The organism is Streptosporangium sp. NBC_01810, from assembly GCF_035917355.1.
In the GTDB taxonomy this organism is placed as follows: Bacteria; Actinomycetota; Actinomycetes; order Streptosporangiales; family Streptosporangiaceae; genus Streptosporangium.
Genome location: NZ_CP109070.1, coordinates 5,889,464 through 5,944,955 on the forward strand (window position 1 = coordinate 5,889,464; position 55,492 = coordinate 5,944,955).

56 protein-coding genes and 2 pseudogenes (1 of these 58 only partly in view) are annotated in these 55,492 nt (G+C 69.0%); 22 read left to right on the forward strand and 36 right to left on the reverse strand.

The features are described from left to right. Window positions 1-963 carry the 5' portion of a glycerol-3-phosphate dehydrogenase/oxidase gene (locus tag OIE13_RS25950; protein ID WP_326635662.1) on the reverse strand. It extends 780 nt beyond the left edge of the window, so 963 of the gene's 1,743 nt are visible here — the first part of the coding sequence; the start codon lies at window positions 961-963; its stop codon lies off the left edge, out of view. A gap of 218 nt (window positions 964-1,181) precedes the next feature. On the opposite strand from OIE13_RS25950, the gene OIE13_RS25955 reads away from it, so the two are divergent. From OIE13_RS25955 to OIE13_RS25965, 4 genes and pseudogenes are all read left to right on the forward strand, one after another. Then, entirely contained in the window at window positions 1,182-1,772 is a 591-nt protein-coding gene (locus tag OIE13_RS25955; protein WP_326828854.1) for an RNA polymerase sigma factor, read from the forward strand. Further along, window positions 1,756-2,334 (forward strand): hypothetical protein, encoded by a 579-nt coding sequence (locus OIE13_RS25960; protein ID WP_326635657.1) that lies wholly within the window; start codon window positions 1,756-1,758, stop codon window positions 2,332-2,334. Before OIE13_RS25955 ends, OIE13_RS25960 begins: the two co-directional genes overlap by 17 nt. Window positions 2,335-2,367: 33 nt before the next feature. Continuing rightward, window positions 2,368-2,571: pseudogene (locus tag OIE13_RS36825) on the forward strand (helix-turn-helix domain-containing protein); the annotation flags it as partial. 438 nt (window positions 2,572-3,009) lie between these two features. After that, window positions 3,010-3,264: a virginiamycin B lyase family protein gene (locus OIE13_RS25965; protein ID WP_442816076.1), complete on the forward strand. Its 255-nt coding sequence runs from the start codon at window positions 3,010-3,012 to the stop codon at window positions 3,262-3,264. Between the two features lie 186 nt (window positions 3,265-3,450). On the opposite strand, the gene OIE13_RS25970 is transcribed toward OIE13_RS25965, so the two are convergent. The 3 genes from OIE13_RS25970 to OIE13_RS25980 form a co-directional block, all read right to left on the reverse strand. Then, a complete protein-coding gene (locus tag OIE13_RS25970; RefSeq protein WP_326635653.1) occupies window positions 3,451-4,329 on the reverse strand; it encodes a DMT family transporter in 879 nt (292 codons plus the stop codon). Window positions 4,330-4,660: 331 nt separating this feature from the next. Next, on the reverse strand, window positions 4,661-5,479 hold the full coding sequence (locus tag OIE13_RS25975; RefSeq protein WP_442816001.1) for a DUF2079 domain-containing protein: 819 nt from the start codon (window positions 5,477-5,479) through the stop codon (window positions 4,661-4,663). An 841-nt stretch (window positions 5,480-6,320) separates the two neighbouring features. Next, window positions 6,321-6,818, reverse strand: coding sequence for an ATP-binding protein (locus OIE13_RS25980; RefSeq protein WP_326635649.1), 498 nt, complete (start codon window positions 6,816-6,818; stop codon window positions 6,321-6,323). A 206-nt stretch (window positions 6,819-7,024) separates the two neighbouring features. On the opposite strand from OIE13_RS25980, the gene OIE13_RS25985 reads away from it, so the two are divergent. The 4 genes and pseudogenes from OIE13_RS25985 to OIE13_RS26000 form a co-directional block, all read left to right on the forward strand. Next, entirely contained in the window at window positions 7,025-7,858 is an 834-nt protein-coding gene (locus tag OIE13_RS25985) for a helix-turn-helix domain-containing protein (RefSeq protein ID WP_326635647.1), read from the forward strand. After that, window positions 7,846-8,058: a DUF397 domain-containing protein gene (locus tag OIE13_RS25990; protein WP_326828856.1), complete on the forward strand. Its 213-nt coding sequence runs from the start codon at window positions 7,846-7,848 to the stop codon at window positions 8,056-8,058. The genes OIE13_RS25985 and OIE13_RS25990 overlap by 13 nt, the downstream gene beginning before the upstream one ends. A 296-nt stretch (window positions 8,059-8,354) precedes the next feature. Further along, entirely contained in the window at window positions 8,355-8,651 is a 297-nt protein-coding gene (locus OIE13_RS25995; RefSeq protein WP_326635643.1) for a nucleotidyltransferase family protein, read from the forward strand. A 70-nt stretch (window positions 8,652-8,721) separates the two neighbouring features. After that, window positions 8,722-9,018: pseudogene (locus OIE13_RS26000) on the forward strand (HepT-like ribonuclease domain-containing protein); the annotation flags it as partial. A 1,046-nt stretch (window positions 9,019-10,064) separates the two neighbouring features. Here the strand turns inward: OIE13_RS26000 and abc-f are convergent. Beyond that, window positions 10,065-11,699 (reverse strand): ribosomal protection-like ABC-F family protein, encoded by a 1,635-nt coding sequence (abc-f, locus tag OIE13_RS26005; RefSeq protein WP_326635642.1) that lies wholly within the window; start codon window positions 11,697-11,699, stop codon window positions 10,065-10,067. A gap of 539 nt (window positions 11,700-12,238) precedes the next feature. On the opposite strand from abc-f, the gene nagA reads away from it, so the two are divergent. After that, window positions 12,239-13,375, forward strand: coding sequence for an N-acetylglucosamine-6-phosphate deacetylase (gene nagA / locus OIE13_RS26010; RefSeq protein ID WP_326635640.1), 1,137 nt, complete (start codon window positions 12,239-12,241; stop codon window positions 13,373-13,375). Window positions 13,376-13,482: 107 nt separating this feature from the next. Here the strand turns inward: nagA and OIE13_RS26015 are convergent, their stop codons facing one another. Both OIE13_RS26015 and guaB read right to left on the reverse strand, forming a co-directional pair. Beyond that, window positions 13,483-14,601 (reverse strand): GuaB3 family IMP dehydrogenase-related protein, encoded by a 1,119-nt coding sequence (locus OIE13_RS26015; protein WP_326635638.1) that lies wholly within the window; start codon window positions 14,599-14,601, stop codon window positions 13,483-13,485. Between the two features lie 72 nt (window positions 14,602-14,673). Next, a complete protein-coding gene (gene guaB, locus OIE13_RS26020) occupies window positions 14,674-16,155 on the reverse strand; it encodes an IMP dehydrogenase (RefSeq protein WP_326635636.1) in 1,482 nt (493 codons plus the stop codon). Window positions 16,156-16,446: 291 nt separating this feature from the next. On the opposite strand from guaB, the gene OIE13_RS26025 reads away from it, so the two are divergent. Continuing rightward, window positions 16,447-16,824, forward strand: a complete 378-nt coding sequence (locus OIE13_RS26025; protein ID WP_326635634.1) for a DUF5319 family protein — start codon at window positions 16,447-16,449, stop codon at window positions 16,822-16,824. Between the two features lie 138 nt (window positions 16,825-16,962). On the opposite strand, the gene OIE13_RS26030 is transcribed toward OIE13_RS26025, so the two are convergent. From OIE13_RS26030 to groES, 4 genes are all read right to left on the reverse strand, one after another. Continuing rightward, window positions 16,963-17,094, reverse strand: coding sequence for a hypothetical protein (locus OIE13_RS26030; RefSeq protein ID WP_326635633.1), 132 nt, complete (start codon window positions 17,092-17,094; stop codon window positions 16,963-16,965). Between the two features lie 142 nt (window positions 17,095-17,236). Beyond that, window positions 17,237-17,875, reverse strand: a complete 639-nt coding sequence (locus OIE13_RS26035; RefSeq protein WP_326635631.1) for a sigma-70 family RNA polymerase sigma factor — start codon at window positions 17,873-17,875, stop codon at window positions 17,237-17,239. A 275-nt stretch (window positions 17,876-18,150) separates the two neighbouring features. Beyond that, window positions 18,151-19,770, reverse strand: a complete 1,620-nt coding sequence (gene groL / locus OIE13_RS26040) for a chaperonin GroEL (RefSeq protein WP_326635629.1) — start codon at window positions 19,768-19,770, stop codon at window positions 18,151-18,153. 90 nt (window positions 19,771-19,860) lie between these two features. Beyond that, window positions 19,861-20,172 carry a co-chaperone GroES gene (gene groES, locus OIE13_RS26045; protein WP_030912806.1) on the reverse strand — a complete coding sequence of 104 codons (312 nt, stop codon included), beginning with the start codon at window positions 20,170-20,172 and terminating at the stop codon, window positions 19,861-19,863. Between the two features lie 242 nt (window positions 20,173-20,414). Between groES and OIE13_RS26050 the strand changes: the two genes are divergently transcribed. Next, entirely contained in the window at window positions 20,415-21,581 is a 1,167-nt protein-coding gene (locus tag OIE13_RS26050) for a class I SAM-dependent methyltransferase (RefSeq protein ID WP_326635627.1), read from the forward strand. A 192-nt stretch (window positions 21,582-21,773) separates the two neighbouring features. After that, window positions 21,774-23,018: a hypothetical protein gene (locus OIE13_RS26055; protein WP_326635625.1), complete on the forward strand. Its 1,245-nt coding sequence runs from the start codon at window positions 21,774-21,776 to the stop codon at window positions 23,016-23,018. Between the two features lie 144 nt (window positions 23,019-23,162). Here the strand turns inward: OIE13_RS26055 and OIE13_RS26060 are convergent, their stop codons facing one another. Further along, window positions 23,163-23,762, reverse strand: a complete 600-nt coding sequence (locus OIE13_RS26060; protein WP_326828857.1) for a MarR family winged helix-turn-helix transcriptional regulator — start codon at window positions 23,760-23,762, stop codon at window positions 23,163-23,165. Between the two features lie 108 nt (window positions 23,763-23,870). On the opposite strand from OIE13_RS26060, the gene OIE13_RS26065 reads away from it, so the two are divergent. Then, window positions 23,871-24,929: an alkene reductase gene (locus OIE13_RS26065; protein WP_326635620.1), complete on the forward strand. Its 1,059-nt coding sequence runs from the start codon at window positions 23,871-23,873 to the stop codon at window positions 24,927-24,929. Between the two features lie 150 nt (window positions 24,930-25,079). Here OIE13_RS26065 and tsaD read toward each other — a convergent pair whose 3' ends face one another. The 12 genes from tsaD to glmS form a co-directional block, all read right to left on the reverse strand. Continuing rightward, the gene (tsaD, locus tag OIE13_RS26070; RefSeq protein ID WP_326635619.1) at window positions 25,080-26,111 is read right to left on the reverse strand and encodes a tRNA (adenosine(37)-N6)-threonylcarbamoyltransferase complex transferase subunit TsaD; all 1,032 of its coding nucleotides are present in this window, start codon (window positions 26,109-26,111) and stop codon (window positions 25,080-25,082) included. Continuing rightward, window positions 26,104-26,556, reverse strand: coding sequence for a ribosomal protein S18-alanine N-acetyltransferase (gene rimI, locus OIE13_RS26075; RefSeq protein ID WP_326635617.1), 453 nt, complete (start codon window positions 26,554-26,556; stop codon window positions 26,104-26,106). The genes tsaD and rimI overlap by 8 nt, the downstream gene beginning before the upstream one ends. After that, window positions 26,553-27,236, reverse strand: coding sequence for a tRNA (adenosine(37)-N6)-threonylcarbamoyltransferase complex dimerization subunit type 1 TsaB (gene tsaB, locus OIE13_RS26080; protein ID WP_326828858.1), 684 nt, complete (start codon window positions 27,234-27,236; stop codon window positions 26,553-26,555). Before tsaB ends, rimI begins: the two co-directional genes overlap by 4 nt. Before the next feature lie 119 nt (window positions 27,237-27,355). Then, entirely contained in the window at window positions 27,356-27,910 is a 555-nt protein-coding gene (locus tag OIE13_RS26085) for a class F sortase (RefSeq protein ID WP_326635614.1), read from the reverse strand. Between the two features lie 6 nt (window positions 27,911-27,916). Continuing rightward, window positions 27,917-28,585, reverse strand: a complete 669-nt coding sequence (locus OIE13_RS26090) for a hypothetical protein (RefSeq protein WP_326635612.1) — start codon at window positions 28,583-28,585, stop codon at window positions 27,917-27,919. 169 nt (window positions 28,586-28,754) lie between these two features. Continuing rightward, window positions 28,755-29,252, reverse strand: coding sequence for a tRNA (adenosine(37)-N6)-threonylcarbamoyltransferase complex ATPase subunit type 1 TsaE (gene tsaE / locus OIE13_RS26095; RefSeq protein ID WP_326635610.1), 498 nt, complete (start codon window positions 29,250-29,252; stop codon window positions 28,755-28,757). Continuing rightward, window positions 29,249-30,337 carry an alpha/beta fold hydrolase gene (locus OIE13_RS26100; RefSeq protein ID WP_326635608.1) on the reverse strand — a complete coding sequence of 363 codons (1,089 nt, stop codon included), beginning with the start codon at window positions 30,335-30,337 and terminating at the stop codon, window positions 29,249-29,251. Before OIE13_RS26100 ends, tsaE begins: the two co-directional genes overlap by 4 nt. A gap of 20 nt (window positions 30,338-30,357) precedes the next feature. Continuing rightward, window positions 30,358-31,485, reverse strand: a complete 1,128-nt coding sequence (gene alr / locus OIE13_RS26105; protein ID WP_326635606.1) for an alanine racemase — start codon at window positions 31,483-31,485, stop codon at window positions 30,358-30,360. Next, window positions 31,482-33,128: an NAD(P)H-hydrate dehydratase gene (locus OIE13_RS26110; protein ID WP_326635604.1), complete on the reverse strand. Its 1,647-nt coding sequence runs from the start codon at window positions 33,126-33,128 to the stop codon at window positions 31,482-31,484. The genes alr and OIE13_RS26110 overlap by 4 nt, the downstream gene beginning before the upstream one ends. Before the next feature lie 10 nt (window positions 33,129-33,138). Next, on the reverse strand, window positions 33,139-33,489 hold the full coding sequence (locus OIE13_RS26115; protein ID WP_326635602.1) for a holo-ACP synthase: 351 nt from the start codon (window positions 33,487-33,489) through the stop codon (window positions 33,139-33,141). Window positions 33,490-33,653: 164 nt separating this feature from the next. After that, window positions 33,654-35,069: a PhoX family protein gene (locus OIE13_RS26120; protein ID WP_326635600.1), complete on the reverse strand. Its 1,416-nt coding sequence runs from the start codon at window positions 35,067-35,069 to the stop codon at window positions 33,654-33,656. Window positions 35,070-35,247: 178 nt separating this feature from the next. Next, window positions 35,248-37,089, reverse strand: coding sequence for a glutamine--fructose-6-phosphate transaminase (isomerizing) (gene glmS, locus OIE13_RS26125; protein WP_326828860.1), 1,842 nt, complete (start codon window positions 37,087-37,089; stop codon window positions 35,248-35,250). A gap of 122 nt (window positions 37,090-37,211) precedes the next feature. Between glmS and coaA the strand changes: the two genes are divergently transcribed. After that, a complete protein-coding gene (gene coaA / locus OIE13_RS26130; protein WP_326635596.1) occupies window positions 37,212-38,147 on the forward strand; it encodes a type I pantothenate kinase in 936 nt (311 codons plus the stop codon). 165 nt (window positions 38,148-38,312) lie between these two features. Here coaA and OIE13_RS26135 read toward each other — a convergent pair whose 3' ends face one another. Genes OIE13_RS26135 through OIE13_RS26145 form a run of 3 tightly spaced genes read right to left on the reverse strand, consistent with a single transcriptional unit; the run spans window position 38,313 to window position 39,351 of the window. Beyond that, entirely contained in the window at window positions 38,313-38,666 is a 354-nt protein-coding gene (locus tag OIE13_RS26135) for a type II toxin-antitoxin system PemK/MazF family toxin (protein ID WP_326828861.1), read from the reverse strand. Window positions 38,667-38,671: 5 nt separating this feature from the next. After that, complete coding sequence (locus OIE13_RS26140; protein ID WP_326635592.1) at window positions 38,672-38,971, reverse strand: hypothetical protein; 300 nt, start codon at window positions 38,969-38,971, stop codon at window positions 38,672-38,674. 5 nt (window positions 38,972-38,976) lie between these two features. Beyond that, on the reverse strand, window positions 38,977-39,351 hold the full coding sequence (locus OIE13_RS26145) for a hypothetical protein (protein ID WP_326635591.1): 375 nt from the start codon (window positions 39,349-39,351) through the stop codon (window positions 38,977-38,979). A gap of 462 nt (window positions 39,352-39,813) precedes the next feature. On the opposite strand from OIE13_RS26145, the gene OIE13_RS26155 reads away from it, so the two are divergent. Next, window positions 39,814-40,341 carry a DinB family protein gene (locus OIE13_RS26155; RefSeq protein WP_326635589.1) on the forward strand — a complete coding sequence of 176 codons (528 nt, stop codon included), beginning with the start codon at window positions 39,814-39,816 and terminating at the stop codon, window positions 40,339-40,341. 183 nt (window positions 40,342-40,524) lie between these two features. Here the strand turns inward: OIE13_RS26155 and OIE13_RS26160 are convergent, their stop codons facing one another. Continuing rightward, window positions 40,525-40,911: a hypothetical protein gene (locus OIE13_RS26160; protein ID WP_326828863.1), complete on the reverse strand. Its 387-nt coding sequence runs from the start codon at window positions 40,909-40,911 to the stop codon at window positions 40,525-40,527. A gap of 4 nt (window positions 40,912-40,915) precedes the next feature. Between OIE13_RS26160 and OIE13_RS26165 the strand changes: the two genes are divergently transcribed. The 6 genes from OIE13_RS26165 (at window position 40,916) to OIE13_RS26190 (ending at window position 45,921) form a co-directional block, all read left to right on the forward strand. Further along, window positions 40,916-41,437 (forward strand): UTRA domain-containing protein, encoded by a 522-nt coding sequence (locus tag OIE13_RS26165; RefSeq protein ID WP_326635586.1) that lies wholly within the window; start codon window positions 40,916-40,918, stop codon window positions 41,435-41,437. A gap of 56 nt (window positions 41,438-41,493) precedes the next feature. Continuing rightward, window positions 41,494-42,429: a DUF389 domain-containing protein gene (locus tag OIE13_RS26170; RefSeq protein WP_326635584.1), complete on the forward strand. Its 936-nt coding sequence runs from the start codon at window positions 41,494-41,496 to the stop codon at window positions 42,427-42,429. A gap of 85 nt (window positions 42,430-42,514) precedes the next feature. Continuing rightward, window positions 42,515-43,420, forward strand: coding sequence for an ABC transporter ATP-binding protein (locus OIE13_RS26175; RefSeq protein WP_326635583.1), 906 nt, complete (start codon window positions 42,515-42,517; stop codon window positions 43,418-43,420). Continuing rightward, a complete protein-coding gene (locus OIE13_RS26180) occupies window positions 43,413-44,291 on the forward strand; it encodes an ABC transporter permease (protein WP_326635580.1) in 879 nt (292 codons plus the stop codon). Before OIE13_RS26175 ends, OIE13_RS26180 begins: the two co-directional genes overlap by 8 nt. After that, entirely contained in the window at window positions 44,288-45,202 is a 915-nt protein-coding gene (locus OIE13_RS26185) for an ABC transporter ATP-binding protein (protein ID WP_326635579.1), read from the forward strand. Before OIE13_RS26180 ends, OIE13_RS26185 begins: the two co-directional genes overlap by 4 nt. A 2-nt stretch (window positions 45,203-45,204) precedes the next feature. Further along, on the forward strand, window positions 45,205-45,921 hold the full coding sequence (locus OIE13_RS26190) for an ABC transporter permease (RefSeq protein ID WP_326635578.1): 717 nt from the start codon (window positions 45,205-45,207) through the stop codon (window positions 45,919-45,921). Between the two features lie 120 nt (window positions 45,922-46,041). Here the strand turns inward: OIE13_RS26190 and OIE13_RS26195 are convergent, their stop codons facing one another. The 4 genes from OIE13_RS26195 to OIE13_RS26210 form a co-directional block, all read right to left on the reverse strand. Continuing rightward, a complete protein-coding gene (locus tag OIE13_RS26195; protein ID WP_326828864.1) occupies window positions 46,042-46,695 on the reverse strand; it encodes a hypothetical protein in 654 nt (217 codons plus the stop codon). A gap of 82 nt (window positions 46,696-46,777) precedes the next feature. Then, window positions 46,778-49,168 (reverse strand): DUF7927 domain-containing protein, encoded by a 2,391-nt coding sequence (locus tag OIE13_RS26200; protein ID WP_326828865.1) that lies wholly within the window; start codon window positions 49,166-49,168, stop codon window positions 46,778-46,780. Window positions 49,169-49,191: 23 nt separating this feature from the next. After that, a complete protein-coding gene (locus OIE13_RS26205) occupies window positions 49,192-49,887 on the reverse strand; it encodes a hypothetical protein (RefSeq protein WP_326635574.1) in 696 nt (231 codons plus the stop codon). Window positions 49,888-50,014: 127 nt separating this feature from the next. Then, the gene (locus OIE13_RS26210; RefSeq protein ID WP_326828866.1) at window positions 50,015-51,157 is read right to left on the reverse strand and encodes an RNA-guided endonuclease InsQ/TnpB family protein; all 1,143 of its coding nucleotides are present in this window, start codon (window positions 51,155-51,157) and stop codon (window positions 50,015-50,017) included. A 24-nt stretch (window positions 51,158-51,181) separates the two neighbouring features. Between OIE13_RS26210 and tnpA the strand changes: the two genes are divergently transcribed. Next, on the forward strand, window positions 51,182-51,610 hold the full coding sequence (tnpA, locus tag OIE13_RS26215; RefSeq protein WP_326635570.1) for an IS200/IS605 family transposase: 429 nt from the start codon (window positions 51,182-51,184) through the stop codon (window positions 51,608-51,610). On the opposite strand, the gene OIE13_RS26220 is transcribed toward tnpA, so the two are convergent. The 4 genes from OIE13_RS26220 to rplM form a co-directional block, all read right to left on the reverse strand. After that, window positions 51,563-52,306 (reverse strand): lectin-like domain-containing protein, encoded by a 744-nt coding sequence (locus OIE13_RS26220; RefSeq protein WP_326828867.1) that lies wholly within the window; start codon window positions 52,304-52,306, stop codon window positions 51,563-51,565. The two genes, tnpA and OIE13_RS26220, sit on opposite strands and share 48 nt — an antisense overlap. Window positions 52,307-52,792: 486 nt before the next feature. Further along, window positions 52,793-54,148 (reverse strand): phosphoglucosamine mutase, encoded by a 1,356-nt coding sequence (gene glmM / locus OIE13_RS26225; protein ID WP_326635566.1) that lies wholly within the window; start codon window positions 54,146-54,148, stop codon window positions 52,793-52,795. A gap of 1 nt (window position 54,149) precedes the next feature. After that, window positions 54,150-54,671, reverse strand: coding sequence for a 30S ribosomal protein S9 (rpsI, locus tag OIE13_RS26230; protein WP_326635563.1), 522 nt, complete (start codon window positions 54,669-54,671; stop codon window positions 54,150-54,152). Between the two features lie 69 nt (window positions 54,672-54,740). Continuing rightward, window positions 54,741-55,184, reverse strand: a complete 444-nt coding sequence (gene rplM / locus OIE13_RS26235) for a 50S ribosomal protein L13 (protein WP_326635561.1) — start codon at window positions 55,182-55,184, stop codon at window positions 54,741-54,743. Window positions 55,185-55,492: the final 308 nt, after the last annotated feature.

Sequence of the window (55,492 nt, forward strand, 5' to 3'; positions counted from 1 at the left end):
GATGTCCGACCGCGACGCCGCCGGGTGTGCCCGGTCCAGCTTCCAGGCGGTGTCGGTGGTGCCGATGATCCAGTGACGGCCCCAGGGGATGACGAACAGCACCGACTTCTCGGTGCGCAGGATGATCCCGGTGAGCGAGTGGATCCGGTCGCGCGGCACCACCAGGTGGATGCCCTTGGAGGCGCGCACGTGGATCTGCCCGCGCCCGCCGACCAGTTCCTGGATGTCGTCGGTCCACACCCCGGTGGCGTTGACCACCTGGCGGGCCCGTACGTCCAGCTCACCGCCGCTCTCCAGGTCGCGCACCCGGACGCCGGTGACCCGCTCCCCCTCGCGGAGAAAGCCCACCACCTGCGCCCGCGAGGCGACGTTGGCCCCGTACGTGGACGCGGTCCGCAGCATGGTCATGACATAGCGGGCGTCGTCCACCTGGGCGTCCCAGTACTGCACCGCGCCGGAGAACGCCGACCTCCGCAGCGCGGGCGCGAGCCGCAACGCCCTGGTACGCGACAGGTGCCGATGGCCGGGCACGCCCCGGGTGAGCCCGGAGGAGAAGCCCATCGTGTCGTACAGCACCAGGCCGGCGCCGACATAGGGCCGCTCCCAGCCCGTGTGCTGGAGCGGGAACAGGAAGGGCACCGGCCGCACCAGGTGCGGGGCGATCCGCTGCAGCAGCAGGGCCCGCTCCTGGAGCGCCTCCCTGACCAGCTCGAAGTTGAGCTGTTCCAGGTAGCGCAACCCCCCGTGGATGAGCTTGGAGGATCTGGACGAGGTACCCGAGGCGAAGTCACGCGCCTCCAGCAGCCCGACCGACAACCCGCGGGTCGCCGCGTCCAGCGCGACCCCCGCTCCGACGACTCCACCTCCGATCACCACCACGTCGAGTTCCTCGGCGCTCATCTGCGCCAGTGCGGCGGACCGCTCGGCAGGACCGAGCCGTGCGGTGCCCATTCGCGCCGTCATTTGCAACCCCCTGGGGTGCGGCTTGTCGCCTTACGCGATGTATCTACCCATCCACCCTAGGCACCATTACTGACCAGTAGGAAGCAGTGGGCCAGATTCAAACAACATCCCTATGTCCGACGGGAGAACTGTCCCCGAAGATCGAGCTCAGCACGGTCAGCGACATTTCACCGCGGATCACCTGAACCCCAGGGCGAGGCCGACGCTACACACCTGGCGTGGACGGGGGAACCGAGAGGATGGCACTGCGCTGGTTCGGCGCCGCGCGTCGGCGTGCCCGCACGAGGGAGGACGACACCCGTGTGCTGGCCAGGGTGGCCGACGGCGACGCGGGCGCGCTGACCGAACTGTACGAGCGATACGCCAGGCCGCTGTTCGCCTTCATCTACCGGCTCGCCGGGGATCGGGGCACGGCCGAGGAGATCCTCCAGGACACGCTGCTGGCCGTGTGGCGCTCGGCGGGCACCTACCAGAGCCGCTCCAGCGTCAACATCTGGCTGTTCGGGGTGGCGCGCAGGCAGGCGCACAACCGGCTCCGCGGCGTTCCACCTCCTCTGGCGGCCGAACCGCCCGACGGCGTCGACCCCCTGCCCGGCCCCGAGGAACTGGCCGTGGGCGACGACCGGGTGCGGACGGTGCTGGCCCGGCTGCCGCTGGCCCAGCGCGAGGTGGTCGTACTCGCCTTCCTCGACGACCTGAGCCACCGGGAGATCGCCGAAGTGCTGGAAATCCCGGTCGGCACGGTGAAAAGCCGCCTGCATCACGCCCGAGCGACCCTGAGGAGGTGCGTCGATGAACAACCGTCCTGAGCCAACAGAACCCCACAAGCGGCCCAGACCGCCAGAGATCCACGACCTGTCCGGGCTCGCGGAAATCCACGACTGGCCCGAGCTGCGGGAGATCCGCGACGGTATCCCGCCTCCGCCCGGCCCCGAGATCGTGCGCGCCGCCCTGATGAGGGCCGCCTTCGACGGCCTGACTCCGGCCGCGCCGGAGTCCGCACGGCGACCAGCACCATCGCGGAGGACCTCGTCACCGCACGTGGAAGCTGCCGTACGCGGGCTGCACAGGGCGTGGGCCCTGCTGGCGATGGAGGCCCGGCTGCTGAATCCGGCGATCTGGCTGGCCTCCGCACTGATCATGGCATGGCTGGGGCCCATGGCGGTGCTCGCAGCACTCAGCCTGCTGTTGTCCGTGTGCTGGAACCCCTCCGCCGCGATAGGCGGCGGGCTGTCGGTGTGGGCCCTCTACGCGCTGACCGCCACCGACGTGCCCGTCCCGGACGGCCTGCGACACCTCTGGACGACCAGTCCCGCCACGATCACCCTCGCCATCGCCATCGCCCTGACACTCGCCGGGCTTCCCTTCTAGCGGTCGTCGCAACACCCCAGCTCAGGGAGTGCGATGGACTTCGAGATCCGCAAGATCCGATCCCCTCAGGGGCGGAGGAAGCTGACCGCAGAGCGGAAGGCATACTTCCGCCTTATGGATCAAGGCTTCAGTAACTATGAGGCGTGCCGGATCGTCGGGATCAACCGGCGTACCGGGAAGCGGTGGCGCAACGGCTCGGCGCCCCTTTCAGCGACGCTTCGCCCCCAGGGGTCGCCTCGAATCCGCACGTCCCCGGCGTGGGGGCGGAACCCGGATCGCCCGCCCGGGGGAATCCGGCGTGCTCCTGGACGGCCCCATCCGATGAGCTGGCGCTTCCCTGACCAGCCACGAACGCAGATGATCGACGGCCGTCGACGGCTGCGGGAGATAGTGGGGTCACCGGGGCCGGACACGGGAGATAGTGGAGTCACCGGGGCCGGACAGAGGTGAGGAACCTCGTCCGGATCGGGTCTTCTGGAGATCTGTGCCGACACCCGCCGACGGCGGTCTGACGCCGCGGACCTCGATCGCTCAACCGCGCCCAGCGGCCCGCCCGCGTTCCTTTTTGGTTCTTCTTTCTTTGGGAAGGGATGTCATGCGTCATCGCTCTCGGCGCCTGGGGTATCCGCTCGTGGTCATGGCTCTGGTCCTGGCGGCAAGCACCCCTCTGTCGGTATCCGCCTCCACCCCTCCGCCACACCCCCCACCACCGATTCCCAGCCGGCGCACATCGCCACGGGACCGGACGGCGCGGTGTGGTTCACCGAGTCGGCCGGGAACAAGATCGGGCGGATCACCACCGCCGGGACGATCAATGAGTACGCGTTGCCGACCGTCGTCTCCGGGCCGTTCGACATCACGGCCGGCCCCGATGACAATCTCTGGCTCACCGAGGACTACGTCGACAAAATCGCCATCGTGACTCCCTGACCAAGCCGGTCGGCTGCCGCCCCCGCAAGATCACAGGCTGCGGCCGCCGACCGTCTCGCGACCCGTCCACCGGCGCACAGGCTGTTGATCTTGGTGATCCTACGGAGAGGCAGGAAGGCCTCCACGCTGTAGCACCGAGGCCGGAGGCATTGCCGGTCACCGCGAGCAACGCCAGGACCGCGGAGATCACTGCCGATCCCCGTCCGGGCGCCGAAGAGCATTCCGCATCGGCTTGGCCAGAGACTGAGACCGGCCGAGGATGACGATGCCGGTCACCATCGCGATCAAGCCGGCCACCTCCGCCGCGAGCGCCTCCGGAGTGACCCGCAGACGCTCGGAGAAGATCGCCACGCCCAGCACGATCCCGGTGATCGGCTCAGCGGCCGTGGTGGCCGGCAACGAGATCCGGAGCGGGGCGGCGTCGAACGCGCTCTGGTTGAGCAGCAGCCCCACCACGGCGACGCAGGGCAGAAGGTACGGCTGCCAGGTAGCGGCCAGGTTCAGCCCGTTGCTCAGCGTGAGCAGGGAGCTGCGCGTCAGCACGTCCTGCAGCCCGTACAGCACCCCGGCGGCCGCCGCCAGCAACATCGCCTTGACCTGCAGGGAACGCCGCAGACCGAACATGACCAGCCCACCCGCCACCACGATCACCGAAAGCACCGTCAGCCACCGCAGGGAACCCGGTGCAGGCAGGGTCCCGCCATGGGGCCGACCGCCGTACAGGAACAGCGCCACTCCTCCGCCCACCAGCACCGCGCCCAGCTGCAGCATGCGGCCGAACGGCTCCTGGTAGATGACATGGGCCGCGGTCAGCGCGAACAGCAGGTTCATCGCCAGTAGCGGCACCACCTTCGCCACGTCCGCCTCCCGCAGCGCGAGGGCGCCGAGGATCTGGCCGCAGAGCATCAGCCCGATCCCGGCCAGCCACAACGGCGTGCGGATGAGGTGCAGCAGCAGGCGCAGGCGCAGCATGTCCTCCAGGGGCTGGCGGTACGCCGCATGCTGCTGTGCGACGAAGCCGAGGCCGAGAAGGCACGCCGCACCCAGCGAGATCACGATGATCACAAGCGGTGACCTTTTTCGATGTCCGGTCCGACAGAAGTGGCACCAAGCGGTGAAGGCGTTCCCCACACCTTGACCACCAGTGCCCACTACGTGAGTGGTCCGGCCCGGCAGGCCGGTGCTGAGCGGGCCCTCGAACAAGCCTTTCCCCGAACTCCGGCACCGTATCCGGCCTGCCGGACTTTCACTCGGACTTAAGCTCCGGTCACCGGAGCCGGCTACGACCCCGACCGCGACACCTTCAGGCAGGTAGGCGATGATCCGCTGGGCCGCGTTCGCAACCAACGGCACCAGCATGATCAGGAAGGCGTACTGCAAGCCCTAAACCAGAAGATCAGGTGCGGTGCAGGACCACGTAGCCTTCGCGCTCGTAGACGACCCGGTAGCCCTGGCTCCTCAGTTCGTCGACGCGTTGGCGTTGACGGTCGAGTGAGCCCCAGGGGTAGGCGGCGCGGGCGGTGTCGGCGACGATCCAGGGGGCGGTAGGGGGTCTGTCCTCCCACAGCAGGACGGTGGTGCGGGCGGACAGGCGGGGGCCCACGTGGTTGACTGCCTCGACGACCACACCGGAAGGTACGGCCGCGACCACCTGCTCGGCCGCGACCACATCGGGGTGTTTCTCGTAGAAGCCGGGCCTGATGAGCTGGTCGAAGGGGAATCGCGGCAGGAGGGTGAGCGCGACGGCGCAGACGGCGGCCGCCCAGAGCAGCGACGCGCCGCGCTCGCTCAGGCCGGGTTCGCGGCGTCGCGCCCAGCGGATCACCCGGGCGGCTCCGTCGACTCCCGCACAGAACAGGACGGCCACCGTGATGGCGCTGTGATGGAAGTCGGTCACCCACCACTGCGTGCGGTCGGAGAGCATACGCTCCAGCAACTGGGGGAGGGCGATCAGCGTCAGCGGGGAGAACAGGCAGGCCAGCAGGGTCGGCCACAGCAGGAAGGCCAGCGTGTCGAGCTTGACCTGCGGGCTGAAGAGGCTGCCGAGGACGCCCAGCGGGTCGCTGAGGACGTGCACGACCACCGCGGACATGTTGCCACCGAGGTGGCCGTACGCCCAGTACATGGTGGAGTCGCCGCCCACGGCCGGGATGAGGACGGCGAGGACGAGACCCGTGTACGCCAGACCGACCCCCATGTACATGACCCCGTACACGACTTGCTTTTGCAAAATGCCCCATCCGCCCCCCATTGCTCTCCTGGCTCACCGGCAATGGACGCCAGGGGGTAACCCTGAGGCCTCGGCCCCAGGCCCCCGCGTACGGTGCCGTGCTGGAACAACCGGCGCGGCACCACCCGCACAAGGACTCCCGGTCAATGCGCGGGGGGCGGGAATCATCTACGCGGCGGAGCGTCGATCAGTCCCACGGGGGACGGCACGGGGTGAAGGCGCTGCCTAACCTTCCGGCTGACCCCAGCTGCACACTCTGGGCTCGACATCGGACACTCGTCCGTCCCAGCAAGATCAAAGGGGCCCGCAAAGCCGATCCGAACTCCCGGGTCGTCTGCCGCCCCGCAGAGGAGAACCCGCGCGCTCAAGAAGATCACTTCTGGCCGTTCTGGCCTCCCTCCCGAGGAGCTCACCCGCGCACACGACAGCGGGCCCCTCGGGCGCCTCGGCCGGTGGTCTGGCCGGCACCGGTGACGGTCAGACCACCGGCCGGGAGGCACCCGGACGACGGGCGCGTCGGCCCTATGCCGTCCTGAACTCGAATTGCGACCGCCGGTCGAACAGGGCCGACGCTTCCGCCAGGTTGGCGAACACCCCTTTTCCCTTCATCGGGTAGCCGGGCATTTTCGGGGTGGTTCAAGAAATATGTGAGCGGCAACGGTTCTCAGCGCCACATAAAGCCGCTGTCGTGCTTGAACGGCGGCCGGTCGGCCCCCGACATGGCTCTCATCGGGGAATGGGAGCGGCGGAATACACCAATAGGGGGAAGGACGCATTCCGCTTTCCTGCCGGGGGCGGCTCTTTGTGATTAACCAGTGGTTTTCGATTAACCGATGGTCGTGACCGGCGCAGCGGAGCCGGCGGAAAACTGATCGACGGTTTCGGGATCCTCGGGGAGGAGGTCGGCGGGCAGCTCGCACCAGACGGTCCGCCCTCGGCCCCGGCCGTGGTCGCGGCTTCCCCAGTTGCCCTGCGACAGCTCGTCGACGATCATCAGACCGCGCCCGAACTCGGCCCCGGCGTTCTGGATCGCCGTACGGGGAGCCTCACGGTGCGGCGCGTCGAACGCGGCTCCCTGGTCGGTGACCTCTATCCGGATGATCGAGCCACACCGGAACAGGGCGAGCCGGATCGACTCATCGACCTGGCCCCGATCGGCGTGCTTGAAGGCGTTGGTGGTCAGCTCGGAGACGACCAGTCTCACAGACTCATAAGCGTGATGGTCGACACCGAGCAGTTCACCCACCACGCTCCGGGCGCGGGGAACCGATTCAGCCGTACGCGGCAGGAAAACTTCTCCGAGTTTCTTTGACTCCGATTGCATGATTGTGGCCTTTCGCCCCGGTGTCCGCACCGGCGTGGCGGCTCCCACTGAATATGTTGACCGGAAATCCGCCACCTGTTGACTTGTCCATCGACCATCCCAAACAATGACTACTGTCGGTAGTCGATTCGCTACACAATCAACGCACGAACGCTGCACTGGATTGCACGCTCACTGTGCATTTCCTGTGCGATGACGGGAGGAGCATGACCGAGAGAATCGCGGACCAAGAGCCTTTGATTGCACCTAGTCTACAATTCGGGGCACTACTTCGTGAATACCGCATAGCCGCTGGAATGCGACAAAAAGACCTGGCCGCCATCCTGGGATGGTCGGTTTCCCAGATCAGCATGATCGAGCGTGGCGAACGTGCCGCCAAGGAGGAGTTCGCCAGCAAGGTCGACGAGGTTCTCAACGCGGGCGGCGCGCTGCTGTCGGCCTGGCGGAAGGCGAACGAGCAGGCCACCCGCCTGCCGACCTGGTTCCGGCGCTGGGTGGAGATCGAGCAGAGCGCCGACTCGCTGCGGACCTGGGAACCATTGATCGTCCCCGGCCTGCTCCAGACAGCGGACTACGCGCGGGCACTCATCACCGGCAAGCCGGGTGTCACCCACGACCGGGTGGAGGCGACCCTGGCCGCACGGATAGACAGGCAACACATCCTCGACCGGGAAGACCCGCCCATGCTATGGGTAGTTCTGGACGAAGGCGTCCTCACCCGCCCGGTCGGCAACAAGGCGGTGATGGCCGGACAGATGGATCATCTTCTCGCGATGGCGGGGCGTCCGCGCGTCACCGTTCAGGTGCTCCCCCGCGACTCGTGGAGCACCACGGGGCTCATGGGAGCGTTCGTGATCGCGCGCGGCCGGAACATGCCTGACATGGCCTACGCCGAGTCCTCCGTGTACGGCCAGGTCACCGGCGATTCCGACGAGGTGGCGGAGATCACCGCAAGGTACGAGACGATCCACGGTGAGGCCCAGACACAGCGAGCCTCATCCGACCTGATCAGGGAGACGAGGAAACAGTGGACGACGTAACCAGGGAACTCGGCACGGCCGCGTGGCGCAAGTCCTCGCTGTCCGGCGACAACGGCGGCAACTGCGTGGAGATCGCGAAGCTGTCCGGCGGCCACCGAGGCATCCGCGACAGCAAGAAGCCCACCGGCCCGGCCCTGACCCTCACCTCGACCCAGTGGACCACCTTCCTGCACGGCGTGCGGAACGGCGAGTTCGACTAACCCCGTTTTTCACCCGTGACCGGCCTTCAACGACACCTCTGGAATCGACATCCAGGAGATTGAGCGTGCCGACCTGGAGAGGCATCGGCTGAAGAATGCCAGGAGATGACTGGCTGGTCCCGAGAACGGTCCGGGACCGGCCGGGGCCTTGAAGATCAGCGGTCCGACGTACAGGTTGGTGATCTTGATGATCCTGTGGAGAGGCAGGACTCGCCGGATCTGAATCAGATCGGCCCGAGAGGGCCGGAGCATGCGGCGACGCGACCGAGATGGCAGCATGGGACGTGGGAGGTGTCATGAGCGTTGACTTCACGACCGTTTATACGCATTTGGTCAGACTTTGCGAGAAGTACGGTATTGCCGAGTTGGCTGTTTTCGGGTCGGTTGCTCGTGGCGAGGATCACGAAGGAAGCGACGTCGACCTCCTCTACGTCCTGAAGCCGGACAGTGACATCGGGATCGAGTTCTTCGGTTTCCAGGAGGAGTTGGAAGCTCTGCTTGGCCGCAAGGTCGACGTGGTCTCCAAGGAAGGCCTCCACTGGGTCATCCGGGACCAGGTCCTCGATGACGCCCAGGTGCTGTATGCAGCGTGAGGGCCTTTACCTGGTGGACATCGTGGAAGCCGCCAGGAAGATCGCCTCCTAGCTCGAAGATGTCTCACCCGACGTGTGGGCCACTGACTCGATGCGCCGCGATGCGGTCATCTGGCAGCTCTCCATCATCGGTGAGGCCGTCGGAGGGATCTCGGACGAGACCCGAGCCTCCACCCCTGAGATCCCGTGGAAGCTGATCAGAGGGCTGCGCAACAACGTGGTCCACCGATACTTCAGCGTCGACTGGAAGATCGTGCACAGCGCCGCCACAGTGAGTGTTCCCGAACTGGAGCGGCAGGTACGAGATCTACTTCAGCGCGCCCACCCAGACCTCTTCAAGCGCCTGCAACAAGAAGAAGCGCGCTGAGCCCTCAGCTGATTGAGATCTTTAGTCGGCTTCTCCGCGTATGGCGGTTGGCGGTATCACCCTCACAAGGGCTCCCGGTCAATGCGCGGGGGGCGGAGATCATCTACACGGCGGAGCGTCGATGGTCGCGTCCGCGCAGGTGGTGTACCAGTGTTTGAGATCAATACCTGCGTCGCGCCTGGCTGATCGCCGTTGAAAAGCACGGCGTAGTACGTGGGGAAAAGCGCGGCGAGGACGATGAAGTGGCTCGGGACCGCTCACCGGCAACGCATCGTACGGGGCCGAAGACCAAAAGCACAGCGAGGACGATGAAGTCGCTCAGGACCGCTCACCGGTATCGCATCGTACGGGGTCAAAGATCAAAAGCGCGGCGAGGGCGGTGGAGTGGTTGGGGGCCGCTCACCGGTAACGCATCGCGCAGGGTGGGGGCGGGCGTTGGTCGGGTGTGGGTGACCGGGGGCGGGCCGGTGGAGCTCCGGGAGGGGGCAAAGCGGGTCATGGCGGGCGTGGAGGCGGGGCCGTGGTGGTGACGATCGGGGATTTTCCATGATCTGGATGAGTTGGCACGCTGGGGGCGTGCGGATTCACCCAGATCAAGAAAGGCGCCACTCCCGCCCCCTCGGGTGGGCCGCTTTTCGTGGTGGAAGGCCCGGTTCGTCCCCGCACCCGGCCGGGGGCGACCCGTGACCGGACATCCCGCGGACCTTCGTACCCCGCACGGCGAGAGCCCCGCGCGAGGCGGCGGCGAGGAGCGGCCCCGAACCCTTCCACACCGCGGCGGACCCGTACCGATGGGCGGTCTGGGGCCACTCCACCACCCTCGGCGCGCTTTTGACCTTCGACCCCGCACGACGCGACACCAACGAGCGGCCCTGAACCACTCCACCACCCTCGCCGCGCTTTTCCCCACGGACGACGCCACGCTTTTCCACCGTGACCGGCTCACCGGACTCGGATGCTCGTACACCACATCCGTGGACGCGACCGCAATTAAGCAACAGAGCCCTGAAGAAAGAGGCATGCGCCCGTCAAGCACTCAGGTCACCTCACAGGTCAGGGGCGCTCGTTTCGAGCAGGCGGCCCTCGGACAGGTGTAGCCGGCGGTTCACGCCGATCTCGGCGAGGAACCGCTCGTCGTGGCTGACCACCACGAAGGCGCCCTCGTACGAGCGCAGGGCGCCTTCCAGCTGGGCGAAGCTGACCAGGTCGAGGTTGTTGGTCGGCTCGTCCAGCAGCAGCAGTTGGGGCGCCGGTTCGGCGCACAGGACGCAGGCCAGGGTGGCGCGCAGCCGCTCGCCGCCGGACAGCACCCCGACCGGGAGGTGAACGCGGGAGCCACGGAACAGGAAGCGGGCGAGCAGGTTCATCCGCTCCGCCTCCGGCAGCCCGGGCGTGAACGCGGCCAGGTTCTCCGCCACGGTGCGGTCCAGGTCCAGCAGGTCCAGCCGTTGGGACAGGTAGGCGACCCGCCCGTCGGCCCGCTTGGTCCCGCCGCCCTCCGGCTCCAGCTCACCGTTGATCACGCGCAGCAGGGTGGACTTGCCGGCACCGTTGGGGCCGGTCAGCGCGATCCGCTCGGGCCCCCGGATCGTCAGGTCGGCGCCCTGGCCGGCGAAAAGTGCCCGCTCACCGTGGCGGACCTGCATCCGCTCGCCGAGGAAGACCGTACGGCCGGCCGGGACGTTGGTCCCGGGCAGTTCCAGCGAGATTCTCTGCTCGTCGCGCAGGGCGCGGCCCGCCTCGTCGAGCCGGGCCCTGGCCCTGCTGACCCGCGCGGCGTGCGTCTCGTCCGCCTTCCCCGCCGACTCCTGGGCGTTCCGCTTCATCGTCCCGGCGAAGATCTTCGGCAGTCCGGCGTCCTTGAGGGTGCGTGCGGCGTTGCCGGCCCGGCGCGCGGCCCGCTCACGGGCCTGCTGCATCTCCCGCTTCTCCCGCCTGACCTCCTGCTCGGCAGTGCGAATGTTCTTCTCGGCGACCTCCCGCGCGGCGCGCACGGCCTCCTCATAGAAGGTGAAGTTCCCACCGTAGGAGCGAATCTCGCCCCGATCGAGTTCGGCGATGCGGTCCATCCGGTCGAGCAGTGCCCGGTCATGGCTGACCAGCAGCAGGCAGCCGTTCCAGTCGGCGAGCACGTCGTAGAGCCTCCTGCGCGCGTCGAGGTCGAGGTTGTTGGTCGGTTCGTCGAGCAGCAGCACGTCGGGCCGCTTCAGCAGCTGTGCCGCCAGGCCGAGGGAGACGACCTGGCCACCACTGAGGGTGTGCAGGCGCCGGGTGAGGGAGACGTCCCCGAGGCCGAGCCGGTCCAGCTGGGCACGGGTGCGCTCCTCGATGTCCCAGTCGTCACCGATGGCAGCGAAATGCTCCTCGCTCGCGTCCCCGGACTCGATGGCGTCCAGCGCGCTGATCACCGGGGCGATCCCCAGGACCTCGGCCACGGTCAGGTCACCGACCAGGGGCAGCGTCTGGGGCAGGTAGCCCGGCATCCCCCGCACCGTGACCGACCCTGCGGCCGGGCGAAGTTCACCGGCGATCAGCCTGAGCAGCGTGCTCTTGCCGGCACCGTTGGGCGCGACCAGGCCGGTGTGTCCGGCGGGGACACTGAACGAGAGGTCCTCGAACACCGGGGTGTCGTCGGGCCAGGAAAAGGACAGGTTGGAAACCACGATCAGGGCGTCGGACATCGAATCGCTTCCGCGTTCGGCCGGCACGGTGAGGCCCGCCCGGCGAAATGGTCAGGACACGAAGGCATCACCGATCAGCGGTCCCGTGATGGGCACGTCACCGATGGCGATGGGATCCGGTATCACCCGGAGATGTCTTCTTCGCCTGCCATGTCATGCTCCGTTCCGCCACTACTGCCCGGCCACGGTATCAGCTGAGAGCCTCGTTTTCATTGGGATAAATCGGGGCCCTTGCCAGTCTGACCTGCCCCGACTCACCACCACTCGCCACCCCGCCACTCTTACCGATGCCGATGCCGATGCCGATGCCGACGCCGATGCCGATGCCGATGCCGACGCAAACACAGACGCAGACGCAGACGCAGCCGAGCCCGACGCCGTCGAGCCCGACGCCGTCGAGTCCGGCTCTGGCCAGTCCGGCTCTGGCCGGGGAAGGGGCTGCCGGGGTCCGCGGGTGTCCCCGCCCCGGACGAATTCGTGGCGGCGACCGATGGTCGCGTCGAGATCACCCTTCCCCGGGAAACCGCGAGGATAGGGGCATGAGCATCACACTCGCTGACGCACGCATCGTGACCCCCGAAGGTGTCCACGGGGGCTGGCTCACCATTGAAGACGGCCGCATCACGCATGTGGGCCAGGGGTCCGCTCCGGGGCCGGGGCTCGGGCTGGGCGGCCGGTATGTCGTGCCGGGTTTCGTGGACATCCACAACCACGGCGGGGCGGGCGGCTCCTTTCCCACCGGCGATCCGGAGCAGGCGAGCCGGGCCATCGAGCTGCACGCCCGGCACGGCACCACCACGCTGATGGCCAGCCTGGTCACCGCATCCCTTGACGATCTGGCCAGGACCGCCGCCGCCCTTGCCGACCTGTGCGAGGACGGCCTGCTGGCCGGGATCCATCTTGAGGGCCCCTACATCTCCGCGGCCCGGTGCGGCGCGCACAACCCGGCGCTGCTGCGCGAGCCCTCGCCCCAGGAGCTCGCCGGGCTGATCAGGGCCGGGCGCGGCCAGGTGCGGATGGTCACCATCGCCGCCGAATTGCCCGGCGCGCTGGACACCGTACGGGAGGCGACGGCGAGCGGCGTGATCGCCGCCCTTGGCCACAGCGACGCCACCTACGCCCAGACGATCGCCGGGATAGAGGCGGGCGGCAGCGTCGCGACCCATCTCTACAACGCGATGCCGCCGCTGCACCACCGCGACCCGGGGCCGATCGCCGCGCTGCTCCAGGACGAGCGCGTCACGGTCGAGCTGATCAACGACGGCGTGCATCTGCACCCGGCCATGACGCGCCTGGCCTTCGAGGTCGCCGGCCCCGGCAGGACGGCGCTGATCACCGACGCGATGGCGGCGGCGGGCATGGGTGACGGCCTCTACGGGCTCGGCCCGATGAAGGTGGACGTGGTGGACGGGGTGGCCCGGCTGGCCGAGGGCGGCGCCATCGCGGGCAGCACCCTGACCATGGACGTCGCGTTCCGGCGGGCCGTGCGTGAGGTGGGCCTGTCACTGGCCGAGGCGTCCGAGATCGCCTCCCTGACCCCCGCCAGGGTGCTCGGCCTCGCCGACCGCCTGGGGTCCGTCTCGGTCGGCAAGCAGGCCGATCTGGTGGTGCTCACCGACGAGCTGGAGGTCTCCGGCGTGATGCGCAGGGGCTCCTGGATCACCGAACCCCGCTGAGCCGAACCCCGCTGAGCCGATCGCTGTCCGGCGACGCGGGAGAAAGTCCGGCGACGCGGGGGAAACGGCGAATGCCCGGCCGGTCGGCCGGGCATTCGCACGGAATGTCAGCTGACCTGCGGGGCGACGACGACCTCGACCCGCTGGAACTCCTTGAGGTCGGAGTATCCGGCGGTGGCCATCGTGCGCTTGAGCGCGCCCATCAGGTTCATTGAACCGTCGGCCACCGAGGAGGGGCCGTGCAGGATCTGCTCCAGCGTGCCGATCGTGCCGAACTCGACCCGCTTGCCCCTGGGCAGATCGGGATGCTGCGCCTCCGACCCCCAGTGGAAGCCCTGGCCGGGGGCCTCGACGGCCCTGGCCAGCGGCGAGCCGACCATGACCGCGTCCGCGCCCACCGCGATCGCCTTGGCGATGTCGCCTGAGGTGCCCATGCCGCCGTCGGCGATGACGTGGACGTAACGGCCACCGGACTCGTCCATGTAGTCGCGGCGGGCGGCGGCCACGTCGGAGATCGCGGTGGCCATCGGCACCGCCACACCCAGCACCGTGCGGGTGGTGTGCGAGGCGCCGCCGCCGAAGCCGACGAGCACCCCGGCCGCGCCGGTCCGCATCAGGTGCAGCGCCGCGGTGTAGGTGGCGCATCCCCCGACGACCACGGGGACGTCGAGCTCGTAGATGAACTGCTTGAGGTTGAGCGGCTCGGCCCTGCCGGAGACGTGCTCGGCGGAGACCGTGGTGCCGCGGATCACGAAGATGTCCACGCCCGCGTCGATGACCACCTTGTGGTACTGGACCGTGCGCTGCGGGGAGAGCCGGACCGCCGTGGCCACCCCGGCCGCCCGGATCTCCTCGATGCGGCGGCCGATCAGCTCTTCCTTGATCGGCGCGTTGTAGATCTCCTGCAGCCGCCTGGTGGCGGGCTCCCCCTTGAGCTCGGCCACCTCCTGCAGCAGCGGCATCGGGTCCTCGTACCGGGTCCACAGCCCTTCGAGGTCGAGCACGGCGAGACCGCCGAGCCTGCCGACCTCGATGGCGGTCTTCGGCGAGACCACGCTGTCCATCGGGCTCACCACGACGGGCAGCTCGAAGCGGTAGGCGTCGATCTGCCAGGCGATCGAGACCTCCTCCGGGTCGCGGGTACGACGGGACGGAACGATGCCGATATCGTCGAGCGCGTAGGCACGACGGCCGTTCTTGCCGCGGCCGATCTCTACCTGAGTCATATGTCTGTCTTTTCCGTTCCGTGGCGTGCATGGCGCACGCCACGTTTTCACGAGTGCGCGGTGCGCGCCGCTCTAGCGACCGTGGTAATTGGGGGCCTCGACCGTCATCTGGATGTCGTGCGGGTGACTCTCCTTGAGACCCGCCGACGTGATCGGCATCAGCTCGCACCGTACGTGCATCTCGGGGATCGTGCTGCATCCGGAGTACCACATGCCCTGGCGCAGGCCGCCGACGAGCTGGTGGGCCACCGCGGCGACCGGGCCCCGGTAGGGGACCTGCCCCTCGATACCCTCGGGGATGAACTTGTCCTCGCCGCCGACATCGGCCTGGGCATAGCGGTCCTTGCTGAACGAGGCGCCGCCGCGCTCACGGTTGCGGACCGCGCCGAGCGAGCCCATCCCCCGGTACGACTTGAACTGCTTGCCGTTAATGAAGATCAATTCACCCGGGGACTCCTCGCAGCCCGCCAGGAGCGATCCGAGCATGACCGAGTCGGCCCCTGCCGCGATGGCCTTGACGATGTCGCCCGAATACTGCAGGCCGCCGTCGCCGATCACCGGAACCCCCGCGGGGCCGGCCGCGAGGGACGCCTCGTGGATGGCCGTCACCTGCGGGGCGCCGACACCGGCGACCACCCGGGTGGTGCAGATGGAGCCGGGCCCGACACCGACCTTGACCGCGTCGACCCCGGCGTCGACCAGCATCTGGGCGCCCGCGCGGGTGGCGATGTTGCCGCCGATCACGTCGACCTTGCTGTTGGCCTTGATCTTGGCGATCATGTCGGCGAGGCCCTTGGAGTGGCCGTGCGCGACATCCACCACGATCACGTCGACCCCGGCCTCGATCAGCGCGCTCGCCCGCTTCTCCGCGTCACCCCCGACGCCGACGGCCGCCCCCACGACGAGCCGGCCGTTGGCGTCCTTGGTCGAGAGCGGGTATTTCTCGCTCTTGGTGAAGTCCTTGACGGTGATGAGCCCGCGCAGCCGCCCCCCGGCGTCGACCAGCGGAAGCTTCTCGATCTTGCTCCGCCTGAGCAGCTCGAACGCGTCGTCGGTGGAGACCCCGACCGGCGCGGTGACCAGCGGCATCGGGGTCATGACCTCGCGCACCGGACGGTTGTGGTCGCTCTCGAAGCGCATGTCGCGGTTGGTGACGATGCCGACGAGCACGCCGCTCGCGTCGGTCACCGGGACGCCGGAGATCCGATAGGTGGCGCAGAGGCGCTCGACATCGGCGAGCGTCTCGTCCGGGGAGCAGGTGATCGGGTTGGTGACCATCCCGGCCTCGGAGCGCTTGACGAGGTCGGCCTGCTGGGCCTGGTCCTCGATCGACAGGTTGCGGTGCAGGATGCCTATGCCGCCCTGACGCGCCATCGCCACCGCCATGCGGGCCTCGGTCACCGTGTCCATCGCCGCGGAGATCAACGGAATCCGCAGGGTGATGCCCCGTGACAGCCGGGTGGTGGTGTCGGCCTGCCCCGGTTGCAGGTCCGAATACGCGGGCACCAGCAGCACGTCGTCGAACGTGAGCCCCCGCTCGGTGAACTTGGCCATCTGCAACCCTCCTGCCACGGCGCTCTCATGACGGGGAAAGGCGCCGACCCCCGGGTCACAGTTTAGAGTCTGGCGCCAAACTTGGTGGACGCGGGTGAAAGGCCGGATGCTCGGATCGTCCGCCTGGACCGCATACCCGGATCGGCGAGGTTTCTCGCACGCACCGGGGATCTTCGAGTCCCCGCGTCCAGGACCTCCCGGCCACCGCGGTCGCCTGCCCTTACCGCCCTGGATCGTCATACTCGTGCAGTTCGGGGTCTGTCTATCACATCCAGGCCATAAGGTGGGATCGTGCTCGATGATGTCCCTCGCGACCCGTTCGCGGATGACCCCGACGACCCGGCGGCGGCGCTAGGCGATCCTGACGATCCCGAGCCGCTGACCACGGACGAGCGCGACGAGGCCATGACCGACCTCGCCGACGTGGAGGTTTTCCGCTCACTGCTGGAGCCCCAGGGTGTGCTCGGCCTGGTGCTCGACTGCCCCGAATGCGGAGAGCAACACTACTTCGACTGGGAGTTGCTGCGCGGCAACCTGCGCCAGATGATCGAGAACGGCCAGCCCCAGGTGCACGAGCCCGCCTACCAGCCCAACCCCACCGACTATGTGAGCTGGGAATACGCCCGAGGCTACGTAGACGGCGTGATCGACACCGAGGAACACCGCTGATCCACGTCGTCGGTCGCACCAGCCCGCCCACCGCGAGCTGGAAGTGCGCCCGAGACTACGTGGACACCGAGGAACACCGCTGATCCACGTCGTCGGTCGCACCAGCCCGCCCACCGCGAGCTGGAAGTGCGCCCGAGACTACGTGGACACCGAGGAACACCGCTGATCCACGTCGTCGATCAAGGCGGCCAGCAGGGCGACCGCGGCGTCCGACGCGGGGACGGGCGTCCTGCCCGAGAGCGCCTCCACGAGTGCGTCGGTCTCGGCCACGGCCGGATCCTCGTCCGGCCCGTATCTTCGAGCCGGACGTCGCGGGTGAACCGTTGTCATGATCGTTCTCGCTCCGGGTCGTCGCGAGCCCCGTCCCGCGGTTCGGGCGCCTCCTCACGGCCCCTGCTCGACAGCTCGGCGGTCAAGCTATCGACTCCAGCTCCGCCATCGCTCGTAGCCGGGCCAGTGCCCTGTGCTGGGCGACCCGGACCGCACCTGGTGACATGCCAAGTACATTACCCGTCTCCTCCGCGGAAAGGCCCGACACCACTCGGAGCATGAGCAGTTCGCGCTGGTTGTCCGGCAGCCGCGACAGCAGCCGGCGGGCGTGTTCGGCCTCGATGTAGCGCACCACGGTCTCCTCGGGCCCCGGTCCCTCGTCGGGCCCGTCGGGAAGATCCTGGGTGGGCACGGCGGACCGCACGGAGCTGCGCAGCGCGTCGGCCACCTTGTGCGACGCGATGCCGAAGACGAAGGACGCGAACGGGCGCCCCATGTCACGGTAGCGGGGCAGTGCGGACAGCACCGCGATACATACTTCCTGGGCCACGTCGTCCGCGATGTGATACTGACCGGAAACCCGGCCCAGACGACCACGGCAATAACGGACGACCATCGGCCGCAGTTGCGCGATCAGAGATTCGATCGCGGCGCGATCCCCCTGAACGGCGAGGCTCGTCAGATCCTTGAGATCATCCCTATGGACAACCCCTTCGGACCTCGTCGCAAGCCTCACCCCATTTTTGGCGTCGGCGACGCATCCCTCGGTCACGTTAGGCATGATGCCCGCCCTGATAGTGCCTGTCGCCATCGCAAACGGCTACGGATTGGTCACATTGAGGTGGAGATAACGGCGCGTAATCGAGTGACGACCGCAGCGACTGCAGTATGTACAAATATTTCATTCGATTGCCAAATACGGCGACTATTCGTAGGAACCGTGTTCGCCCTTACGAGTGGCGTACCATGACGCGTTGAGGGCACATTTGGTTTACCGCAAAACGCGTACGGCTCGCGTCTCCCGAGAGACGCGAGCCGTACGGAACCGGTGAGGGATCAGTGGCCGTGGCCGTGACCGTGGCCCCCGGCGGCGGCCGGAGCCTCCTCCTCGGGCTTGTCCACCACGAGCACCTCGGTCGTCAGCAGCATGCCTGCGATGGAGGCCGCGTTCTGGACGGCCGAGCGGGTGACCTTGACCGGGTCGATGACACCCTGGGCGATCAGGTCGCCGTACTCGCCGGTGGCGGCGTTGAGGCCGTGACCGGCGGGCAGCTCGGAGACCTTGGACGTCACGACGTAGCCTTCGAGGCCGGCGTTCTCCGCGATCCAGCGGGCGGGCTCGACGAGCGCCTTACGGACGATGGCGACACCGGTCGCCTCGTCGCCGGTCAGGCCCAGGTCGTCGAGGACCTTGGAGACGTGGACGAGCGCGGAGCCACCGCCGGAGACGATGCCCTCCTCGATCGCCGCGCGGGTCGCCGAGATGGCGTCCTCCAGGCGGTGCTTCTTCTCCTTCAGCTCCACCTCGGTGGCCGCGCCGACCTTCAGCACGCAGACGCCGCCGGAGAGCTTGGCGAGACGCTCCTGGAGCTTCTCGCGGTCCCAGTCGGAGTCGGACTGCTCGATGGCGAGCTTGATCTCCTTGACGCGGTCGGCGATCGCCGAGGCCTCACCGGCACCGTCGACGACGGTGGTGGAGTCCTTGGTGATGACGACGCGCCGGGCGGTGCCCAGCACCTCCAGGCCGACGTGCTCCAGCTTGAGGCCGATCTCCTCGCTGACGACCTGGCCACCGGTGAGGATGGCGATGTCCTGCAGCATGGCCTTGCGGCGGTCACCGAAGCCCGGCGCCTTGACGGCGACGGAGGTGAAGGTGCCACGGATCTTGTTCGTGACGAGCACCGCGAGGGCCTCGCCCTCGACGTCCTCGGCGATGACCAGCAGGGCCTTCTTCGTCTGCGCGATCTTCTCTAGCAGCGGCAGGAAGTCGGCGACCGAGGCGATCTTGCCCTGGGTGATCAGGATGTAGGGGTCCTCAAGAACCGCCTCCATGCGCTCCTGGTCGGTCACCATGTAGGGCGACAGGTAGCCCTTGTCGAACTGGAGACCCTCGGTGAACTCGAGCTCCAGGCCCATGCTGTTGGACTCTTCGACGGTGATGACACCGTCCTTGCCCACCTTGTCGAACGCCTCGGCGATCAGCTCACCGATCTTGGCGTCCTGCGCGGAGATCGTCGCCACATTCGCGATCTCCTTCTTGTCCTCGACCGGGCGGGCCGACTCGATCAGCCGGTCGCTGACGGTCCTGGCCGCGATGTCGATGCCGCGCTTGAGGGAGAGCGGCTGGGCTCCGGCGGCCACGTTGCGCAGGCCCTCGCGGACCATGGCCTGGGCCAGGACGGTCGCGGTGGTGGTGCCGTCACCGGCGACGTCGTTGGTCTTGGTCGCCACTTCCTTGGCCAGCTGTGCGCCCATGTTCTCGTACGGCGCCTCCAGCTCGACCTCTCGGGCGATGGTGACACCGTCGTTGGTGATGGTCGGCGCACCGAACTTCTTGTCGATGACGACATTGCGGCCACGCGGGCCCAGCGTCACCTTGACCGCGTCCGCGAGAGCGTTCACGCCGCGCTCGAGAGCTCGGCGCGCGTCCTCCTCGAACGACAGGATCTTCGGCATGACAATCCTCTCTATAAGTACGTCGGCGCATCAAAGCCCCGGGCGCTCTCGCGACCCGGGGCTCGATACGTCATCTTTGTGAAGCGAGAACTACTTCTCGATGATGGCGAGCACGTCACGGGCGGAGAGCACGAGGTACTCCTCGCCGTTGTACTTCACCTCGGTGCCGCCGTACTTGCTGTAGAGGACCACGTCGCCCTCCTTGACGTCGAGCGGAATCCGCTTCTCGCCCTCGTCGTCCCAGTTGCCCGGACCCACCGCGAGGACCTTGCCCTCCTGCGGCTTCTCCTTGGCGGTGTCCGGGATGACCAGACCGGAAGCGGTGGTCTGCTCGGCTTCAAGCGGCTGGACCACAATGCGGTCGCCAAGCGGCTTAACGGGAACCTTGGTGGCGGTCGTCACGTCGGACCTCCCCTTCAGATTTGAATGATCTAGAAGAGGCGACCAGCGGTCTGCCGTCGCGGGTGTCAGACCTGCCTCGTCGCATGTATTTGGCACTCTCACCGGGAGAGTGCCAATACGGAACAGTATGCAAGGAGGGCTTGACAGTCAACACGAAGCGCCCTTCTGCGCTTCAGGCGAACGTCGAACCAGGTGGAAGCCCTTCGCAAAGCCCCACGGCGAAGGCGGTAGCGTCGGGTGGTGTGAATCTCGACGCATTCCGCGAACTTCTGACCCCGCGCGGCCAGGAGGCGCTGGGCGCGGCGGCCGAGGCCATCGGCGACGACCCGGTGGCGGCGGTGACAAGGTTAAGAAAGATCTACCATGCGGACCTGACCTCGGCTGCGCTCACCCAGGCCGAACTCAGGCTGCGCGCGAGGGAGAAGTTCGGCGCCGACGCCGGCCTCATGTACTTCACCCGGCCCGGTCTGGAGCAGGCCACCCGCCGCGAGGTCGCCGACCACCGGGCGCGGCGCGTCCCGGCGGGTTCACGGGTCGCCGACGTCTGCTGCGGTATCGGCGGAGACCTCCTCGCCCTGGCCAGGGCCGGCTGTGTCGTCGAGGCGGTCGACGCCGATCCGCTCACCGCCGCGATCGCGGCGGCCAACGCGGACGCCATGGGCTTCGGCGACCGGGTCTCGGTCCGCGCCGCCGACGCCTCCCTGCTGGACCCGGCCGCCTTCGACGTCCTGTTCGCCGACCCCGCACGCCGCACGGCGCGGGGCAGGACCTTCGACCCGATGGGGTACTCGCCCGCCTGGCCCGCCGTACTGGAGATGGTGGCCAGGGCCGGGGCCGCCTGCCTGAAGGTCGCCCCCGGGATCCCGTACGAGTTCGTCCCCGCCGGCGCGGAGGCCGAGTGGGTCTCCTACCGGGGCGACGTCAAGGAGGCCGTGATCTGGTGCGGCACACTGGCGGGCGAGACGGCGCGCAGGGCCACGATGCTGCCGTCGGGCGCCACGATGACGCCCGACCCCGCCCTCGGCGACCCCGGCACCGGCCCCGCGGGCCGCTACATCTACGAACCTGACGGCGCGGCGATCCGCGCCCACCTGGTCGCGGAGATCGCCGCGTCGGTCGGCGGGCACCTGCTCGACCCGCAGATCGCCTACATCACCGGCGATGTCGCGGCGCCGACGCCGTGGGCGTCGCGGTACGAGGTCCACGAGACGCTGCCGTTCTCGCTCAAGCGGCTGCGGGCGGCGCTCCGCGAGCGCGGGGCCGGCAATGTGACGATCAAGAAACGTGGCTCCGCGGTGGATGTCGACCGCCTCAGGAAAGATCTCCGGCTGCCCGGGGGTGAATCCGCGACGGTCATTCTCACCCGAATAGGCGACAGGCCATTTGCTTTCATATGCAGCCCCAGCTGACCAGCCAAAATGATTGATCATTCCAGCAAGCTGACAATTCCTATCTTTTAACCTCGCCGCCGGAAAACCTTGATCCAGAGGCTAAGGTTGCCGGTCAGGAGTTCTCTCTCGTCTCCGGTTCCATCTCGTTCATCGGCAGGACCGACCCAATCCAACCGCGCGGCTGAGCGTCGGCGAGTGAAGGAGCTCTCGGTGGATCACTCTGACCACACCCTGCTCCAGGCGGGCAGCCAGACCGCCATCTCCGACCGGATGCGCGAGCTCCTTGCCCGGGCGGCCCAGGACCATGTCTACGAGCAGCGGACCCAGGGCGCCGTGCTCGACGAGATCCGGCAGCGCCTGGAGGGCATGGAGTGGCTGCTGCGCGAGGTCAGGGAGCGCGAGATCGGCGGGCTGAACGGCACGCTCGAGTCCGTTCACGGGCGTCTGGACGACATCGCCGCCCGCCCGCCCTCCTGGGCCGAGGGCCTGGCCCAGCACGTCGAGGCGGTCCGCGACCACGTCGACGCCGTCGGCGAGCGGGTCGAGTCCTTCGGCCGCCGGGTCGACGCCGTCCGCGACCGGGTCACCCCCCTCGGCGAGCTGCCGAGCCTGTGGACCGATCTCGGCACCGTGGGCGAGAGCGTGGACGAGGCGCTCACCCGCCTCCGGGCGATCTCCGACGGCACCCAGGGCATCGACGAGCAGGTGAGGCAGCTGGCCGAGCACCTCGGCCGGCTCCAGGCCGACATGGGCATCGCGGCGCACCGGTTCGGTCGCCTGGACAGGGCGCTGGCCGACCTCTCCCAGCGCGCCGGGCGCATCGAGGCGGGGATGCTCGACCTGTCCGCCGGCGTCCAGCACGCCGTCGGCACGGCCGCCGACCGGGTGTTCGCCGCCGTCGAGCAGGTGGGCGGCAAGGTCGATCTGGTGGTGCCCAGGATCGACGAGCGCGCCGCCGCCGTCGAGAGTCGCGTCGACCGGCTGGACCGCCATCGCATGGCGGCGGGCGGCCGCTTCGACACCCTCGACGAGCGCCTCGACGACATCGAGGGCCGCCTCACCGGCCGGATGGACGTCATCGACTCCCGCCTGTCCACCCTGGACGGCCGCGCGGAGAAGTCCGGCGAGCGCCTGGAGAGCCTGGACGAGCGCATTGAGGCCCTGCCCTCCGTCCTCGGTGTCGGCGCCGGCGTCGGCGCGCTCATCGGCGCCCAGACCGACGAGCAGCGCGAGCGCTTCGACTCCCTGGACGAGCACGTCATCCGGGCCGAGGCCGCGCTGGCGCCGCTGGTCGAGATGCTCCGCGCCCAGCCCGACCGCGACCAGCTCTCCGAGGCCCTGAGCGAGACCGTGGAGCCCGCGCACGCGGACCTCACCCGCCGGCTGGGCGCCCTGGAGGAGACCATGCTGGCCCTGGCCGAGGCACTGCTCCGCCCCATCAGGGACAAGGACTGAAGGGACAGGACCGAAGGGTCAGGGACGGACCGGCCAGGGACAAGGGCTGAAGGGTCAGGGACAAGGGCTGAAGGGTCAGGGACCGACCGGCGCCCTCCCCGGCCGCTCAGGGCCCCGCAGCCGGCCGATCCCGTACGGGCGCCGTCAGCAGGTCCGCGCGGCGCCGAGGGCGTGGTCCGCGGCCGGGCCTTTCGCATCCGTCTCGCGGCACAGGTTGCCCCTGACCACGCCGAGCAGGGACGTCAGCTCCTCCGTCTGTTCCGCCGTCAGCCCCCGGGTCATCCGACGGTGCATCTCGGTGAGGACCCGGTCCACCTCGGGGCGGAGCGCGTGCCCCTTCGGCGTGATCTCGACGATGCTGATCCGCCGGTTGGCCAGGTCTGGCCTGCGGCTGACGAAGCCGCTGCGCTCCAGACGCTGTAAGGTCTTGGTCATGGTGGACACGTCGATGCCGACGATCTTCGCCAGCGCGTTCTGCGATTGGGGGCCGTTGTCCCACAGGGCGCCCAGCACGCGCTCCTGGCCCGGGTAGAGGTCGATCTCCCCGAGAAGGCTGGCGAGCAGGACCCGGTGACCGCGGCCGGTGTAGGCCATCAGGCAGTTGAGGTCACCGTCGTACTCGCCGCACCCCTTGGTCGCGTCCTCTGGACCTGGGCGAACTGTGGGACTCCAGCGCCCGTCACCGTCGTACTCGCCGCACCCCTTGGTCGCTTCGCACTCCTCGTCGAACAGCGGCTCCGCCATGTTCAGGTCCTTCCGTTCCCTTCCGAGACTACCGCTTGCATGTTGGCCGACCAAGTTGTAGAACTGCCTATTGGCTAGCCAAGTTGGTCGGCCAAGAAAGGATTCGTCATGCCGTTCGCACCGTTCACACTCGCCGGCCTCCAGCTGCCCAACCGCCTGGTGATGGCCCCCATGACCCGCTCGCGGTCCTACGCCGACGGGATCCCCTCTTCGCTGACCGCCCTCTACTACGCTCAGCGGGCCTCCGCCGGCCTGATCATCACCGAGGGGGTGCAGCCCAGCCAGGCGGGAAAGGGTTACATGGACACCCCGGGACTGCACACCGACGAGCAGGTGGCCGGATGGCGGGAGGTCACCGACGCCGTCCACGCGGCGGGCGGCAGGATCTTCGCCCAGATCATGCACTCCGGCCGGATCGGCCACCCCGACAACACCGGCGCGCTGCCCATCGGGCCGTCCACCGTACGACCGGCGGGACAGATCTTCACGCCCAACGGCATGCAGGACTACCCCACGCCGCGGGAGCTGACGACCGCCGAGGCGGAGGCGACCGTCCAGGACTTCGCGGACGCCGCCGCCCGCGCCGTGGAGGCGGGCTTCGACGGGGTCGAACTGCACGGCGCCAACGGCTATCTCATCCACCAGTTCCTGTCACAGAACGCCAACCTGCGCGAGGACCGCTTCGGCGGGTCGGTGGACAACAGGATCCGTTTCGGCGTGGAGACCGCGCGGGCGGTCGCCGACCGGATCGGCTCATCCCGGGTCGGTATCCGGTTCTCGCCGGGCAGCGGAGCGGGTGACCTGGTCGAGGAGGACATGCACGAGGTCTACCCGGCGCTGGCCTCCGAGCTCGCCGGGATCGACCTGGCCTACCTGCACCTGGTGGCGGGCTCCTCTGACGACCTCACCCAGGAGATCCGCAGATCCTGGCCGAACACCCTCATCGTCAACGACACGTCGATAGGCGACCCGGCCGCCAGGATCTCGCACTCGCTGGAGCGCGGCGCCGACCTGGTCTCGCTGGGCGCGTCGTTCCTGGCAAATCCCGACCTGCCGCTCCGCCTCCGCCTCGGCGCCGAGCTCAACCAGGCCGACTTCAGCTCGGCCTTCGGCGGCGACCACCGCGGTTACACGGACTACCCGGTGCTGGCCCTGCACTCCGCGTAGGAGCGGCGCGACCGGCGGCCGGGAACCGCCTCGAAGAGCCCGTACAGCCGCCGCCTACCGGGGGCGCGACGGCCGGCGGGCACCGGGGCCCCCGTGGACGGCCGCGAGCGTCACACCCGGCGCACCGGCCCCCGTGGACGGCCGCGAGCGTCACACGTGGACCGTGGTGACGGGCAGCGAGGAGTCGGCGGGGATGTCCAGCCGCGACGGCTCGACACCTGCCGCCACCAGGTCGGAGCCCAGGGCCGCCACCATGGCGCCGTTGTCCGTGCACAGCCCGGGGCTGGGGACCCGCAGCCGGACCCCGGCCGCCTCGCAGCGCTCCCGCGCCATCGCCCTCAGACGGGAGTTGGCCGCCACGCCGCCGCCGATCAGCAGGTCACCGACGTCGTACTCGGCGCACGCGCGCAGGGCCTTGCGGGTCAGCACGTCGACGACGGCCTCCTGGAACGACGCCGCCACGTCGGGCACGTGGATCGACTCACCCGCCTTCTCCCTGGCCTCCACCCACCGGGCCACGGCGGTCTTCAGGCCGGAGAAGGAGAAGTCGAGCGTCCCGTCGTCGTACTTGCCGCGGGGGAAGGCGATGGCCGCGCCGGAGCCGTCGCGGGCCACCCTGTCGATGTGCGGCCCGCCGGGGAACGGCAGGCCGAGCACCCTGGCCACCTTGTCGAACGCCTCACCCGCGGCGTCGTCCACGGTGGATCCCAGCGAGATGACGTCCCTCGCGACGTCGGGCACCAGCAGCAGGGACGAGTGCCCGCCGGAGACCAGCATGGCGATGCACGGCTTGGGCAGGGCTCCGTGCTCCAGCTGGTCCACCGCGACGTGGGCGGCCAGGTGGTTGACGCCGTACAGCGGCACGCCCAGGCCCAGCGAGTACGCCTTGGCGGCGGCGACGCCGACGAGCAGCGCGCCGGACAGGCCCGGCCCGGCGGTGACCGCGATCGCGTCGATGTCGGCGAGGCGCAGGCCCGCCCGTTCCAGGGCCCGCTCGACGGTCGGGGTCATCGCCTCCAGGTGCGCCCTGGAGGCGACCTCGGGCACCACCCCGCCGAAACGGGCGTGCTGCTCGACGCTGGAGGCGATGGCGTTGGCCAGCATGGTGTGCCCCCGGACGATGCCCACCCCCGTCTCGTCGCAGGAGGTCTCGATGCCCAGGACCACCGGTTCGTCACGCATGGAGATCCTTTCTCATCATGATCGCGTCGGTGCCGTCCTCGTAGTAGCGGAGGCGCAGGCCGATCTGCTCGAACCCGAACCTGTCATAGACCGCCTGCGCGCCCGGGTTGTCGGCGCGCACCTCAAGGAAGACCGAGACCGCGCCCCGGCGCGCGGCCTCGGTCAGCAGCTCGGTCAGCAGGGCGCCGCCGACACCGCTCCGGCGCCACTCGGCCAGGACGGCGATGGTCTGCACGTCGGCCTGGTCCCCCGCCGCGGCGAGGCCCGCGTAGCCGACGATCACCTCCTCGGCCAGGGCCACCACGTAGTGCCTGGTCCTCGGCTGGTCGTTGAGCTCGCCGCGGAGCATGCCCTCGCTCCAGGCGTCGGCGGGAAAGGTCTTGCGCTCGATCTCCATGACCGCGGGCAGGTCGTCGAAGGTCATCTGACGGAGCACCGTCGTCATGCGGAGACCTTCTTCGGCGCCGAGGGCACCCGGGCGTCGGGGCGGCGCAGGTAGATCGGGCGGGGCAGGCCGAGCACGGGGTGGGTGCCGCTCTCGACGACCGCGCGGACGCCCGGCTCGCCGAGTTGTTCGGCGGCCAGCGCGGCCAGCGCGCCCGCGTGGGGATACTCCGGCGCGTCCAGCAGCCGGGAGGCCCCGACGACCTCGGCGTACATCCGCGCGCCCGCACCGACCAGCGGGAGCTCCCCCGGCAGGTCCTGGGGCCGGTCCACCGCGGGGCCGGACAGCCGGGCGCGCATCTCCTGGTACTGCCCCCAGAACACCTCCTTGCGCCGGGCGTCGGTGGCCACCAGGAACGGCTCGGTCAGCCCGCTGCCGTAGGCGATCGCGTCGAGCGTGCACACGCCGTACGCCGGGACGCCCAGTGACGTCGCGAGGGCCTGGGCGGTCACCAGTCCGACCCGGAGCCCGGTGTAGGGGCCGGGGCCGGAGCCCGCGACGACTGTGGTGACGTCGCGGAGCGAGGCTCCGGCCTCGCTCAGGACCGTCTCGATCGTGGGCACGAGCAGCTCGCCGTGGCGGCGCGCGTCGACCGTCGTCGACTCGGCGAGGACCCTCGCACCGTCGTGCAGCGCTGCTGTGACGGCGGGGGTTGCGGTGTCAAAGGCCAGGACCAGCACGAACAGTTAGCCTAGTCCTTCCCGGGAGGGCTCAGGAGCACTGCCCGCGTGGGGCGCGGGTGAGGGCCTGCTCGGCGGGTGGCCTGCCGCTCCCCCGTCCGAGCCCCAGGTGAGTGGGCTCAGGTCTTGACCAGGGTGGCGTAGACGATGAGGTTGTCGCGATATTCGTTGCTGTCCCAGTCGAAGGTCCCGCCGCAGGTGATGAGCCGCAGGCCGTCCTCAAGGTAGACCTTGTCGGCGGGGAACCGTTTCTTGCTGATCTGCTCGATCGTGTCCACCCGGTACTGGGCGACCTTGCCGTCGCTGCGCACCACCTTGATGACCTGTCCCTCCCTCATCTCCTTGAGCTTGTAGAAGACGGCGGGCGCGGTCTTGGTGTCCACGTGCCCGAGGATCACCGCGGAACCCTCGTCCCCGGGGACCGCGCTGTCCTTGACCCAGCCCGCACTGTTCGGCTTCTCGTACGGTGGCAGGTCGATCCGGCCGTCCGTCACACCGAGCTTCATCAGGGGCGCCTTGATACCCAGGGACGGGATGTCGATGCGGCTGGGCACGACCGAGGCGCGGGCCGGCGGCTTCTCCTCGCCGCCGCCCCTGCTGTTGAGTGCGACCACGACGGCACCGGTGACGACTCCGGCCAGGATGACCCTGGACCAGCGGGTGGAATCGGCCATCGGGGACTACGAGCGACGGCGACGCACGACCACGATGCCGATGCCGCCCGCCAGGCCGAGGGCGAGCAGGACGCCCGTCGTGCCGATCGGCGCGCCCGAGTCGGCGGGGCCTCCTGCCGCGGTGCCACCGCCGCCCGTGCCCGGCGCCTCGGTGCTGATGATCGTCCTGGTCGGCTTGGAAGTGGGCTTGGACGTCGAGGTGGAGCTCGGCTCGGTGTCGGACACGATCCTGAGGTTGGTCTTGCCTGTGTCGTTGGTCCCCTCGCACCTGGCGTTGACCTCGTAGACACCGGCGGCCGTGCCGTCGGCGACGGTGGCCTGACCGCGGACCCACGGGCGCGGCGTCGGGCTGGCGGTGTTCGCGGGAGCCGGTGTGGGCGTCGCGAGGATCGGGTCAAGGGTCACCGGGGTGCGGAAGATCCGGGATGACGCGGTGCCGCGGTGCTCGGGACCCCCTTGCGGGATCGGGCAGTTCGCCAGGACCCACACCTTCTGCCCGGCCTTGGCGCGGGCCGGCTGGAGCTGGACCTCGATGTCCTGCCGGCTGCTGCCGGAGTCAGGCGGGGCTGCCGTGGGCGTGCTCGTCGGGCTGCCCGAGTTGGCCTCCGCCGAGCACCCGGCAATCCCGAAAAGAACGATGGCTCCCGCAACCGCGACACGCTTGACGCTTGGCACCGTCGAACTCCACTTCGCCCTCCGGCCGACGACCCTCGCCCGGCACGATGTCCCACCTGTTCCCCATTAAACATGGGCAAACCCGCCAGAGTCGATCAACGCGCCCGACGATCTAGACCAATGGCTCGCAGTACCAGCGTGTCAGGATTTCCCCGTCCCCGTAGGCAAATCAGATGACACCTTCCCAACGCGGTCCGACCCCGCGCAGGGTCACGGTCCGTTCCTCGCCCGGCTCGCCGGACGCACCCCTGCCGATGAGGATCTCCAGCCGGTCGTCGGCGAGCCCCTCCACCAGGCCCTCGCCCCACTCCACGACGGTCACCGACTCCTCCAGCGAGGCGTCCAGGTCCAGGTCGTCGACCTCCAGGTCACCGCCGAGGCGGTAGGCGTCCACATGGACCAGCGCGGGACCGCCGGAGAGCGAGGGATGCACCCGGGCGATGACGAAGGTCGGCGAGGTGATCGGTCCGCGTACCTTGAGCCCTTCGGCGATCCCCTGCACCAGGGTCGTCTTGCCCGCGCCGAGCGGGCCCGACAGCACCGCCAGGTCTCCCGGCCGCAGCAGCGCGGCCAGCCTCTCGCCCAGCTCCCGCATCTCCTCGGCCGTCGCCACGATTCTCACCGCTGCGTCACTCCCGTCACCACTCGCACCCGTGTCCGAGCTCATCGGTCCTCGTCGCCCGCGTCGGCATCGGCATCGGCATCGGCGATCGCCCGCTTGAGCAGGTCGTGCAGCGCGTTGTTGACGACCGCCGGCCGCTCCAGATGGACCAGGTGCGAGCTCTCTGAGATCTCGGTGAACCGGGCGCTCGGCAGCGCCGCCGCCATCGCCTTGCTGTGTTCGACGGGGGTGAGCCAGTCCTTGTCGCCGACCATGATGGAGGTGGGCACCTCGTCCAGCACGCCCAGCGCGCTCAGCTTGTCGTGCGATATCAGCGCCGGGTAGAACTCGGCGATCACCTCGAAAGGGGTGGAACGGATCATCGACTCGACGAAGTCGACGACCGTGGGACTGACGTTCATGGAATCGCCGAAACCCAGGTGGCGCAGGGCCAGGAAGGCCACGTCATTGCCGACCTGGCGGCTCTTGTCGACCAGCGTGCCACCGCGCCTCAGGATCGACACCGTGCCCGGCGTGACCTTGTGCACCACCTTCGACAGCAGCGCGGGCAGGCCGAGGGAGATCTCGCCGAGCTTGCCGGGAGATGTGGAGATCAGCGCGACGCCCTTGATCTTGTCACCGAACAGCTCGGGGTGCCGGTCGGCCAGCGCCATGATCGTCATACCGCCCATGGAGTGGCCGACGAGCACGCACGGGCCCGGCACCAGGGCCTCGATGATCTCGGCCAGGTCGTCGCCGAGCCGGTCGATCGAGCAGTCTTTCGTCGGGATGCGCGGCGAGCGCCCATGGGAGCGCTGGTCCCACAGGACCAGGCGATAGGCGTCACTCAGGTCGCGCCGCTGGTAGTGCCAGGAGTCGAGGTTGAGCGTGTAGCCGTGGCAGAACACCACGGTCAGCGGAGCGTCCTGGACGCCGTCCACCTCGGCGTACAGCGGAACCCCGTCGGAGGTGGTGACCGTGGTGGGACGGCCCCGAAGCTCTCCCAGCGGCTCGCTCACCTCCAGGTCGGGGCGGAGTCTGATCCGGCCTACCGCATACCGCTTGGCGAGGGCCCCGGCGGCCACTCCCGCGGACGCGACACCGACGATCGCGCCCGCGATACCGACCTTGCGCCGTGTGGTAATACTCATGCGACCCCCTGAGCTGCCTTTCACCGGTAAACGCGTGGGACCCGCGAACCGATCCCGGTCACGATCTCATGCGTGATCGTGCCGAGAGAATCCGCCCATTCCTGGGCGGTCGGCTCACCTCGCGAACCGTCACCGAACAGGATCACCTCGTCGCCCTCCGCCAGCGGGTCGTCGCCCACATCGATCACGAACTGGTCCATGCAGACCCGGCCGGCGATCCGCCGCCTGCGGCCGCCCGCCAGCGCCTCCGCCAGGTTGGTGGCGTGCCTCGGGATCCCGTCCGCGTATCCGAGCGGGACAAGGCCGAGCGTGGTTTCCCGATCCGTGACGTACAGATGGCCGTACGACACACCCGACCCGGCGGGCACCCGCTTGACCAGCGCGATCCGCGCCATGAGCGTCATCACGGGGCGCAGCCCGAAGTCTCCGAGCTCGGGCACGGGACTCAGCCCGAAGGTCGCGATCCCGGGACGGACCATGTCGTAGTGTGCCTGCGGCAGCGTCAGGGTGGCCGCCGAGTTGGCGATGTGCCTGATGACGTGGGAGCCTCCGGCGCCCGCCTTCTCCGCGACGGCCAGCGCCTCGTCGAACACCATCAGCTGGGCCGCGATGGACGGATCTCCCGGAATGTCCGCGCTGGCGAGGTGGGACCAGAGCCCGGCGATCTCGACGGTCCCCTCGGCCTGTCGCCACAGCGCCCGATCGAGCAGGGCGGGCCACTCACCCGGTGTCGCACCGCCACGAGACATGCCGGTGTCGGCCTTCAGGTGCACCCTGGCCGTCCGGCCGGCCAGGGCCGCGGCGTCGGCGATCGTGTCGACCACCCCGGCGGAGCCCGCGGACAGCTCGATGTCGTGCTCGACCGCCTGCTCCAGGGGCTCACCGGGCGTGAGGATCCACGACAGGATCGGCGCGGTGATCCCGCCGGCCCGCAGCTGGAGGGCCTCGCGGACGTAGGCGGTGCCCAGCCGCCCCGCGCCGCCCTCCAGGCAGCCTCGCGCGGCGGGGACCAGCCCGTGCCCGTAGGCGTCGGCCTTGACCACTGCCATCATCTCGGCACCGGGAGCATGGCTCCCGAGCAGCGCCAGATTCTCGCGGATGGCCGAAAGGTCCACCCGTGCCTCGGCGGGAGTCATCGGGAAGCTCATCGTTCCAGTTTGGCAGGTGAGCGGCTCTGCCGGAGCCTGTTGACCAATGACCGCACCGTCTCCGGCAGGGCCTCGGCGACGTCGGAGGCGGCGAGAGGGCCTCGCCTACCGGCGATCCCGTGCAGGTAGGCGGCGCAGGAGGCCGCGTCATAGCCGCTCAGTCCGGCGGCCAGCAGCGCGCCCGCCAGCCCGGCCAGCACATCACCGGTACCGCCGGTCGCGAGCCAGGGACTTCCGGTGGGGTTGATCCTGACCGGCAGCCCTTTCCCGGCGACCAGCGTGGTCGAGCCCTTGAGCAGTACGGTCACGCCCAGCTCGGCCGCCGCCCGCCGTACGTTCTCCAGGCGCCGCGCCTCGATCAGCTCCCTCGGCACGTCCATCAGGCGGGAGAGCTCGCCGGCGTGCGGGGTGACCAGGACGGGCGCGTCGCGACGGAGCAGCCCCCGCTCCCGGGCCACCAGGGTCAGCGCGTCGGCGTCGACCAGCACGGGGACCTCGCTCGCCAGCACCGAGCGGGCGACGGCGTGTGCCTCTTCGCCGGTGCCGAGCCCGGGACCGAGCACCCACGCCTGCACACGCCCCACCTCCTCGACGCCCTCGCCCGGGGCGAGCGTGGTGATCACGGCCTCGGGCCAGCGGGCCCGCACCTGGGCCACCGGCTCGGCGCCCCCCGCGTAGCGGACCATGCCCACCCCCGCCCGCAGTGCCCCGCCCACCGCCAGCACCGCCGCACCGGTGTAGCGCTCGCTGCCCGCCGCGATCCCGACGACGCCCCGGCGGTACTTGTCGGAGGAGGCGCCGGGCCTGGGCAGCAGCGCGGCCACGTCGGCGTCCGTCAGCGCGGTCGCGTCGGGTTCCGGCAGGTGAGGGCCGAGGCCGATGTCGACGAGTTCCGCCCGGCCCGCGTGCTCGGCGCCGGGATCCACCAGCAACCCGGTCTTCCACGCCCCGAACGTGACCGTGGCGTCCGCGCGGACCGCCGCGCCCTCCACCCGGCCGCTGCTCGCGTCCACCCCGCTCGGTACGTCCACCGCGACGACCTCGCCCGGCGCGTCACTCGCGAGCCCGGCGAGAGTCGCGTAAGGCTCCCTGAGCACCCCGGCCCCGCCGATCCCGAGCATCCCGTCCACGATCAGGTCCGCCGCGTCGATCAGGCCGCGGACAGCCGTGCCCACCGGGCTCTCCCGGGGGGACTCCGCGTTCTCTCGGGGGGACTCCGCACTGTTTCGAGGGGACCCCGCGCTCTCCCGGGGTGACTCCGCGCTTTCTTGGGGGGACTCCGCGTTCTCCCGGGGGGACTCCGCACTGTTTCGGGGGACCGGCCGGCCGTCCGGGGCGGTCGCCCGGCCGCCCGCGCGGCGCAGGGCCTCCAGCCCCGCCTCGTGGACGCGCGTCCCCGCGATGATCGCGTCGACTCTGGCCCCCCTGGCGGCCAGGCGTGCCCCGGCGTAAAGGGCGTCGCCGCCGTTGTCCCCGCCGCCGACGAGCAGCACGACACGGGAGCCGTACACGCCGCCGAGCATCCTGGCGCAGACCGCCGCGAGCCCGGTGGCCGCCCTCTCCATCAGGGTGCCCTCGGGCAGGGTCGCCATCAGTGCCGCCTCGGCCGCCCTGATCTGGTCGGATGTGAACGCGGTCCGCATTCCACCGAATCTATCCCTCGGCGATCACGTAGGCGATGGCGACGCCCCCGTCGTGCGTCAGGGAGACGTGCCACCTGACCACGCCCAGGGCGAGAGCGACGTCCGCCACCCGGCCGGTCACCCGCAGCTCGGGCCGGCCGTGCTCGCCGATGAGCACCTCGGCGTCCAGGTGCCGCAGCCCGGGGGGCGCGCCCAGCGCCTTGGCGACGGCCTCCTTGGCCGCGAACCTGGCGGCCAGGGACTCCGTCGCCAGCGTGCTCTCGGCCGCGGTGAACAGGCGTCCCCGCAGCGCGGGTGTGCGCGCCAGCGTCGCCTCGAACCTGGCCACGTCCACGACGTCGACACCGATCCCAACGATCATTCCCCCAGGCTAGGGCCTACGGGGGCCGCATCGTCCTCACCCGGGCCGCGCACACGGCATGCCGTACTCCCGCGCGGAGCCTCGTTCTCCCTGGAATCAGGTTCATGAGGCCCGGCGCGGGAATCAGGTTCATGAGGCCCGGCGCGGGCATCGGTTCGCGGGTGTCAGAAGCCGCCGCGCCGCCAGGGGCCCCAGATGGCGAAGCTCATCCCCGCCGACGACTGGACGTTGACGTAGAGGGTGTGCCCGCCGGGGCCGAAGGTCGAGCCGGCGAACTCGGCACCCGAGTCGCCGGAGACGGGGGCCAGCCGGGAGAAGTCGAAGATCTCGCCACGGCTGGTGAGGCCGCGCAGGTAGTTGTCGCCCGGGCCGTCCTCACAGAGGACCAGCGTGCCCCGGGGGCTGGCGGTGACGTTGTCCGGCAGGTCGAGGGTGACCGAGCCCGGCGACTCGTAGACGAGCTTGAGCCGCCCGCTCCACGTCTCGTACGCCCACACCTGGCCGCGCCCCTTGCCGAAGCCGCTGGGCGGGGTGTCGCCGGACGCGGTCGCGCCGCCCTGCGTGGAGGTGAAGTAGATCGTGCCGTGGTGGTTGATCGCCCCCTCCAGCCGGGAGAAGAGCGCCGCTCCCTTGGCCCTGCCCTGGTTGCCGACCGCCTGGACGGCGACGTCGTTGGCGGGGGTGCCGATGAAGGCGGGGTCGGGGTCGTCGATGTCCACCCAGGTGGTCGCGTAGGTCGCACCCCTGGACTGACCGAGGGAGAGGTCCTTGCCCGGCGCGCCCCGCACCGCCAGCATCTGGAGCCTGCCGCCGTCGAGGATGCGACCGGCCCGGAGCGGGTTCTTCGGAGGCAGGTAGCGGTAGAAGCCGGAGGCGAACGCGAAGTTGTCCTCGGTGAGGTAGACGGCGCCGGTGAACGAGTCGAACGCGGCCGACTCGTGGGCGAACCGCCCGGCGCTCCTGATCGGCCCCGAGGCTCCGCCGTTGAGCGGAACCTCGAAGATGTAGCCGTGCTTCTGGGTGAGCTTGCCGTTGTCCTGGCCGGTGAAGTCGTTGCCCACGTCCGGCCCGTTGACCGTCTCCTCGCAGGTCACCCAGGCACCCCAGGGCATGGGGCCGCCGGAGCAGTTCATCTGGGTGCCGGTCAGGCTGGGGGCCGCGGAGATCACCTTGCCGTAGCGGGTGACCCTGAGCGTGGAGGTGCCGCCGCCCGCCACCGGGTCATAGGCCTTGGCCGGGTCGCCGAACGCACCGACCGGGCCGCTGACCTCGTGGTTGCGGACGAGGATCGCGGTGTTCGAGGGCCCGCGGAACGCGGCCATGCCGTCGTGCCGGGAGGGGACGACGGACCCGTCGCCGAACCTGTCCCCGGCGACGCTGAAGGAGGCGTAGCGGAAGCCGTCGGGCAGGTGGAGCCGGACCGTGCCGTCCCGCTCGTCGGCGACCGGCTTCAGCGGCCCGTACCCGCCTCCGGGGCGGGTCTCCCCGTTCAGCCCCGCCTGCGCGACGCCGGCGAACGGCCCGGCCACCCCTACCGCGGCCAGCGCACCGCTACCTGCGAGGAAACGACGACGATCCATCTTGCGACTCCCTGAGGTCCGGTGGATTCACGTCACGTTAATCCCTCCCTATTAGTCCGTTATATGGCATAAATCGACAATTAACCATGCAGGAAAGCGGGCAGCCCCTATTCCTACTTTTGCCCATCGGTAATCCATGGGGGTTGTCCACAGGCTGTGGACAACCCCCGTCCGGGCCTTACTCCACCGTGACCGACTTGGCGAGGTTGCGGGGCTGGTCGACGTCGTGCCCCTTGGCGGTGGCCAGCTCGCAGGCGAAGACCTGGAGCGGCACCGTGGCGACCAGCGGCTGGAGCAGGGTCGGCACGGCCGGGACGCGGATCAGCGTGTCGGCGTACCGCTCGACCACGTCATCGCCCTCCTCGGCGATGACGAGGGTCCTGGCGCCCCTGGCCCTGATCTCCTGGATATTGGACACGATCTTGTCGTGGATCACCCGCTGGCCGGACAGGGAGGGGACGACGACCACGACGGGGAGCCCCCTGTCGATCAGTGCGATCGGGCCGTGCTTGAGCTCCCCCGCCGCGAAGCCCTCGGCGTGCATGTACGCCAGTTCCTTGAGCTTCAGCGCTCCCTCCAGCGCGACGGGGAGGCCCACATGCCGCCCGAGGAAGAGCACGCACCGCTCATCGGCCAGCGACCTGGCCAGCGCGCGGACCGGCTCGACCGTCGAGAGGACCTCGCTCACCTTTGACGGCATCTCCGCCAGCCGGTCGACGATCTGGGTGATCTCGTCGCCGAACTTCGTGCCCCGGACCTGCGCGAGGTAGAGCGCCACCAGGTAGCAGGCCACCAGCTGGGTGAGGAACGCCTTGGTGGAGGCCACCGCGACCTCCGGGCCCGCGTGCGTGTAGAGGACGGCGTCGGACTCACGGGAGATCGTGGAGCCGTTCACGTTGCAGACCGCCAGCACCCGGGAGCGCTGCCCACGCGCGTGCCGTACCGCCATGAGCGTGTCCATCGTCTCGCCCGACTGGCTGATCACGATGACCAGCGTGTCCCGGGTGAGGATCGGGTCGCGGTAGCGGAACTCGCTGGCCACCTCGACCTCGCAGGGCAGCCGGGCCCAGTGCTCGATGGCGTACTTCGCGATGAGCCCGGCGTGGTAGGAGGTCCCGCAGGCCACCAATATGATCTTGTTGATGTCACGCAGCTCCTGGTCGGACAGGCGCATCTCGTCCAGCACCAGCAGGCCGTCCTGGCCGACCCTGCCGAGCAGCGTGTCGGCGACGGCCCTGGGCTGCTCGGCGATCTCCTTGAGCATGAAGTGGTCGTAGCCGTCCTTCTCGGCGGCCGAGGCGTCCCAGCCGACGTGGTAGTCACGCGTCTCGACCGGAGCCCCCTGGAAGTCGAAGACCGTGATCTTCGAGGGACGCAGCTCGACCACCTGGTCCTGCCCCAGCTCCACCGCCTCGCGCGTGTAGGCGATGAAGGCCGCCACGTCCGAGCCGAGGAAGTTCTCCCCTTCCCCCCTGCCGACCACCAGCGGCGAGTTACGCCGGGCCCCCACCACCACCTCGGGCTCGTCCACCGAGACCGCGAGCAGCGTGAACGCCCCTTCCAGCCTCAGGCAGACCCGGCGCATCGCCTCCGCCAGGCCGCCGGCGGCGAACTCCTCCAGCAGGTGCGCCACCACCTCCGTGTCGGTCTCGGAGACGATCCGGTGTCCCTTGTCCTCCAGCTCGGTCCTGAGCACGGCGAAGTTCTCGATGATCCCGTTGTGGATGACCGCGATCCGCCCGTGGCAGTCGGTGTGCGGGTGGGCGTTGCGGTCGGTGGGCGCCCCGTGGGTGGCCCATCTGGTGTGCCCGATCCCGACCGTCGACGGCGGCGCGGGCCGCGAGACCAGTGCCGAGCGCAGGTTGGCCAGCTTCCCCGCCCGTTTCTCCACGACCAGGCCGCCGGATCCGACCAGGGCGATTCCCGCCGAGTCGTACCCCCGGTACTCCAGCCGGCCCAGTCCCTCGACGGCGACCTCGATCGCCTGCCGCTGTCCCGTATATCCCACTATGCCGCACATGCCCTACCCCCTTCCCTGAGAGATCGGCCACCTTGTCTATGGAGAACCCCCCAGACAGCCCAAGAATCCCGCCCGGCACCCGGCAGGATCGTACGCAGAGGCGATCAGTACGCTTGCTGAACATGGCCACCGGTTTGGACACCGCGACACCGTACGTGCAACTGAGCCGGGCTCAGTGGAGCGACCTGCGGAAGAACACCCCCCTGACGCTCACCGAGAGCGAACTGGAGGAGCTGCGCGGCGTCGACGACCCGATCGACCTGACCGAGGTCACCGACATCTACCTGCCGCTCACCCGGCTGCTCAACCTGCACTTCACCGGAGTCAGGCAGCGCAGCGCGGCACTCAACACCTTCCTCGGCGGCGAGCGGCGAACGGCCCCGTACGTCCTGGGCATCGCCGGCAGCGTCGCGGTCGGCAAGTCGACCACCGCCAGGCTGCTGCACACCCTGCTGGCCCGCTGGCCGGAGCACCCCCGGGTGGACCTGATCACCACGGACAGCTTCCTGTTCCCGAACGAGGTCCTCACCGCCAGGAACATCATGCACCGGAAGGGCTTCCCGGAGAGCTACGACCGGCGGGCCCTGGTCAGGTTCGTCGCCGACGTCAAGGCGGGCCTGCCCGAGGTGACGGCCCCGGTCTACAGCCACCTGGAGTACGACATCGTGCCCGGTGCGGTCCAGACCATCCGCCGCCCCGACATCCTCATCGTCGAGGGCCTCAACGTGCTGCAACCGGCCCCGCCCACCGCGCTCGCGATCAACGACTACTTCGACTTCTCCATCTACGTGGACGCCAAGGCCGAGCACATCCGCGACTGGTACATCGACCGCTTCCACAAGCTGCGGCAGACCGCCTTCGAGGACCCGAAGTCCTACTTCAGGCACCTCGCCGAGCTGTCCGAGGAGCAGGCGACCGAGTTCGCCAAGGACATCTGGCGCGACATCAACGAGCGCAACCTCCTGGAGAACATCGCCCCCACCAGAGGCCGCGCCGACCTGGTCCTGCACAAGAGCGCCGACCACTCGGTCAGCCGCGTCCGCCTCCGCCGCATCTGACCCGTTGGGCCTCGCGCTCCGCGCTCGGGCCGCGCCGTGTGGGGCTCCGCCCCACACCCCGGGCGAGGGACCTGCCGGCCCCTCACACTCCCCTGCCGACGACCGATCCTCCAGATATCAAACTCGACCTGACACCCACCATCGGGCCAAAAACGAAGCCAAGGCCTACAGATCCCAGACGAAGCGCAGCGACTCTTTAAGATCCTCGATCTGATTCTTGTCAAGGCAACCCATGTATCCGCCGAGACGAGCTTTGTCGATGGTCATGATCTGGAAGGAGAGAATCTGTCCCTCCTTCTTCAAAGGCTGATTCCTGGGGAGCATCACCGCCACCTTCGTAAGCGACGGCTTGACTTGACTTGTCATGGTGGCGACCACGACAACACGCATCCGGCTGTTGAAAGAGTCGCGCGAGATGATGACACCTGGCCGCATCCCAGCCTGCTCAGACCCTCGTGCGGGGTTGTGATCAACCCAGTAGATCTCACCCCGCTTGGGCGGGTCCGAAGGATGGGGCACTGTGGCTACTCGTCCATCCAGGTCTCTGCCGCTACAGGCAGGTTCTCTTCGGCCCAAGCGAAGGTGTCATCGGCCACGAGATCAAACTCTTCTTCCAACGTCAGTTCACGCCCAGCCACTTGAGCGTTGCTGACGACCTTGGACCACGGCCCTTGAACCACGACATGCACCTCTTGTGACGTCGCGGATACGGTCGGCCGGCGAAGTCGAGAGCGTGTGCCACCGGGAGGGGAAGAGAGAATTTGATAACGGAACTCATCAGCGGTACCAGCGGAAGAAAAGGGGGAGAGCACGAGGGATGCCATCGAAGTCACTCCTTCTCACCCTGGCCGGATATGGCACGGCCTTGCTCTACCAGGGTGTCGTAGTTAGCGGCGGTCTGCTGCAGAACATCGATGAGCTCTTCGAGGCGCTCACGGCTTAAGTGAAAACGACCGTGAACAGTGACCTTCAAACCGTTTTTCAACCCCTCAATGGCGCGACGCTGCCCTTCGGGATCATTGGGGATGACCGGTGGAGGGATGCTGCCAAGCAGCAGGAAGACGCCATCGGGCGTCCTGCTCAGCGTCGGCGGACCAGGCTGCCCGATGAACTGGTTGACATGCTCGATCGGCACGCCGTCCGCTGCGCTCCAGTCAACAACAACCGAAAGCTCTGACAAGTTCGGACTCTCCCGCTCCTTCACGCCCTCAGTCTGGCACCAGGCGTGCTGGTGTGCTATGCCCCGGCCTTCGTTGCGAAGCAAAGGCTAGATGCGAGAGTGTTCCACATGGTTCGCGGTGTTCGCTGCCAAACGTTGACCTGCACGTCGAACGCGATCTCGTCGAGAACATCGCCCCCACCAGGGGCCGGGCGGACCTGGTGCTGCACAAGGGTTCCAACCACTCCATCCAGCGCGTCCGCCTCCGCCGCATCTGACCGTCCGGTCTTCGGCGCTCCGCGCTGTGTCCTGTGAGGCTCCGCGCTGTGTCCTGTGGAGCTCCGCCCCACCTCCCGGGCCTCCGCGCCACGCCGTGCGGCTCCGGGCGTCGCGGCCAAGTGCTCTCGCGCGGCTCCAAGAAGGCGATACGGCGCCGCGGGCGAGGGGTCTCGCAGGCCCGCGGAAAACGACTTTCGAGGTGGGCGTGCGGTGTGGCAGGGTCGGCCGGTGCCTGTTTCCCGTTGTGAACTGCTGCGCTGGCAGTTCGACCTGACCTGGTCACTGTTCGAGTTTCACCTAGAGCAGCTGAAGCCGGAGGACTTCCTGTGGGAGCCCGCGGCCCACTGCTGGACGGTGCGTCCGGGTGCCGACGGGGTGTGGGTGCCCGACTGGGAGGAGTCCGAGCTCGACCCCGTCCCGGTCCCCACGCTCGGATGGGTCACCTGGCACATCGGCTGGTGGTGGACCGTGACCCTCGACCACGCCCAGGGACGGACGCCGCGAGAGCGAACCGAGATCGGATGGCCCGGTAACGGGCAGGCGACCGTCGACTGGTTGCGTGACCTCCGTACGGAGTGGCTGGCGGTGCTGGGCCGGCTCACCGACACCGACCTGGACGCCACCGCGCCCTTCCCCTGGCAGGACAGTCCCGAGCTGACCGTCGCCCACATGCTCGCCTGGGGCAACGCGGAACTGATGAAGAACGTCGCCGAGATCGGCCAGCTCCGGCTACTGCGCGCCGCGTCCACCGGGTGAGACGAGATCGTGACCGTGACCTCATCCGTGCCGAACCGCATCGCGCACTCGCGGACATGACGCGTCGGGATGTGTGATCAGAGTGATCACACATTCGTTCAGCTGGGCAGGCTCCGGCCGTCCGAGTTTCACATGATGGCGTGGCGGCGCGAGTCCCTCCAGATCCCGCGCCGCCACGCCGTACTATCGGGCTCCTCCGGACAGCAGTGCCGCCCAGGTCGCCCGAGACCCAGCGATCGACCAGCGGTGACTCTCGTCCACCCGATGGCCCCCCTTGAGCTGCCTGGTCCGCCGAATGAACCCCTGGCCGCCGCCCTCGCACAGCTCGTACACCGTGGCCTGGCACACACACGTCCACGCCACCGGCCGCACCCGTACGGGCGTCCGGCACGGCCCGTGCCAGTCGAGCCGAACATGATCGCGCTGCGCCATGCCCAGGTGCGGGCTCACGCACGCCTCGTCCAGCCCGATCACGGCACCCGCTCCGCGATCAACATGGAACAGACCCGTGCCGTGATCGAAAGGCAGGGGCGGGACATGGGTCCGCGAGCAGCCGATCACCAGGCGCATCTCCATGGATCGCTATCGGGCCGACGCCGGTCCGCAGGAGACCCCGCAGACGTCGTTCACCACGGATGCCGGAATCACCTGGGCGGAGTATCGGCTGGACAAGGCGTTCCGGTGGATCGAGGCGGACGATCGCCTGGCGGGGTTGTTCGGTGTCGAGCCCGGTGTCCGTGTGCTGGAGCGCCGATTCGTCTTCTACGCCAAGGGCGTTCCCTCCCAGATGTCCCGGCCCTGCCTACTGGCCTCGGACGTCGAGGGCACACCGGTCGCCGACCCGAGGAACGAGCCGTGGCCCGGCGGCACCATCGGCCAGTTGCGCACGCTCGGCATCGAGATCGACAGGATCACGGAGGAGACCTCGGTCCGCATGCCGAGCCCGGACGAGTCCGAACGCCTCGGGATCGGTTCCGGGGTACCCGTTTTCTCGATCACCAGGCTGATGTACTCCCGGGGCCGAGTGGTCGAGGTCGCGGACCCGATCGTGATCCCGGGAGACCGTGCGATCCGGGTCGACCACATCGACCTGTAAGGGGTTGAGGAGAACCGCCCCACAGGTCCTAAGGTTGGCCCGTGTTACATCTGCGCGTGATCAGTCCGTCGGAGCTGTCGGACGGGGTGCTGGAGGTGCTCGACACCTGCGTCGGTGTCGTCAACATCGTCGTGCTCCCCGGTGCCGCGCGCTCCCCCGCCGGGGACCTCGTCCAGTTCGACGTCGCCCGCGAGGCCGCCAACGAGGTGATCGAGCGGCTGCAGCGGCTCGGCCTGCACGCCGAGGGATCGATCGCGGCCGAGGAGGTCGACCTGTCGATCTCGGAGGTGTCCGAGCGTGCCCAGGAGGAGGCGCCCGGCGATGGGGACGACGCGGTGGTCTGGGCGGAGTTCGCCCAGCGGGTCAGCGACGACTCCCGGATCACCTGGGCCTTTCTCGCGTTCTTCGCGATCGCCGCACAGATCGCAGCGATCGGTGTGATCGTCAACTCGCCGATCCTCATCGTCGGCGCGATGGTGCTCGGGCCGGAGTTCGGCGCGATCGCGGCCATCTGCTTCGGTCTGATCCGCATCGATCGGCAGCTGATCGGCCGCGCGCTCCGTACCCTGGTCGTGGGCTTCGCCGTCGCCATCGCGATCACCTTCGCCTGTGCACTGGTCTCGCGGTGGCTCGGCTGGATCGACGCCGGCTCGCTGGGGACCGGGCACGAGGAGATCGAGTTCATCGTCAAGCCCGACAAGTGGTCGTTCATCGTGGCGCTGCTCGCCGGGGCCGCCGGGGTGCTCTCGGTGACCGCGGGCAAGTCCTCGGCGCTGGTCGGCGTCTTCATCTCCGTCACCACGGTCCCGGCCGCGGGTTACTTCGCGGTCGCCGCCGCACTGTCGCGCTGGGGTGACATGGGTGCCTCCGCCGCCCAGCTCGGGGTGAACATCGCAGGCATGATCATCTCCGGGGTGCTGACGCTCCTCGCGCAGCGGGCCTACTGGTCCCGGTTCGGCATGCGGCCTCCGACGCGCTCAGGACGAGGGTGACGGCCGGAAAATTGCCCTTTCGGACGATGCGGCACTCCTTCGTATGACGGAGGTGCCCGCCTGCGGCGGCGGATAGTGTCCCGGTATGACTATCCTCGCCACCGAGGGACTTACCAGACGTTTCCCCCGGGTGACGGCACTTGACCAGCTCACCGTCACCGTCGGCCCCGGCGTGACCGGCCTGGTCGGCGCCAATGGCGCGGGCAAGTCCACGCTGATCAAGATTCTGCTCGGCCTGCTCGAACCCAGCGCCGGCCGTGCCCAGGTGCTGGGCATGGACACCGTGACCAGGGGTGCGGAGATCCGCCGGATCGTGGGCTACATGCCCGAGCACGACTGTCTGCCGCCCGACCTGTCCGCCACCGAGTTCACCGTGCACATGGCCCAGATGTCCGGCCTGCCGCGCACCGCGGCCCGCGAGCGCGCCGCCGACGTGCTGCGCCACGTGGGTCTGTACGAGGAGCGCTACCGTGCGATGGGCGGTTACTCCACCGGCATGAAGCAGCGGGTCAAGCTGGCCCAGGCCCTGGTGCACGATCCGCGCCTGGTCCTGCTGGACGAACCCACCAACGGTCTCGACCCGCAGGGCCGCGACGAGATGCTCGCGCTGATCCGCAGGATCGGTTCGGAGTTCGGCATCAGCGTGCTGGTCACCTCCCACCTGCTGGGCGAGCTTGAGCGGGTCTGCGACCACGTCATCGTGATCGACGGCGGCAAGCTGCTGCGCTCCTCGGCCATCGGGGAGTTCACCCAGCAGACCCAGACCGTGACCGTCGAGGTGGAGGAGGGCCAGGACGCGCTCGCGGCCCGGCTGACCGAGCTGGGCGAGACCGTCACCCCGCACGGCAGGATGCTGCTCGTCCACGTCCGCGCGCCGGAGACCTTCGACGTCCTCCGCGACGCCGTCTGCGAGCTCGACCTCTGCCTCGTCCGCCTGGAACAGGGCCGCCAGCGCATCGAGGACGTCTTCAGGGAGCCGGTCAATGTCTGAACCCACGGGTGTCATCCACGACATCGGATACCGCCACTACGACGGGGCGCGGCTCGGCCGGGGCCACGCCACCACCGCGCTGGCCGTGCACAGCCTGCGCGGGATCTTCGGGCTCGGCCGCACCGCCCGCTCCAAGATCATCCCATTCATGCTGGTGGGCGTCATGTTCCTGCCCGCGGTCGTCTCCATCGCCGCGATGGCGCTGATCAAGCAGGAGGGAATGCGCTACACCGAGTACGCGGTCTTCATGCAGGTCGTGCTCGCGATCTTCCTGGCCTCGCAGTCGCCGTACGCCGTCGCCCCCGACCTGCGTTTCCGGGTGCTGCCGCTCTACCTGTCGCGCCCGGTGACGCTCTGGGACTACGTCGGCGCGAAGCTCGCGGCGATGACCGCGGCGATGTTCCTGCTGCTGGCGGTGCCGCTCACCGTGCTGTTCATCGGTGAGGTGGTCATCGACCTGCCCGGCGACACGCACACCGTCGAATACCTCACCAGCATGGCCGGCGCGGCCGGCTACGCGCTGCTGCTGGCCTGCCTCGGCATCGCCATCGCCTCGTTCACTCCCAGGCGCGGTCTGGGCGTGGCCTCGGTCATCGCCCTCTACCTGCTCGCCTCCGCCGTCTCCACGGTGCTGTACGGGACGCTGGAGTCGATGGGCAACGACGCCGCCGCCGCGTGGGCCTGGCTGATCAACCCGTTCTTCCTGGTGGACGCCGCCGTGCACGTCGGAATCTTCGGAGCGACCCCCGCCTCGAACGTCATCTACCCCTCGGGCGCGGGCAGCCTGGTCGCCGGAGTGATCATGATCGTGCTGATCGCGCTGTCCGTGACGGCCCTGATCGCGCGCTACCGGAAGGCGGCCTCCCGATGAGGATCGAACTGGCCCAGGTCTCCCGCTGGTACGGCAACGTGGTCGCCGTCAACGACATCACCATGACCGTCGGCCCCGGCGTCACCGGGCTGCTCGGCCCAAACGGTGCGGGCAAGTCCACGCTGCTGCACATGATGGCCGGGTTCCTGGCACCCTCGGGCGGCACCGTCACCCTGGACGGCGACCGGATCTGGCGCAACCACCAGATCTACCGCTCCATCGGCCTGGTCCCCGAGCGCGAGGCCGTCTACGGCTTCCTCACCGGCTGGCAGTTCGTGCTCTCCAGCGCTCGCCTGCATCACCTGCCCGCCCCTGAGGACGCCGCCCGTAAGGCGCTCGCCCTGGTGGAGATGGAGAGCGCCAAGGACCGCAGGATCGAGACGTACTCCAAGGGCATGCGCCAGCGCGTCAAGGTGGCCGCCGCCCTGGTGCACGACCCCCAGGTCCTGCTGCTCGACGAGCCGTTCAACGGCATGGACCCCCGCCAGCGCCTGCACCTGATGGACCTGGTCAGCACCATGGGCGCGGCGGGCAAGACCATCCTGTTCAGCTCGCACATCCTGGAGGAGGTGGAACGCGTCGCCCAGCACATCGAGGTGCTGGTCGCCGGACGGCACGCCGCCTCCGGGGACTTCCGTGAGATCCGCCGCCGGATGACCGACCGCCCGCACCTGTTCCGGATCCGCTCCAGCGACGACCGCCGCCTGGCGTCCGCGCTGATCGCCGACGCCTCCTCGGGCGCGGTCTCGCTGACCGAGGCGGGCCTGGAGGTGCAGGCGGTCGACTTCCGACGCTTCACCCGCCTGCTGCCCAGGGTCGCCAGGGACGCGGACGTACGCGTCTGGCAGGTCTCCCCCGCCGACGAGGACCTGGAGAGCGTCTTCTCCTACCTGATCAACAGGAGCAGCTGATCATGAACGGTGTCATCGCCGGAATCTCCTACCGGGCCCTCCTCGGCCGCCGCCGAATCTGGCTGCTGATCATGCTGCCCCTGGTGCTGGTCGCCATGGCCGCCCTGCTGAACCTCATCGGCGCCGCCGACGAGCGGACCGCGGTCACGCTCATGCGGACCTTCGCCATCGGCACCATGCTGCCGCTGCTCGGCCTGATCGCCGGGACCGGGGTGATCGCCCCCGAGATCGACGACGGCACGATCATCCACCTGCTGGCCAAGCCGATCTCCCGCCCGGTGATCGCGCAGACCAAGTTCGTGGTCGCCGCCTCGATGCTCGCGCTGTTCGCCGCGGTGCCGACCTTCGTCGCGGCCTACCTGCTGGTCAACCTCGAATCCGGGATCGCGTACGGTTTCGCCCTCGGCGCCCTGGTCGGCGGGATCGCGTACGCGGCGGTGTTCATGCTGCTGGGCGTGCTGACCCGGCACGCGGTCACGATCGGCATCGTCTACGCGCTCGTCTGGGAGGGCGTGGTGGGCAACTTCGTCCCCGGTGCCCGGAGGTTCTCCATCCAGCAGTGGGCCCAGTCGATCGCCGACCAGGTGTCCTCCTCACCGTTCTTCTCCACCGAGATCACTCTCGGCTTCGCCGTACCGGCCCTGCTGATCATCACCGTCGGCGCGGTCGTCTTGGCGGGCCGGCGGCTACGCGTCTTCTCCCTCACCGGCGACGAGTAGGCCGTGTGCACCCCCCACGGCCGGGGGTGCCCGGGTGCCCCCATGGCCGTGTGCACCCACGGCCGGGGGTGCCCCTATACGGGTTCGTCTCGCCCGTGTCATGAGACTGGGCGCGGATCGTTACGAGGGCGACCGCCCCGGGCGACGGCGGAGTCTGGTTCGGCGGAGGGCCAGCAGCACGGTCAGGGCCAGCAGGCCGACGCCCGCGCCCGCGTACCACAGGCGGCTCGTCACGGGGTCGGCCGCCTCGTGGGCGGCCGTCTCGGCGGTCGCACCGGCCGGCAACAGGTCGGAGTGGGTGGCGCAGACCAGGGGCTTGTCGTCCGTCTTGATGCTCGCACAGGCGACGGTGGCCAGGCGGAGCAGGTCCTCCGGGGTGTCTCGCACCTCGGCGATGGTGTGGAAGACGGCCTTCTTGCCCGCCGGCACATCGGCGGTCCAGCGGACCTGGCCCTCCTCCGCCTTGCCCTGGCCGTCGGCCGAGACGAGGTGCAGGCCGGTCGGCAGGCTCTGGGTGATCCTGAGCTCACGCGCCTTGTCCGTGCCGACGTTGTCGACGGTGACGGTGTAGGTGAACCGGTCCCCCGCCTCGGCGGTGGTCTGGCCGTTGTCGATGCCGATGCTCAGCCTGGGGGCGGCCACGACGGCCGCCTTCACCTCCTTGTCATCGGGGTGCGGTTTGAGCGCGAACGCCACCGAGGGCGTGGCAAGGGCGACGACCAGGGCCGCGCCGAGTCCGCAGAGAGCGGCGGCACGCCGTGTGATCACTGCCATGGCTTGCTCCTTCACGTTGTTCGGGTTCGAGTGAGAGGTGCTTGGTAGGCCCCGCCGAGTTCCCTGCGGGGGCGTCTGCGCGTCAACTGGCCGTCGCGACGTAGGTGAGCGTCGCCGAATAGCTGCCGACCGGGACAAAGGGGATGTAACCCTCGAAGTCATTGCCGATGGCGTCCCCGTCGGGAGCGGACGGGCTGTCCTGCCGGTGGACGAGCACCGGGATGGTGGCCGAGACGGCCTGGAAGGCCGACGTGCCGCTCTCCCGCACGCGCAGGTTCCCGATCGGGATGGTGACGTCGTTGCCGGGCTGGTCCGAGGTGAGCTCGGCCGAATCCGCCTGCACGGTGACGCTGTAGCCGTCGACGCTGTTCGTGATGACGGTCATGGTCACGGCTCCGTTGCTCCCGGCCGTCGAATCCGGCGCGCCTGCCAAGACGAAGCCGCTGGTCAGGTCGGCGAGGGTGATGCTGGTGGGGATCAAGGTGGTCAGGACCGAGCATCGCGGGTCGGTGCCCCCGACCGGACAGTTGCCACCCGTCGTCGCCGAGGTGACCCGATTGCCGAGGGTTCCGTCACCCGTGACCTCCGCATCGGTGACGACTGTGAAGGTGATGACCGCGCTCGCCTCCATCGTCAACGCCCCGGTCCAGCCGAGGACCCCGTCGGCATAGCCGACGGTGCCGGTGGAAGTGGTCGCGTCATTGTTGTAGACGGCGTCGTCGAGCACCCCGGCCAGCGAGTCGGTGACCGCGGCAGCGGCGTACGGGGTCTCACCGGTGTTCGTGACCGTGATCGTGTACTGGACGGCGGCCTCCGCCACCACGGCACCGCTGTTGTTCGCGGTCTTGGTGATGGTGAGACCGGGAGTCAGGACGGTGACGGTCATGGTGCAGCGCGGATCGTCTCCCCCTTCGGGGCAGGTCGATCCGGCGGTGGCGGAGATGACAGTGCTGGTCAGGGCCTTGTCCCCCGGAGGGGGATAGATGGTGGTGACCGAATAGGTGACCGTCGCGGTGGCATCGACGGCGAGGTCGCCACTCCAGCCGAGGACGCCGTCGGCGAAGGTGACGGTGCCGCTGGAGGCACTCGCGTCGTTGCCGTAGGTGGCGTCATCGAGCACCCCGGCCAGCGACTCGGTGAACGCGGCACCGGCGTAGTCGGTCTCGCCGGTGTTGGCCAGGGTCACCGTGTAGTGGACGGCGCCCCCGGCGACGACGGTGCCGGTGTCGGCGGTCGCCGTGATCGTGAGCTGCGGCACCAGGACGCGCACGAGCGTCGCGCACGCCGGGTCGGTGCTGCCCTGCGTGGTGGAGCTCACGCCGCTGGTCAGGGCCTTGTCTCCGGGGTCGGGATCCTGCACCGTGATGGAGTAGGTGATCGCGGTGCTCGCGCCCATCGCGAGAGCGCCGGTCCAGGTCAGTTTCGGCGCCGTGTAGTCGAAGACGCCGGTGGAGGCGCTCGCGTCCCCGTTGTAGACGGCGTCGGGGAACACCCCGTCGAGCGCGGCGACGACGGAGGCCGCGGCGTAGTCCGTCTGCCCGGTGTTGGTGACCGTGGTCGTGTAGGTGATGGTCCCGCCGGGAGTGACAGTCGTCCGGTCCGCGCTCGTGGCGATGGTCAGGACGGGGGTCAGCACCGTGACCTCCGAGACACAGAGCGGGTCGGTGCTCCCGGCGGGGCAGTTGTTGCCCGGGGCACTGGAGGTCGCGACGACGTTCAGCATCTTGTCGCCCGGATCGGGGTTCCGCACCCTCACCGAGAAGGTGACGGTGACATTCGTGCCGATCGGGAGAAGACCGGTCCACACCAGCCGGCTGGTCTCGGGGGTGAAAACGAGGTTGCCCGCCGAGGCCGTTCCGTCACCGTTGTAGACCGCGTCGTCGAGGACCCTGGCGAGCAGGCTGTTCACGACGGTGTCACCGTACGGCGTCTGCCCGGTGTTGGCGATCGTGACCGTGTAGTTGACGACCCCGGTCGGGATGGCGGTGACGGCGTCCGCCACCATAGTGATCTTGATTCTTGAGATCAGGACCTCGCCGAAACAGCGGGCGTCGGTGTTTCCGGTCGGGCAGGTACTGCCCGCAGTGGTCGAGGTGACCGTGTTGGTCAGCTTCTGGTCACCGGTACCGGGGGTGTTCGTCGTGACGCTGTAGGTGAGGGTGACCCCGTCGCCGGGGTTGAGCGCTCCGCTCCAGGTCAGGTTGGAGCCGGCGAAGGTGACGGTGCCGCGCGTGGCGCTCGCGTCGCCGTTGTAGACGGCGTCGTCCAGCACTCCGGCCAGCGCGTCGGTGAACGTCGCCGCGGCGAAGGGGACCTGTCCGGTGTTGGTGGCGGTGACCGTGTAGCCGACCGTCCCCCCGGGGGTGGTCGATGTGACGCCGGGCGTCTTCACGATCGTCAGGAGCGGCGTGAGGATGACGATCCCCGAACGGCAGGCCGAGCTCCCGCTGCCGGGCGGGCAGGTGTTGCCCATCTCGGTGGAGGCGACGTCGTTGCTCAGGAGCTTGTCACCGGTGGGGGGGCTGGCGGTAACGTCGCTCCGGCCGCGAACGGGACGTTGCTATTGGTGCACGTGACGGACTGCCCGACCGGCGCCGCGCAGACCCATCCCGTTCCGTAGGCGCCGGTGGGCACCACCCCGGCCGGCATGGTCTGGGTCATCGAGATCGGCGAGGACTCCGCGATGCTGTCCGCGCCGACGCCGGAGACGACGCTGTAGGTCACGGGGGCGCCCGGCGCCGGCGTCGTGGCGCTGTAGCCGGTCTGCGCGACGGTCAGCTGGGGGACCGAGCTGACCGTGGTCACCGTGGCTGCGTCGACCTCGTGGAAGTCGGTCACGCTTCCGGTGGAGGCCACCCAGCCGAAGGCCAGTTGCCGGGGAGTCCCGTTGGCGTTCAGCCAGCTCGCCGGGTACAGGCCGGTGGGAACCGTCGGAAGGCTACCGGTCAGGGTCTTGTTCGTACCGCCCACCAGGGTGACCACCACCACGTAACTGCCGGGCGGGACCGTCAGGCCGGCGGCGGTGGTCAGCGACACCGCGGTGGGGTTGATACCGATCTGAACGGGAACGGCGGTACGGCTGGTCGCCCGCAGCGCCAGCGGGGTGGCGCTCGTCGAGGCGGCCGTGGTGTTGAGCGCGCAGTATCCGACGGTGCCGTTGCCCGGCCCGCGGATGACGACCTGGCCGGGCACCCGAATACCCGTGCCCGGCAGGTTCGTGCAGCCGCTTCCCTGGTAGGTGCTGCTGGTCAGCTTCTCAGCCTTGAAGGACTGAGCTTGCAGCTCCTCGCCGTCGGTGGCTTCGACGGTTTGGTCCGCGTCAGGCAGCGTGACTCACTGCCCAGCTCGCGACACCACGCGAGGCGATGTTACGAGCTGCGTTGACGTCGGCGTGCTCAGCGAAGCCGCACGACGTACAGGCGAAGCCGGCCTGGCCGGGCCGGTTCTTCTTGTCCACATGCCCACAGGCCGAGCAGCCTTGCGAGGTGTAGGCCGGGTCCACGTACACCACAGCGACACCGGCACGGGCCGCCTTGTAGGCGATGAACCGGCCGAGCTGGTGGAAGCTCCACGAATGCAACGTGACCCGCTGGGGCTTGCGGAGCCGTACCCGGTCGCGGATGCCCCGAAGGTCTTCCAGGGCGATCCCTTGCCCGGTGCGTGTCGCCTCGGTCACGATCTGCTTGGCGATGGTGTGGTTGGTGTTCGCGGCGAACCGGGCCTCGGCCCGGCGGCGCCGCTTCAACAGCCGTTTGGCGGACGTGGTCTGCTTGGCCTGCAGGCGGCGGCGCAGCTCGCGGTGGCGGTGGCGGACCGCGTTCAGGCCCTTGCCGCTGTGGCGAACCCCGCCACTGGTGGTCGCGATGTTGGCGATCCCCAGATCCACCCCCAGGAATCCGTCCGGGGTGGCGACCGGCCGGTCGGGCAGGTCGCAGGTGGCGATGAGGAACCACCTGCCATCGCGGTATACGAGGTCCGATTCGCCCTTGCGGTAGGCGGCCAACGTCGTGAGCTGATCGGCCGAGGCGGTGAACGCCACGCTCTTCATCCGCCCGCCCGTGGTCCAGATCGACACCGTCCGCGCGTCCATCTGCCAGGACAGACAGCGGTCGTCGAACGGCTGGGCCGCGCCGGGGCGAAAGACGATCGGCGTGGCCAGGGCCCGCTCGCGCCACGCGGAGCCGGGCGTGCCCACATTGCCGTTGCGGAGATTGGCGTGCAGCGTGGCGTAGGCGTCGGTGACCTTCTTGATGACATGCTGCGCGGCCTGAGCCGCCAGCCCGTACCTGTCCTTGATCTGCCCGTAGGCGTGCCGGCGCAGGTCGTAATTGCGGAATACCCGCTGGTGGTGGGCGAGCGTCGAGACCCAGGTGGCCGCGTCGTTGGCCGCGCGCAGAGTCGCCTCCAGCGCCGCCGCCTGCTCAGGTGTCGGCAGGAGTTTGACCTGCACCACCAGCTTCATATCGAACACTTTAGCGTTAGGTCCATGTCACCGAGATGGGAACCGAACCCCGACGTAAGAAGGGGCCGAAGCGTGGTCTGCGCGCTTCATGCGCATTTGGTCTTTATCCCGAGATATCGGGGAGGTGTGTTCACCGACGAGATCCTGCGTCGCTGCGAGGACATCATGATCGAGGTGTGCGACAGTTTCGGGGCGGAGCTGGTCGAGTTCAACGGCGAGGAAGATCATGTGCACCTGCTCGTGCGCTACCCACCCAAGGTCGCCCTCTCGACGCTGGTGAACAGCCTCAAGGGCGTATCTGCCCGGCTACTGCGCAAGGAGTATCCGGCACATATCCGTCAGTATCTGTGGGGCGGGCATTTCTGGTCGCCGTCGTACTTCGCCGCCTCCTGCGGCGGCGCCCCCCTATCGATCATCAAGGAGTACATCGAAGACCAGAGACGCCCGGGCTGAGCCGCTCGACGGCCTACCGGTCACCGCACCGCTCGGGCCTTGGCGGCCCTCCCGCACTGTCGTTTCCTCCCGGGCGTGAACACCCGGGGTTCCACGCCAGATCACACTGAAGTTTCCGTACACGTCGAGGCCGATGCCGAGATACCCGTACGCCAGACCGATGACGGAGCCGGTCCCGGAGTAACCGAGCGCGCCGCCCGACTGACCGATGTTGGCCGGTGACTTCGGGTTCGCCGGATCGACCGCCGCCAGCACGAAGGTGATGCCGTCGGCCCCGCCTCCGCCGTACTGATAGGTGTTGAACGTCACGTCGAGCCCCTGCGAGGCGGGCACGCTGACCGCGCCGAAGAGGCCGCCTGTCTTGTTCGTCGTCGCGTTCGTCAGGCGCAGCTTGCCCGAGCCCTGACTGTCCGTGTTCGTAGCGCAGCTCTGCAGGACGCCGGTGCCGGTGTTGCCGGAGGCGGTCAGGCAGGCGTAGTTCGACCCGGACGAACCGCTCGGCAACGAGGGCAGCACCACGGCACCGGCGCCGTTGGCCGTGTTGTTGCGGAAGGGCTGGTTGAACACAACGGTGCCGGCCGCCGACGCGGTGGCGGTGGTGGCCGGGACGCTCAGCGCGCCGACGGTCATGCTCAGCACGAGAAGTTTGGAGAGGGTCCGCCCGCATCGCGGCAGCGCGCCTCCCGCCATGACCATGGATCGGCCTGAGCCCCTCGCCGGACGCGGGAGGCCGTTCATCGTGACCACCGGAGATCCGCAGAACCGGTCATGGGGACAGCGCCGAGAACAGCAAGGAACAAAGGCACGGCGCGGCACCCCTTCGATCGATCGTGATGTCGGCGGTTTTCCACCGTGCGGGCATCGTGGCGATCGAGGCGATCAGATGATCGCCGGGTTCGGAGCCGTCCGACACGATGAACCGTGCTGGGAAGGGAAATCCCTCCGCAACCACTGAAAGTGTCTGATCAACGACCCAGAGTGTCAATCAATGCGAAGTGTGGCGTGGCGCCGGACAAGAGTGGTGCAAAGCGACAGCAAGAACAAGGCACCCCAAGATGGATGGAAGGGGCGTTATATCCGCGATCGCTCATCGTCGCGGCGGCGAGGGCCGGGAAAATGACAGAGCACGGCCCGCACTCCGAGTGCGGGCCGTGCTCTGGTGATTCAGGTGATTCAGGTGATTCAGCCGCAGGCCGTACGGACGACCTCGGCCAGCCGGCCCGCCAGTTGCTCGGCCTGCTCCGCCGAGGCGGCCTCGACCATGACTCGGATCATCGGCTCGGTGCCGCTCGGCCGGATCAGCACCCGGCCGGTCTCCCCCAGCTCCGACTCCGCGGCGACGACCGCGGCCTCCAGCTCAGGAGCCGAGGCCTTGGCCCGGTCGACGTCTTTGACGTTGACCAGGACCTGCGGCAGGCGGGTCATCACCGAGGCCAGCTCCGCCAGCGACTTCTTCGCCCGCGCCACGACCGCCAGCAGGTGCAGCGAGGTCAGCAGGCCGTCCCCGGTGGTGGCGTGGTCGAGCATCAGGACGTGGCCGGACTGCTCGCCGCCCAGGTTGTAGCCGCCCGCCCTCATGGACTCCAGGACGTAGCGGTCGCCCACGGCGGTCTCCACCACGTCGATCCCCGCGCTCTTGAGCGCGAGCTTGAAACCCAGGTTGGACATGACCGTGGCCACCACGGTGTCGCCGACCAGCTTCCCCTCGGCGTGCATGGCCATGGCCAGCACCGCCATGATCTGGTCGCCGTCGACGACCTCGCCGGTGTGCGAGACGGCCAGGCAGCGGTCCGCGTCGCCGTCGTAGGCGATACCGACATCGGCGTTGCGGGAGACGACGATCTGCTGGAGCTTGTCCAGATGGGTGGAGCCGACCCCCGCGTTGATGTTGAGACCATCGGGGCGCGCCCCGATCGTCTCGACGGTGGCCCCTGCCCGCAGCAACGCCTCGGGAGCCACCATGTGGGCGGCGCCGTGGGCGCAGTCGAGGACCACGTTGAGGCCGTCAAGACGGCAGTCCACAGTGGACAGCACGTGGGACACGTAGCGGTCGGCCTCGCCGTACGCCTCGCGCACGCGGCCGACCGAGGCACCGACAGGGCGCTCCCACTTCTCGCCGAGGCGCTGCTCGATCTCGTTCTCCACCGTGTCCGGCAGCTTGTAGCCGCCGCGGGTGAGGAACTTGATCCCGTTGTCCGGGGCGGGATTGTGGGAGGCGGAGATCATCACGCCCATGTCGGCTCTGAGAGCCGTGGTCAGGTAAGCGACCGCCGGGGTGGGCAGCACGCCGAGCCGGAGAACGTCCACGCCAGACGACGCAAGGCCGGCGACCACCGCGGCCTCCAGGAATTCTCCTGAAGCCCGGGGGTCCCGGCCCACGACGGCGACGGGGCGGCCTCGCCGCCCGACGCTGGCGTTGAACGCCCCGGCATCGCCGAGGACATGAGCCGCGGCCACGGACAGGTCCATGGCGAGCTCGGCCGTGAGGTCGCGTCCCGCGACCCCACGTACCCCGTCGGTGCCGAAAAGGCGCCCCAACTTAACGCTTGCTGTACTGCGGAGCCTTGCGGGCCTTCTTGAGACCGTACTTCTTGCGCTCGGTGGCGCGGGCGTCACGGGTCAGGAAGCCTGCCTTCTTCAGCGGCGGGCGGTTGACCTCGACGTCCAGGGCGGTCAGCGCGCGGGAGAGACCCATGCGCAGGGCGCCGGCCTGGCCGGTGACGCCGCCACCGTTGATGCGGGCGATGACGTCGAACTGGTCCTCGGCGCCAAGAACCACGAAGGGCTCGTTGACGATCTGCTGGTGGACCTTGTTCGGGAAGTAGTTCTCAAGCGTACGACCGTTGATCGTCCACTTGCCGGTGCCCGGCACGATGCGCACGCGGGCCACGGATTCCTTGCGGCGCCCCGTGCCGTACGAGTTGCCGGTGGTGATGGGCTTACGGACGGCGACGTCGCCGCTGACAGTGGACTCGGAGGTGTACTCGGAGGGGAACTCCTCCGAGGAGTACGCTTCCTGATCGCCCTCGACGGGCGTCTCGACACCGGTGGGCTCAGCCACGGTTCTCCTCTAACTTTCCTACTCGGCGTCGGCCATCGGCCAACGCTGCTGGCGACAAGCAGCTAGCGACTACTGGGCGATCTGGGTGAGCTCGAAGGGCACCGGCTGCTGCGCCTGGTGCGGGTGCTCGGAACCGGAGTAGACCTTGAGCTTCTTGATCATCTTCCGGCCGAGGGCGTTCTTGGGCAGCATGCCCTTCACGGCCTTCTCGACGGCGCGGTCGGGACGCTTGTCCATGAGCTCGCCGTAGGTCATGGAACGCAGACCGCCCGGGTAGCCCGAGTGGCGGTAAGCCTTCTTCTGCTCAAGCTTGTTGCCGGTCAGCGCGATCTTGTCGGCGTTGATGATGATGACGAAATCACCGGTGTCGACGTGGTTGGCGAAGGTCGGCTTGTGCTTACCGCGAAGCAGGATCGCGACGTGGCTGGCCAGCCGGCCAAGCACGATGTCGGTGGCATCGATGATGTGCCACTGACGCTCGACTTCGGCAGGCTTGGGTGTGTACGTGCGCACGGTCGTATGCCTTCTTTGGTCGCGTCTTCGGCGCTGTCGGAGACGACAGCAACATGGGTCGGTAGGTGCGGGCACACGACAGCCCGGACCTTCCGTCTCCAGAACAGAGGAGATGACGCCGGACGCGCCGCGTATCGGTCTGCAGAGGAGACCAATTCGCACACAACGAACTAGCAGAGTACCGGCGCGGATGAGCGCGAGTCAAAAAGACGTGCCTCTCCGGCGGTGCCCCTGGCATTCTACCCGGGACCCGGCAGTGCCGGGGAACCGCCACACAGGCAGGGGATCAGCCGTGGCCGGCGCTGTGA

Excerpts from the sequence above, each read along its gene's own strand:
- nagA (WP_326635640.1), top strand. The coding sequence starts at position 12,239 with ATGAGCATCACACTCGCTGACGCACGCATCGTGACCCCCGAAGGTGTC.
- tsaE (WP_326635610.1), bottom strand. The coding sequence starts at position 29,252 with ATGAGCTCGGACACGGGTGCGAGTGGTGACGGGAGTGACGCAGCGGTG.
- OIE13_RS26200 (WP_326828865.1), bottom strand. The coding sequence starts at position 49,168 with ATGGGCAACACCTGCCCGCCCGGCAGCGGGAGCTCGGCCTGCCGTTCG.
- tnpA (WP_326635570.1), top strand. The coding sequence starts at position 51,182 with ATGTCACCGAGATGGGAACCGAACCCCGACGTAAGAAGGGGCCGAAGC.
- OIE13_RS26115 (WP_326635602.1), bottom strand. The coding sequence starts at position 33,489 with ATGATCGTTGGGATCGGTGTCGACGTCGTGGACGTGGCCAGGTTCGAG.
- glmS (WP_326828860.1), bottom strand. The coding sequence starts at position 37,089 with ATGTGCGGCATAGTGGGATATACGGGACAGCGGCAGGCGATCGAGGTC.
- OIE13_RS26180 (WP_326635580.1), top strand. The coding sequence starts at position 43,413 with ATGTCTGAACCCACGGGTGTCATCCACGACATCGGATACCGCCACTAC.
- OIE13_RS26210 (WP_326828866.1), bottom strand. The coding sequence starts at position 51,157 with ATGAAGCTGGTGGTGCAGGTCAAACTCCTGCCGACACCTGAGCAGGCG.
- OIE13_RS26110 (WP_326635604.1), bottom strand. The coding sequence starts at position 33,128 with ATGCGGACCGCGTTCACATCCGACCAGATCAGGGCGGCCGAGGCGGCA.
- OIE13_RS26060 (WP_326828857.1), bottom strand. The coding sequence starts at position 23,762 with ATGGCGGAGCCGCTGTTCGACGAGGAGTGCGAAGCGACCAAGGGGTGC.
- OIE13_RS26015 (WP_326635638.1), bottom strand. The coding sequence starts at position 14,601 with ATGACTCAGGTAGAGATCGGCCGCGGCAAGAACGGCCGTCGTGCCTAC.
- alr (WP_326635606.1), bottom strand. The coding sequence starts at position 31,485 with ATGAGCTTCCCGATGACTCCCGCCGAGGCACGGGTGGACCTTTCGGCC.
- tsaD (WP_326635619.1), bottom strand. The coding sequence starts at position 26,111 with ATGCGTGACGAACCGGTGGTCCTGGGCATCGAGACCTCCTGCGACGAG.
- abc-f (WP_326635642.1), bottom strand. The coding sequence starts at position 11,699 with ATGTCCGACGCCCTGATCGTGGTTTCCAACCTGTCCTTTTCCTGGCCC.
- OIE13_RS26185 (WP_326635579.1), top strand. The coding sequence starts at position 44,288 with ATGAGGATCGAACTGGCCCAGGTCTCCCGCTGGTACGGCAACGTGGTC.
- OIE13_RS26065 (WP_326635620.1), top strand. The coding sequence starts at position 23,871 with ATGCCGTTCGCACCGTTCACACTCGCCGGCCTCCAGCTGCCCAACCGC.
- OIE13_RS26100 (WP_326635608.1), bottom strand. The coding sequence starts at position 30,337 with ATGAGTATTACCACACGGCGCAAGGTCGGTATCGCGGGCGCGATCGTC.
- OIE13_RS26220 (WP_326828867.1), bottom strand. The coding sequence starts at position 52,306 with ATGGTCATGGCGGGAGGCGCGCTGCCGCGATGCGGGCGGACCCTCTCC.
- OIE13_RS25980 (WP_326635649.1), bottom strand. The coding sequence starts at position 6,818 with ATGCAATCGGAGTCAAAGAAACTCGGAGAAGTTTTCCTGCCGCGTACG.
- OIE13_RS25995 (WP_326635643.1), top strand. The coding sequence starts at position 8,355 with ATGAGCGTTGACTTCACGACCGTTTATACGCATTTGGTCAGACTTTGC.
- OIE13_RS26085 (WP_326635614.1), bottom strand. The coding sequence starts at position 27,910 with ATGGCCGATTCCACCCGCTGGTCCAGGGTCATCCTGGCCGGAGTCGTC.
- OIE13_RS26165 (WP_326635586.1), top strand. The coding sequence starts at position 40,916 with ATGGATCGCTATCGGGCCGACGCCGGTCCGCAGGAGACCCCGCAGACG.
- OIE13_RS26175 (WP_326635583.1), top strand. The coding sequence starts at position 42,515 with ATGACTATCCTCGCCACCGAGGGACTTACCAGACGTTTCCCCCGGGTG.
- OIE13_RS26190 (WP_326635578.1), top strand. The coding sequence starts at position 45,205 with ATGAACGGTGTCATCGCCGGAATCTCCTACCGGGCCCTCCTCGGCCGC.
- coaA (WP_326635596.1), top strand. The coding sequence starts at position 37,212 with ATGGCCACCGGTTTGGACACCGCGACACCGTACGTGCAACTGAGCCGG.
- OIE13_RS26195 (WP_326828864.1), bottom strand. The coding sequence starts at position 46,695 with ATGGCAGTGATCACACGGCGTGCCGCCGCTCTCTGCGGACTCGGCGCG.
- OIE13_RS26160 (WP_326828863.1), bottom strand. The coding sequence starts at position 40,911 with ATGCGCCTGGTGATCGGCTGCTCGCGGACCCATGTCCCGCCCCTGCCT.
- guaB (WP_326635636.1), bottom strand. The coding sequence starts at position 16,155 with ATGGCCAAGTTCACCGAGCGGGGGCTCACGTTCGACGACGTGCTGCTG.
- groL (WP_326635629.1), bottom strand. The coding sequence starts at position 19,770 with ATGCCGAAGATCCTGTCGTTCGAGGAGGACGCGCGCCGAGCTCTCGAG.
- OIE13_RS25985 (WP_326635647.1), top strand. The coding sequence starts at position 7,025 with ATGACCGAGAGAATCGCGGACCAAGAGCCTTTGATTGCACCTAGTCTA.
- OIE13_RS26120 (WP_326635600.1), bottom strand. The coding sequence starts at position 35,069 with ATGGATCGTCGTCGTTTCCTCGCAGGTAGCGGTGCGCTGGCCGCGGTA.
- rimI (WP_326635617.1), bottom strand. The coding sequence starts at position 26,556 with ATGACGACGGTGCTCCGTCAGATGACCTTCGACGACCTGCCCGCGGTC.
- OIE13_RS25960 (WP_326635657.1), top strand. The coding sequence starts at position 1,756 with ATGAACAACCGTCCTGAGCCAACAGAACCCCACAAGCGGCCCAGACCG.
- OIE13_RS26035 (WP_326635631.1), bottom strand. The coding sequence starts at position 17,875 with ATGCCTAACGTGACCGAGGGATGCGTCGCCGACGCCAAAAATGGGGTG.
- OIE13_RS26140 (WP_326635592.1), bottom strand. The coding sequence starts at position 38,971 with ATGGCATCCCTCGTGCTCTCCCCCTTTTCTTCCGCTGGTACCGCTGAT.